This window comes from Salinibacter ruber DSM 13855 (assembly GCF_000013045.1).
GTDB classification, from domain to species: domain Bacteria; phylum Bacteroidota; class Rhodothermia; order Rhodothermales; family Salinibacteraceae; genus Salinibacter; species Salinibacter ruber.
Genome location: NC_007677.1, coordinates 3,330,001 through 3,386,842, shown reverse-complemented (window position 1 = coordinate 3,386,842; position 56,842 = coordinate 3,330,001). Strand labels below are relative to the sequence as shown.

The 56,842-nt window shown below is 67.5% G+C and carries 48 protein-coding genes and 1 rRNA gene (2 of these 49 running past the window's edge); 23 read left to right on the top strand and 26 right to left on the bottom strand.

Translation table 11 applies throughout. The features are described 5' to 3' along the window. The 3 genes in view from SRU_RS14340 to SRU_RS14330 are tightly spaced (at most 45 nt apart) and all read right to left on the bottom strand, a layout consistent with a single transcriptional unit that may run on beyond the window. Positions 1-928: the 5' portion of a DUF4249 family protein gene (locus SRU_RS14340; protein WP_011405441.1), read on the bottom strand. It extends 38 nt beyond the left edge of the window; 928 of the gene's 966 nt are visible here — the first part of the coding sequence; its start codon is at positions 926-928; its stop codon lies off the left edge, out of view. Between the two features lie 45 nt (positions 929-973). Continuing rightward, positions 974-3,379 carry a TonB-dependent receptor gene (locus tag SRU_RS14335; protein WP_011405440.1) on the bottom strand — a complete coding sequence of 802 codons (2,406 nt, stop codon included), beginning with the start codon at positions 3,377-3,379 and terminating at the stop codon, positions 974-976. A 28-nt stretch (positions 3,380-3,407) separates the two neighbouring features. After that, the gene (locus tag SRU_RS14330) at positions 3,408-3,749 is read right to left on the bottom strand and encodes a rhodanese-like domain-containing protein (RefSeq protein WP_164923700.1); all 342 of its coding nucleotides are present in this window, start codon (positions 3,747-3,749) and stop codon (positions 3,408-3,410) included. A 210-nt stretch (positions 3,750-3,959) separates the two neighbouring features. On the opposite strand from SRU_RS14330, the gene SRU_RS14325 reads away from it, so the two are divergent. Continuing rightward, on the top strand, positions 3,960-5,882 hold the full coding sequence (locus SRU_RS14325; protein WP_164923699.1) for a TonB-dependent receptor plug domain-containing protein: 1,923 nt from the start codon (positions 3,960-3,962) through the stop codon (positions 5,880-5,882). A gap of 62 nt (positions 5,883-5,944) precedes the next feature. On the opposite strand, the gene SRU_RS14320 is transcribed toward SRU_RS14325, so the two are convergent. From SRU_RS14320 to SRU_RS14270, 11 genes are all read right to left on the bottom strand, one after another. After that, on the bottom strand, positions 5,945-6,388 hold the full coding sequence (locus tag SRU_RS14320; RefSeq protein WP_164923698.1) for a class I SAM-dependent methyltransferase: 444 nt from the start codon (positions 6,386-6,388) through the stop codon (positions 5,945-5,947). 281 nt (positions 6,389-6,669) lie between these two features. After that, positions 6,670-7,092, bottom strand: coding sequence for a hypothetical protein (locus SRU_RS14315; protein WP_011405437.1), 423 nt, complete (start codon positions 7,090-7,092; stop codon positions 6,670-6,672). 58 nt (positions 7,093-7,150) lie between these two features. After that, positions 7,151-8,218 (bottom strand): hemin-degrading factor, encoded by a 1,068-nt coding sequence (locus SRU_RS14310; protein ID WP_011405436.1) that lies wholly within the window; start codon positions 8,216-8,218, stop codon positions 7,151-7,153. Between the two features lie 21 nt (positions 8,219-8,239). Further along, complete coding sequence (locus SRU_RS14305; RefSeq protein WP_011405435.1) at positions 8,240-9,061, bottom strand: heme ABC transporter ATP-binding protein; 822 nt, start codon at positions 9,059-9,061, stop codon at positions 8,240-8,242. 103 nt (positions 9,062-9,164) lie between these two features. Continuing rightward, positions 9,165-10,430 carry a M20/M25/M40 family metallo-hydrolase gene (locus SRU_RS14300; protein ID WP_164923697.1) on the bottom strand — a complete coding sequence of 422 codons (1,266 nt, stop codon included), beginning with the start codon at positions 10,428-10,430 and terminating at the stop codon, positions 9,165-9,167. Positions 10,431-10,492: 62 nt separating this feature from the next. Beyond that, positions 10,493-11,650, bottom strand: coding sequence for a FecCD family ABC transporter permease (locus SRU_RS14295; protein ID WP_011405433.1), 1,158 nt, complete (start codon positions 11,648-11,650; stop codon positions 10,493-10,495). A 6-nt stretch (positions 11,651-11,656) separates the two neighbouring features. Beyond that, positions 11,657-12,592: a heme/hemin ABC transporter substrate-binding protein gene (locus SRU_RS14290; RefSeq protein ID WP_237701772.1), complete on the bottom strand. Its 936-nt coding sequence runs from the start codon at positions 12,590-12,592 to the stop codon at positions 11,657-11,659. A gap of 46 nt (positions 12,593-12,638) precedes the next feature. Further along, entirely contained in the window at positions 12,639-13,271 is a 633-nt protein-coding gene (locus SRU_RS15600) for an HmuY family protein (RefSeq protein ID WP_162713412.1), read from the bottom strand. Positions 13,272-13,344: 73 nt separating this feature from the next. After that, positions 13,345-15,465 carry a TonB-dependent receptor plug domain-containing protein gene (locus SRU_RS14280; RefSeq protein ID WP_011405431.1) on the bottom strand — a complete coding sequence of 707 codons (2,121 nt, stop codon included), beginning with the start codon at positions 15,463-15,465 and terminating at the stop codon, positions 13,345-13,347. 131 nt (positions 15,466-15,596) lie between these two features. Beyond that, positions 15,597-16,334: a LytR/AlgR family response regulator transcription factor gene (locus SRU_RS14275; RefSeq protein ID WP_237701771.1), complete on the bottom strand. Its 738-nt coding sequence runs from the start codon at positions 16,332-16,334 to the stop codon at positions 15,597-15,599. Beyond that, on the bottom strand, positions 16,327-17,466 hold the full coding sequence (locus tag SRU_RS14270) for a sensor histidine kinase (protein ID WP_011405429.1): 1,140 nt from the start codon (positions 17,464-17,466) through the stop codon (positions 16,327-16,329). The genes SRU_RS14275 and SRU_RS14270 overlap by 8 nt, the downstream gene beginning before the upstream one ends. Before the next feature lie 211 nt (positions 17,467-17,677). On the opposite strand from SRU_RS14270, the gene SRU_RS14265 reads away from it, so the two are divergent. The 6 genes from SRU_RS14265 to SRU_RS14240 all read left to right on the top strand — a co-directional run bounded on the left by SRU_RS14265 (position 17,678) and on the right by SRU_RS14240 (position 25,096). Beyond that, a complete protein-coding gene (locus SRU_RS14265; RefSeq protein ID WP_237701770.1) occupies positions 17,678-19,075 on the top strand; it encodes an alpha/beta hydrolase family protein in 1,398 nt (465 codons plus the stop codon). A 120-nt stretch (positions 19,076-19,195) separates the two neighbouring features. Next, positions 19,196-19,630 carry a DUF4019 domain-containing protein gene (locus tag SRU_RS14260; RefSeq protein ID WP_162862981.1) on the top strand — a complete coding sequence of 145 codons (435 nt, stop codon included), beginning with the start codon at positions 19,196-19,198 and terminating at the stop codon, positions 19,628-19,630. 67 nt (positions 19,631-19,697) lie between these two features. Further along, positions 19,698-20,135, top strand: a complete 438-nt coding sequence (locus SRU_RS14255) for a hypothetical protein (protein ID WP_221231426.1) — start codon at positions 19,698-19,700, stop codon at positions 20,133-20,135. Between the two features lie 370 nt (positions 20,136-20,505). Next, positions 20,506-21,498, top strand: a complete 993-nt coding sequence (locus SRU_RS14250; protein WP_372586318.1) for a serine hydrolase domain-containing protein — start codon at positions 20,506-20,508, stop codon at positions 21,496-21,498. Positions 21,499-21,644: 146 nt separating this feature from the next. Further along, positions 21,645-24,446 (top strand): alpha/beta hydrolase family protein, encoded by a 2,802-nt coding sequence (locus SRU_RS14245; protein ID WP_164923696.1) that lies wholly within the window; start codon positions 21,645-21,647, stop codon positions 24,444-24,446. A gap of 29 nt (positions 24,447-24,475) precedes the next feature. Continuing rightward, positions 24,476-25,096, top strand: coding sequence for a hypothetical protein (locus SRU_RS14240; protein ID WP_118831535.1), 621 nt, complete (start codon positions 24,476-24,478; stop codon positions 25,094-25,096). Between the two features lie 331 nt (positions 25,097-25,427). Here the strand turns inward: SRU_RS14240 and SRU_RS14235 are convergent, their stop codons facing one another. Then, on the bottom strand, positions 25,428-26,267 hold the full coding sequence (locus SRU_RS14235; protein WP_112904984.1) for a hypothetical protein: 840 nt from the start codon (positions 26,265-26,267) through the stop codon (positions 25,428-25,430). A 471-nt stretch (positions 26,268-26,738) separates the two neighbouring features. On the opposite strand from SRU_RS14235, the gene SRU_RS14230 reads away from it, so the two are divergent. The 3 genes from SRU_RS14230 to SRU_RS14220 all read left to right on the top strand — a co-directional run bounded on the left by SRU_RS14230 (position 26,739) and on the right by SRU_RS14220 (position 29,402). After that, positions 26,739-28,181 carry an MATE family efflux transporter gene (locus tag SRU_RS14230; protein WP_162713411.1) on the top strand — a complete coding sequence of 481 codons (1,443 nt, stop codon included), beginning with the start codon at positions 26,739-26,741 and terminating at the stop codon, positions 28,179-28,181. A 102-nt stretch (positions 28,182-28,283) separates the two neighbouring features. Continuing rightward, complete coding sequence (locus tag SRU_RS14225; RefSeq protein WP_011405420.1) at positions 28,284-28,604, top strand: antibiotic biosynthesis monooxygenase; 321 nt, start codon at positions 28,284-28,286, stop codon at positions 28,602-28,604. Between the two features lie 27 nt (positions 28,605-28,631). Continuing rightward, positions 28,632-29,402 carry a M14 family metallopeptidase gene (locus tag SRU_RS14220; protein ID WP_011405419.1) on the top strand — a complete coding sequence of 257 codons (771 nt, stop codon included), beginning with the start codon at positions 28,632-28,634 and terminating at the stop codon, positions 29,400-29,402. 48 nt (positions 29,403-29,450) lie between these two features. Here the strand turns inward: SRU_RS14220 and SRU_RS14215 are convergent, their stop codons facing one another. The 4 genes from SRU_RS14215 to SRU_RS14200 form a co-directional block, all read right to left on the bottom strand. Further along, the gene (locus SRU_RS14215) at positions 29,451-30,884 is read right to left on the bottom strand and encodes a capsule assembly Wzi family protein (protein WP_164923694.1); all 1,434 of its coding nucleotides are present in this window, start codon (positions 30,882-30,884) and stop codon (positions 29,451-29,453) included. A gap of 455 nt (positions 30,885-31,339) precedes the next feature. Beyond that, positions 31,340-34,540 carry a cadherin-like domain-containing protein gene (locus tag SRU_RS14210; protein ID WP_164923693.1) on the bottom strand — a complete coding sequence of 1,067 codons (3,201 nt, stop codon included), beginning with the start codon at positions 34,538-34,540 and terminating at the stop codon, positions 31,340-31,342. A 341-nt stretch (positions 34,541-34,881) separates the two neighbouring features. Next, a complete protein-coding gene (locus SRU_RS14205; protein ID WP_011405416.1) occupies positions 34,882-35,193 on the bottom strand; it encodes a hypothetical protein in 312 nt (103 codons plus the stop codon). A 135-nt stretch (positions 35,194-35,328) separates the two neighbouring features. Next, a complete protein-coding gene (locus SRU_RS14200; protein ID WP_103015683.1) occupies positions 35,329-35,565 on the bottom strand; it encodes a hypothetical protein in 237 nt (78 codons plus the stop codon). 702 nt (positions 35,566-36,267) lie between these two features. Between SRU_RS14200 and SRU_RS14195 the strand changes: the two genes are divergently transcribed. The 4 genes from SRU_RS14195 to SRU_RS14180 all read left to right on the top strand — a co-directional run bounded on the left by SRU_RS14195 (position 36,268) and on the right by SRU_RS14180 (position 42,313). Then, the gene (locus SRU_RS14195) at positions 36,268-38,505 is read left to right on the top strand and encodes a protein-disulfide reductase DsbD family protein (RefSeq protein ID WP_237701768.1); all 2,238 of its coding nucleotides are present in this window, start codon (positions 36,268-36,270) and stop codon (positions 38,503-38,505) included. Positions 38,506-38,591: 86 nt separating this feature from the next. Continuing rightward, positions 38,592-39,236 carry a thioredoxin family protein gene (locus SRU_RS14190; RefSeq protein WP_221231427.1) on the top strand — a complete coding sequence of 215 codons (645 nt, stop codon included), beginning with the start codon at positions 38,592-38,594 and terminating at the stop codon, positions 39,234-39,236. Positions 39,237-39,910: 674 nt separating this feature from the next. Next, positions 39,911-41,299: a UDP-glucose dehydrogenase family protein gene (locus tag SRU_RS14185; RefSeq protein WP_011405413.1), complete on the top strand. Its 1,389-nt coding sequence runs from the start codon at positions 39,911-39,913 to the stop codon at positions 41,297-41,299. A 48-nt stretch (positions 41,300-41,347) separates the two neighbouring features. Next, the gene (locus tag SRU_RS14180) at positions 41,348-42,313 is read left to right on the top strand and encodes a UDP-glucuronic acid decarboxylase family protein (protein ID WP_011405412.1); all 966 of its coding nucleotides are present in this window, start codon (positions 41,348-41,350) and stop codon (positions 42,311-42,313) included. A 25-nt stretch (positions 42,314-42,338) separates the two neighbouring features. Here SRU_RS14180 and SRU_RS14175 read toward each other — a convergent pair whose 3' ends face one another. After that, the gene (locus tag SRU_RS14175; RefSeq protein WP_011405411.1) at positions 42,339-42,644 is read right to left on the bottom strand and encodes a mechanosensitive ion channel domain-containing protein; all 306 of its coding nucleotides are present in this window, start codon (positions 42,642-42,644) and stop codon (positions 42,339-42,341) included. A gap of 77 nt (positions 42,645-42,721) precedes the next feature. Here SRU_RS14175 and SRU_RS14170 point away from each other — a divergent pair. Continuing rightward, positions 42,722-43,440 (top strand): IS1-like element ISSru3 family transposase gene (locus SRU_RS14170; protein ID WP_076611408.1). Its coding sequence is split into 2 segments (ribosomal slippage): positions 42,722-42,970 and positions 42,973-43,440, totalling 717 coding nucleotides; the frame shifts between segments, so codons are not numbered across the junction. On the opposite strand, the gene SRU_RS14165 is transcribed toward SRU_RS14170, so the two are convergent. Further along, positions 43,437-44,204 carry a mechanosensitive ion channel family protein gene (locus tag SRU_RS14165; RefSeq protein ID WP_237701766.1) on the bottom strand — a complete coding sequence of 256 codons (768 nt, stop codon included), beginning with the start codon at positions 44,202-44,204 and terminating at the stop codon, positions 43,437-43,439. The genes SRU_RS14170 and SRU_RS14165 overlap by 4 nt on opposite strands. 232 nt (positions 44,205-44,436) lie before the next feature. Between SRU_RS14165 and SRU_RS14160 the strand changes: the two genes are divergently transcribed. Further along, positions 44,437-44,952: a protease complex subunit PrcB family protein gene (locus tag SRU_RS14160; protein WP_237701765.1), complete on the top strand. Its 516-nt coding sequence runs from the start codon at positions 44,437-44,439 to the stop codon at positions 44,950-44,952. Between the two features lie 200 nt (positions 44,953-45,152). Here the strand turns inward: SRU_RS14160 and SRU_RS14155 are convergent, their stop codons facing one another. Next, positions 45,153-45,695 carry a Fur family transcriptional regulator gene (locus SRU_RS14155; protein ID WP_011405408.1) on the bottom strand — a complete coding sequence of 181 codons (543 nt, stop codon included), beginning with the start codon at positions 45,693-45,695 and terminating at the stop codon, positions 45,153-45,155. An 88-nt stretch (positions 45,696-45,783) separates the two neighbouring features. After that, positions 45,784-46,449, bottom strand: coding sequence for a dTMP kinase (gene tmk / locus SRU_RS14150; RefSeq protein WP_011405407.1), 666 nt, complete (start codon positions 46,447-46,449; stop codon positions 45,784-45,786). 198 nt (positions 46,450-46,647) lie between these two features. On the opposite strand from tmk, the gene SRU_RS14145 reads away from it, so the two are divergent. From SRU_RS14145 to SRU_RS14135, 3 genes are all read left to right on the top strand, one after another. Then, on the top strand, positions 46,648-48,057 hold the full coding sequence (locus SRU_RS14145) for a tetratricopeptide repeat protein (protein WP_231847203.1): 1,410 nt from the start codon (positions 46,648-46,650) through the stop codon (positions 48,055-48,057). A gap of 75 nt (positions 48,058-48,132) precedes the next feature. Further along, positions 48,133-49,038 carry a DUF368 domain-containing protein gene (locus SRU_RS14140; protein ID WP_011405405.1) on the top strand — a complete coding sequence of 302 codons (906 nt, stop codon included), beginning with the start codon at positions 48,133-48,135 and terminating at the stop codon, positions 49,036-49,038. A gap of 38 nt (positions 49,039-49,076) precedes the next feature. Next, positions 49,077-49,760, top strand: a complete 684-nt coding sequence (locus SRU_RS14135) for an OmpA/MotB family protein (RefSeq protein WP_011405404.1) — start codon at positions 49,077-49,079, stop codon at positions 49,758-49,760. Here SRU_RS14135 and SRU_RS14130 read toward each other — a convergent pair. After that, positions 49,730-50,326 carry a hypothetical protein gene (locus SRU_RS14130; protein WP_011405403.1) on the bottom strand — a complete coding sequence of 199 codons (597 nt, stop codon included), beginning with the start codon at positions 50,324-50,326 and terminating at the stop codon, positions 49,730-49,732. The two genes, SRU_RS14135 and SRU_RS14130, sit on opposite strands and share 31 nt — an antisense overlap. Before the next feature lie 17 nt (positions 50,327-50,343). Between SRU_RS14130 and SRU_RS14125 the strand changes: the two genes are divergently transcribed. Next, the gene (locus tag SRU_RS14125) at positions 50,344-51,420 is read left to right on the top strand and encodes an endonuclease/exonuclease/phosphatase family protein (protein ID WP_164923692.1); all 1,077 of its coding nucleotides are present in this window, start codon (positions 50,344-50,346) and stop codon (positions 51,418-51,420) included. Positions 51,421-51,480: 60 nt separating this feature from the next. On the opposite strand, the gene hemH is transcribed toward SRU_RS14125, so the two are convergent. Then, positions 51,481-52,764, bottom strand: coding sequence for a ferrochelatase (gene hemH, locus SRU_RS14120; protein WP_013062842.1), 1,284 nt, complete (start codon positions 52,762-52,764; stop codon positions 51,481-51,483). Positions 52,765-53,064: 300 nt separating this feature from the next. Here hemH and SRU_RS14115 point away from each other — a divergent pair, with 300 nt between their 5' ends. Then, positions 53,065-54,093 (top strand): Kelch repeat-containing protein, encoded by a 1,029-nt coding sequence (locus SRU_RS14115; RefSeq protein ID WP_237701764.1) that lies wholly within the window; start codon positions 53,065-53,067, stop codon positions 54,091-54,093. 546 nt (positions 54,094-54,639) lie between these two features. Continuing rightward, positions 54,640-55,152 carry a bifunctional pyr operon transcriptional regulator/uracil phosphoribosyltransferase PyrR gene (gene pyrR, locus SRU_RS14110; RefSeq protein WP_237701763.1) on the top strand — a complete coding sequence of 171 codons (513 nt, stop codon included), beginning with the start codon at positions 54,640-54,642 and terminating at the stop codon, positions 55,150-55,152. A gap of 184 nt (positions 55,153-55,336) precedes the next feature. Here pyrR and SRU_RS14105 read toward each other — a convergent pair whose 3' ends face one another. After that, complete coding sequence (locus SRU_RS14105; protein ID WP_237701762.1) at positions 55,337-56,203, bottom strand: PASTA domain-containing protein; 867 nt, start codon at positions 56,201-56,203, stop codon at positions 55,337-55,339. Positions 56,204-56,794: 591 nt separating this feature from the next. Here SRU_RS14105 and SRU_RS14100 point away from each other — a divergent pair. Continuing rightward, a 16S ribosomal RNA gene (locus SRU_RS14100) occupies positions 56,795-56,842 on the top strand (it continues 1,492 nt past the right edge of the window).

Genomic DNA, 56,842 nt, shown 5'->3' with positions numbered 1-56,842 from the left:
CGAGCGAGGGCGGGCACTGAATCGTGACGTCCCGGGTGGCCTTTACGTAGCTGGCAAAGACGCCGGTGCCGCCCTCCACGTCCTCGATGACGTTCGGAATCTCCCCGGGGCCGAGCCCGCCGCCCGGCCCGCCCGGCGACTGGGCCTGCTGGGAGCGGATGAGGTTGAACAGGTTGTCGTCGATGACGTGGACGCCGATCTCGTTCGGGCCGTAAAACGCCACGGAGATCCACGGCAGGTCCGTCGTGATTCGGCCGTTCGCGTCGCGGGTGAAGTTTGCCTCGTTCCGGACGCCCGAAGAGGTGGTGCGGTAGGTGCGAATGCTGTCTTCATCCGGGGTGTAGAGGTCTGCGTAGAACGGCGTCAGGCCGCGGGCCAACTGGGACGCCGGCCGCCCGAAGTCGGCCAGCGAGGTGGCGGTGATCACGAGCACGGCCTGCTGCTCGCGGTCGCTCGCCGGCGGGGTGATGGTGAAGGAGGGCTGCCGGGTGGTGTCCCCGTGCACCGCCGTCGTGTTCGTGGCGTCCACGATCGAAATCGTGTCCGGCACAGTGGTGGTCGCGGAAAGGTTCGTTCCGTCCGGCGTGGTGACGGACAGCTCGTAGGTCGCGCGGGGCCGCACTCGTGACGAAGTGTCGGGCCGGTATAGGCCCGGCTCCTGCTCGGTGAAGCCGATCGTTTCGGCGGGCGTCCCCCCGTCGCTCAGGCGGTGTACCTCCACGGTGGCCCCGCGCACGGCCGTCTCGGACGCCACGTAGGCCTCGTTCGTGCCGACGCTACGGGTGAGGCGAATCGGGGACATCGCGGCGCCGCCCTGCAGGTAGGCCTCCACGACGACCTGCGTCTCGGGGGTGGGGGCGGTCGTGTCGCAGCCGATGAGCCCGGCCGCGAAGAGCACGGGCAGGAGGGGAAACACCAGACGGCGCATGAATGCAAATGGGCAATTGGGGGGCACGAGACAGGACGCGCCGGGTCAGAACGTGAGGGAGAACGAGACATTCGGCACCGGAATGGGGATCTGGGGCGTTACGTTTCGGTCGAGCGTGCCGTCCGACTCGTTCTCGAACTGGTAAAACCAGACGTTGCGCCGGGCATAGGCGTTGATGGCCTGCAGTTGCAGTTCATACTCGGCGATCCCAAAGAACTGCCCCGTCCGGGCCACGCCTACGTCGAGCCGGTGATAAGGGGGCAGGCGCGCGTTGTTGAAGGGGCTCACGAGTACGTTTTGGGCCCCTCCCACCCCCGGACTGAACGAAAAGGGACTGTCCACCAGCTCGTAGCGCTGCTCGGGCCGCGTGTAGGCCTGGCCGGTGGCGTAGTTGAAGGTGCCAGACACCCGCCACTGGTCGGTGAGGTGGTAGTTCAGGGCGAGCGTAAGCTCGTGCGTGCGGTCGAAGTTGGGCGGGTAGTACTGCGGCGGGCCTCCCTCGGACCGGTTGATGTTTGGGAAGCGCCGCTCGGTGCGGCTGAGGGTGTAGCTCAGAAAGCCGTTCAGGCGGCCCTCCGGGCGTCGGATGAGCACCTCCGTGCCGTAGGCCCGCCCGTCGCCCACCTGAAACCGATCGGCGTACGGGACGCCCGCCGGGTCGGGCAGAAAGGGGTCCAGCTCGAACAGGTCCCGCATGGTGCGGGCGTAGCCCTCCACTTCCAGCCGCCACGCGTCGCCCAACTGGGCGTTGACGCCCAATGCAATTTGGTCTCCGTAGGAGGGGAGCAGGCCCTCGTCGGTCATGAGCCAGGAGTCGAAGGCCGTGAAGAGCTGACTCGTCTCCAGCGTCAGGAACTGGTGGTAGCGGCCATAGGCGGCCTGCAACTGTACCGACGACGTAAGGTCGTGCTCGACCGAGAGCCGGGGGGCAAGCCGCAGGTAGTCCCCCTCCGAAAAGTAGGTCGCCCGTAGTCCCCCCCGGATCGTCCAGTCCGAAGTCGGGGTGTAGGTGTCCTTCAGGTACAGGGCCGCCTGCTCGCCCTGCAGGCGCTGGTTGAAGGTTTCGTCTCCGTCGAACGTGCTCCGCAACTGGAACGTGAGGCGGCTGGCGTGCAGCCCGGCCTCCACGGTGTGTTGGTCCCCGGGCACGTACTCCACGCCCGCCTTGAGGGACGCGTCGCTGACCTCGTTCGTCTGGGTGAAGCGGGTCCCACCGAGCTCGAACACCGGCGTGCTCGCGTAGCGGGAGCCCGCGACCGTGAGCGTCGAGAACAGCCGGTCGGAGAAGAGGTGGGTCCAGTCGGCGCTGAGGGTCCGGTTGCCGTAGTCGACGTCGAACTCCTGCCCGTCGCCGGGCCGCAGGAAGAGCTGGTCCTGCCCCCCATATACGGCCAGCGAGAGGTCATCGTCAGGCCCCGCGTCGTAGGTGGCCTTCGCGTTCACGTCGTAGAAGTAGAAGGTGTCAGGGAGCCCGTCCACGTCGTCCAGGGCCGCAAGCAACGGCTCGAGGGTGGAGCGGCGCACGGCCACCATGTAGGAGCCCGCGGGGTCGTCGTCGCTGCCGCCGTAGGGCCCCTCGATGTAGCCCCGGGTCGCCAGTGTGCTGAGGCTCAGTCCCCCGGTGGTCTCGCGCCGATTTCCGTCCTTGTTGTAGATGTCGACCACGCTCCCCAGCCGCCCCCCGTACTCGGCCGGGTAGGTGCCCTTGTAGAGCTGTACGTCCTTGATGGCGTCGGGGTTGAACGTGGAGAAGAACCCGAAGAAGTGGGTCGGGTTGTAGACGGTCGTGCGGTCGAGCTGGATGAGGGTCTGGGCCGGCCCGCCGCCCCGGATGTACAGATTGCTGGAGTAGTCCGAGGCCGTGGTGACGCCCGGCAGCAGCGCGAGGGAGCGGAAGACGTCCGGCGTCAGGACGGATGGGAGCTCGGTGATCGTCGCGACGGGGAGCTTGTCCACCCCCATGCGTTGCTCGCTGGCGTCGTCCTGCTCGCCGGTCACGACGACCTCCTCCGTCTGCAGGTCGGCGGGCGCGAGTTCCACGTCGAGGCGCGTCGTCTCGCCGGCCGTGAGGGTGATTGTCTCCGTGCGGGTCTGGTAGCCGAGGTAGGAGAATACGATGGTCTGCGTGCCGGGCGAGAGGCCCTGGAGCGTATAGTAGCCGTCGTTGTTGGTGGCGGCGCCGCGGCCGGTGCCCTCGACCACCACGTTGGCCTGGAGCAGGGTTTCCCCGGTCTCGGCGTCGCGCACGTACCCGTTCAGGGCGGCACGCTCTTGGGCCAGCGCGGGGGGCGCGAGGCGCAGGGCGACGGCGCAGAGGCCGAGCAGGACGGCGACACGAACGTGGCGCATGCGCACGGGGAATTTGGAAGGGAGAGTCCGGCCGTCCCAACAGATCAGTCCGGCGTGTGGTGCCGCGGGCCGGCTGGGGGGGGGGCGGCCGTCCCCGTCCATGAGGGCTGTGACGCCGCCGGACGTGCGGCTAGCGCTTCTCGCCGACCAGCGGGTAGCCCGCCTGCCGCCACCCGGCGTAGCCGTCCTCGAAGTCGATCACGTTCGTGTAGCCCTTCTCCTCCAGGGCGTGGGCCGCCTTGAGGGAGACGTCGCACCCCGCGTTGGCGCAGTACACGACGACGGGCTCGTCCGTGTTGGGGACGAGCGCCTCCACCCGGTCGATCTCGTCAACCGGAACGTTGACGGAGCCCGGAATGTGAGTCGCCACGTGGGCCTTTCGCGGCAGGGCATTGATGAGAACCGGTGGGTGCTCCCCTTCAAGTTTGTCTTTGAGGTCGTCGGCGGAAATGGTGGCCAGCGTATCGGACATGTTTTACGAAACGGCGGGACAAGAGAACGACGAAAGTGTATCTGTGCGCAGTGCTTCAAAATTAGCGGCGTCCGGCGTAGGGTCTTCCGTAATCGCAGGGAGAGGAGGCGTTACACGTCTTCAACGAATTTCCGGAGGGGGGGCGGATCCGCCCGCCAGGGCAGTCGTTGGGCGCCGCCGGTTCGTCGTTGCACTCATTCTTGCCTTCGTATGCGTTCCGTTCGACTGCTTCTTCCGTGCCTTCTTGCTCTGTTGATTGTCGCGCCCGTGCGGGCCCAGGACACCTCCGACGTGGCGTTTCGCGTGCAGATGGCCGATAGCGTCGTGGTGACGGCCTCCCGCGTGGCCTCGGCGGCGCAGGAGACGGGGCGCCGCGTGAGCGTGTACACGCAGCGAGACATCCAGTCCCTCTCCGTCAACAGCGTGGATCAGCTGCTCAACGTCGCGGCGGGGCTCGACGTGAAGAGCCGGGGCGGGTTTGGCGTGCAGAGCGACCTCACGATGCGGGGCTCCACGTTCAACGGCGTCCTTCTCCTCCTGGACGGGGCGCGCATCAACGATCCGTACACGGGCCACTTCTTGATGGACCTGCCGGTGCCCCTCTCGGAAATTGCCCGCGTGGAGGTGCTCCACGGCCCGGCGACGGCCCTCTACGGCCCCGATGCCCTCGGTGGGGTGGTCCACCTCATCACGAAGACGGCCCTCCGCAGGGAGGACGTCCGGGAGGATGGCCCCGCGGCGCGGGTTGACAGCCGGTACGGAAAGAACAATTTCTACGACATGGGCGCCGCGGCCCGTACCGCAGGGAACCGGACGACCGTGAGCGCGGCGGCCTCGGTGCAGGGAAGCGACGGCCGGCGTGTGTCGGCGGCCCCGCCGCCGGGGGGAAGCAATCTCTCAAGCACCGTGCAGACGGACTTTGAGCGACGGACGGCCACGGCGGCCGTGTCGCGGGACCTTGAGGGCGCGACGCTCTACACCCGAGCCGGGGTGGACGATCGCGAGTTCGGCGCCTACCACTTCTACACGGATTTTGCCACGGATCGGGCCCGGGAGGCAACCTCCACGTTCTGGCTCCAGAGCCGGCTGTCGAGCTCCGGGGCAACGAACACGCCCTGGCAGGTGCAACTCTTCGGCAAGCAGCACCGCGACCGGTACACGTACAATCCCGACGTGGGCGCTAACACCCACATCAGCCGTCGCCTCCGGGTGCAGGGGCAGGGGTCCCACACGTGGAACAGCGTCCGGGTGACCGGCGGCGCCTCCGCCGGGCTTCGCGGGGTCGACAGCAATCGGGATGGGGTGCACGGCGACCAGTCCGTCGGGGCCTTCGTGAGCCTGCGCTGGCGCGCCACCCCCCGCCTCACGGTCAATCAGAGCACGCGCGTCGACTACGACCCGACGTACGGGGCGGAGCCGACGCCCCAGCTCTACGTGGCCTACAACCTTGGGCCGGCGACGCTCCGTGCGGGTGGGGGGCGCGTGGTCCGGGCGCCCAACTTCCTGGAGCGCTTCATCGATTCGCCCAGCAACCAGGGCAACGCCGACCTCACGGCCGAGACCGCCTGGTCGGGGGAGGTTGGCGTGGACGTGCGCCTGCCGGCGAATCTGTCGCTCTCCGCGACGGGCTTCCACCGCACCACCGACAACGCCATCGATTACCTCCGGAACGAGGCGGAATCGGTGTTTGAGGCCCAAAATCTGGACCGCACTACCACCACGGGGCTCGAAACTGAGCTGTCGTTCGACCGAACCCTCGGTGCCGTGGGCGTAAGCCTCGATGCGGCCTACACGCTCCTCGACGCCAGCCTCGACGGGCAGGAGCCCCCTTCCGCTTACAAGTACGGCCTCGATGCGGCGCGCCACCAACTACAGGGCAGTGCGTCGGTGCGGGCCGGGGCCGTGACGCTGGGGCTGCAGGGGCTGTGGAAGGATCGGCTCCGCGACGCGCCCCTGGCGACCGACCGCTACGGGGTGGTGCACGGGCGGCTGGCCTATAACACGCGCCTCTCCGGCGCCCGCACCACGCTGTCCGTCGAGCTCCGCAATGCCTTCGACCGGCAATACAGCGAGATCTTCGACGCGCCGATGCCGGGCCGTACGCTCCTGGTCGGGGCGGAGGTGGCGCTGTAGCAACGGCCGCGGCGGGCGGCTCGCGAACGCCGTGCGGCATCGCATCGGCCGTGCCATGGGCATCAGGCCGCCGTGCTCATCCATGCGCCCCACAAGAGATGCTGGTAGAGTGGTACGGGTGGGGGGAGGCCCGCGTCGGCGACGATTTGGTGTAGCGTCGCCGGGCGGACGAACGAGATGCCCTCGTCGACGCGTTCGAAGGCCCGTGCGGCCGCATCTGCCTCCATCCGGGCGCCGGTCTGCTCCCGCCAGGCGGCCCAGAGAGCGCGATACGCCTCGTCGGACGTCGGGCGGTAGAGGTCGGCCCACACAAGGGGCGCGTCAGGGCGGAGCCACCCGGCGAGGGCGTGGAAGTACCGCTGCTTCGCCGCGTCGCCGTCGATAAAGTGGGCAACGAGGAGCGACGTGGCGGCGTCGAAGTGCCGTGGAAACGATGCGTCCTCAATCCGATCGCAGACGTACTCGACCCGGGGGCCAGCCCTGCTTCGGCGACGCGCGACCGACACCGATCTAACATATCGGGCGACGGATCGACGGCGGTAAACTGCCACCGTGAGACGTTCCGTCCCATCGTCACGATTTCCGCGCCGGTGCCCGCCCCGACGACGAGCAGGTGCGCGTCGTCGGGGAGGCGGGCGGCCAGCACAGACGCAACGGTGGACTGGAGCAGGTCGTAGCCGGGCGCGAGGCGCCGAATGCGGTCGTCGTACGCCGCGGCCCGCTCTGCGTCGAATCGTTGGGGCGAGTCATTTTTGGGCATGGGGCGCACACAGGATGCCGGACGGACTTACGAGGACTGATCGAGGCCGCTCCATTGCGACGGGGTGGGCGAGACGTGGTCGCGAAGCACGTCGCGGGCCCGTCGGTCGTCTGCGGTTCCCCCCACGGCCCGCATCCGTTCCCGGAGTGAATACATCGACCAGGCGCCCTGAAGAAGGACGTGGAGCGTGCGGAGCGCCGGTTCAGAGAGCGTGATGGAGACGGGTCCGGCGTCGGTCCCGGCCTGGAGCTCCCACCGGTCCTGTCCCTCGGTGTCGCGCACGGTTTCCCAGGCGTGTTTGATCGTATCGGTCAGCACTTCCAGCTCCTCCTCGTCCACCAGCAGCGTGTGCTCGCGGAAGGTGATCTGGATGCGATCGCAGCATGCGCACTGCAGGACGTCGCCGTAGCGGGTTTCGAACAGGCGGTCGGGGCCGTGGAGGTTGTGCATGGATGTGTGAGGAGTGAGGGGGGGAGTGTGGAGAGTGTGGAGGGACGTGGGGGCGGGACTACGGCGTAGACGGCAGCGCCTCCAGGATGGAGCGCCAGTCGGCCCGTTCCGACTGGCCGCTCTTGCGCTCGCCGAAGAGGCGGGCGATGACGTCGCCGTCCGCGCCCATCAATTCCAGGGACGTAACCCGGCCGTCGGTCGTGGGCTTCCGTACCACCCAGGCCTGGTCGATCCTCTCCTCATTGAGGCGGAGCCGGAAGTCCGGGTCGCGCACGTTGTACCACGGCGGCGTGGCCTTGAGCGTCTGAACGGGCCCGGTGTGGATCTGGAGGCAGCCTGGGCTCCCCACGAACACCATGATGGGGGTCTCCTGCTCGGCGGCGGCCCGGAGCGTGTGGCGCAGGGCCGTGTCCGGCACGCGGCGGGTGAAGCGCCCCTCGCCCAGCCGTAGGGCCTGCTCCCGAGAGACGTCGTGCTCGCTCAGGAGCGGAAAGAAGTCGTGCGTGTCCTCCAGTTCGCCCCACGCGTGCAGAAACCCCTCCACGTCGATGTCTGCATCGGGCGTCTCTGCCGTGTCGGCCTCGACCGGCGTGACGGACTGCTCCGGCGACTGGTCGTCGTGGCGGTACGCGTCGACGAGCGCGTCGTAGGCATCGCGGTCGCTCTCGCCGGTCAAGAACACCTTGTGGACCGCGGTGCCGTCGCGGTCAAAAAATTGGAGGCTTCGGCGCCCGCCGTCTCGCTCCCCGTTCGGGGGCGTCTCGACGGCGAAGCCGAGGTGCCAGTGGTCCATGAACAGGCGCAGGTCGATGTTGTCCTCCAGCACGAGCCCCAGGCCGTGGGGGTCGGTAAACTCGACGTCGCGGTACACCCCTGTCTTCTCGTGCACGGCGGCGTCGTTGCGGGTGCGTGCCATCACCGGGCCGAGCGTGTGGAGGCGGCGCAGGAGGCCGCGCCAGCCGCCGCGGAGGCGCGTGACGTGCTCGCCGCAGCCGGTGGCGACGAGCTCGGCCTCGCTTGCGCCCATCCGGGCCGCGGCGGTGCGGGGTTGGACGTCGGGGGGGTTGTCCTGAACCGCATTCCAGCGCTGTTTGAGGTCGGCGGCAGAGGGGGGAGACGTAGGCATGGTCGCAGTGGGGAGAGATTGTCAGAGAGAGTTGGGATCGGACACCGTCGCCCCGGCCTCGGCGCCGTCGGGGACGATGAGGGGGCACGACTGCGTGGGGTGCGCGAGAACGCACACGGGCCACCCGAACACCTCGCGGATGCACGGGGGCGTGAGTACCGATGCGGGGGCGCCCTGGGCGTGGACGCCGCCGTCCGCCATCACGACGACGTGGTCGGCAAACTGCGCCGCGAGGTTCAGGTCGTGCAGGATGGCGAGCACGCCGGCCCCCTGGTCCGCGAAGGCGCGGGCCGTGCGCAGCACATTCTGCTGGTGGGCGAGGTCGAGGCTGGCGGTGGGCTCGTCGAGCAGCAGGTATCGGTGTCCGTCGTCCGGGGGCGTCCAGATCTGCGCCAGCGCCCGCGCGAGGTGGACGCGCTGCTGCTCGCCGCCGGATAGGGTCGGGACGTCGCGATCCGCGAAGCCGGCCATTGCCACGGCGTCGAGGGCATCCTCGGCGATGGCCCAGTCTTCCGGGCCCTCCCGGCCCTGCACGTGCGGCGTGCGGCCCATGAGCACGACCTCCAGCACCGAAAAGGCGAAGTGAAGCCGGGAGGCCTGGGGCAGCACGGCCCGCCGTCGCGCCTGCGCCTGCTCGGAGAGCGCGGCGAGCGGACGGTCGTCTAGCTGAACGGCCCCTTCGGACGGCGTGAGCTCGCCGCTGGCCACGCGCAGGAGCGTCGTCTTGCCCGCACCGTTCGGGCCCACGACCGCCGTCATCTGGCCGGGCCGCACGGCGGCGGACACGCGCTCGATGAGCGTCGCGTCCCCGATGTGCACCGTAATGTCGCGGAGGGCAATCATGGCAGGATCGTGCCGGCGCGTCGGGCAGTCCGACGACGCGCGTTCGGAAGATTCGTGCAGGTGGCGATGGGGGCGGATGGACGCCGTCGGGTGGATTCGGGGATCAAAACTGGACCTCGGCCTTCAGGGTCTGATCGCCGCGCTTCACAACCACGGTGGTCGCGTCTCCCGGCGCCAGCTCGCCGAGGGCGTCCATGTAAGCATAGATATCGTCGACCGTCACGTCGCCGACGCGCACCACCACGTCGCCCGCCCGGAGTCCCGCACGGGCCGCGGGGCCATCGTCTTCGGTCACCGCGTCGATGCGCATCCCCGTCCCGTCGAAGGTGTAGTCGGGCATAACGCCCAGGGTGACGTCGAACGACGTCCGGCGGCCCTGAGGCTCATTGTCGGTCTCCGTGAACGGCAGGTCCCCGTCGTCGCCCAACGCCTCGACGAGGCGGACGGCGAAGGTGGCGACGTCGTGCAGCCCGTCGTAGTCGATGCGATGGCTGTCGTCGCCGGGCGTGTGGTAGTGGTCGTGTGCGCCAGTAAAGAGGTGGACGGCCGGAATGTCGTCGAGATAGAACGAGGTGTGGTCGGAGGCGCCGAGGCCGGACGGGTCTTCGGCGAGCGTGATGTTAGTTGCCTCGGCCGCCGCGTCGAGGGCGGGGGCCCAGGCGGGCGAGGTGCCGGTGCCGCTCACCACCAGCCGCCGCGAATCGCCGAGACGGCCCACCATGTCGAGATTGATCATGTAGCGGACCTGGTCGGGGGGCATCGGCATCGCGTCGACGAAGTGCTTCGAGCCGTAGAGCCCCAGCTCCTCCCCCGAGAAGGCGACGAAGAGGACGTTGCTGGACAGGGCGTCGGAATTTTTGAGCTGGTGGGCCATCTCCAGCAGGGCCGCCACGCCGCTGGCGTTGTCGTCGGCGCCGTTGTGGATGAGCGAGTCGCCCGGCGAGCGGGAGCCCGGCCCCCCGTAGCCGAGCCCATCGTAGTGGGCGCCGATGACGACGGTGCGCCCGGCCCCCCGGTCGAGATGCGCCACGACATTGCGGCCGGTGCGCGGCGTCCCGTGTCCCGACGGTGCGTGCGGATTCGGGCTGTACGTGACGTCAAACGGCTGCGTCCATGTGCTGTCGAGCCCCGGCGCGAGCCCCAGTTCCCGGAAGCGCTGCACGAGGTACTGTGCGGCGAGGCGCGCCCCTTTGGTCCCCGTCTCGCGCCCCCGCAGCAGATCGGCCGAGAGATAGCCCACGTCGACCCGCAGGTCGTGGAGCGCGGGGGGAGCAACGGACGGCGCGGGCTGGGCACGCCCGGCATTGGCCGAGCAGGCGCCCAGAAGCAGCAACATGAGGGCGATGGGGAGGCGGGCGAGCCGGAGCATGAAGGTGCGCGGAGCGGGTGCGGAGTGAGAACGGCGAGGCAGTGTGCAGGTGGGGGCTGTGGTCAGAACGAGTATCCGGCCCCCCGGGTGCGGTCGCGCAGGAGGAGCCAGAGGAAGAAGGGCGCCCCCACGAGGGCCGTCACGATGCCAATTGGCAGTTCGGCGGGGGTCACGATGGTGCGGGCCAGCACGTCGGCCCCGAGGAGGAGCGCGCCCCCGAGGAGCGCCGAGCCGGGGATGAGGACCCGGTGGTCCGGCCCCACGGCCAGGCGCAGCAGGTGCGGCACCACGAGCCCGATGAAGCCGATGACGCCGCTTACGGCCACGGCGGCGCCCACCACGAGGGCCGCCAGCGTGACGACGAGTTTCTTCGTCCGCTCGATGTTGATTCCGAGGTGGTAGGCCTCCCCTTCTCCCAGCAGCAGGGCGTTGAGCGGGCGTGCCAGGAAGGGCGCCGCAATCATGCCGCCGAGGAGGCACGGCCCCACGACGGCGAGCTGCGTCCAGGTGGCCCCGCCGAGGCTGCCCAGCGTCCAGAACGTGAGGTCGCGGAGCTGGTCGTCGTCCGCGATGAACGTCATGAGGCCGGTCCCCGCCCCGGCCAGCGCGTTGATGGCGATGCCCGCCAGGAGCATGGTCGCCACGGAGGTCTGCCCGTTCCGCGTGCCGAGGCGGTAGACGACCACCGTGGCCCCCACCCCGCCCACGAAGGCCGCCGCCGGCAGCAGCACGGCCCCCAGCGTGTCGCCCCAGGCGCCGACCAGCGTGCTCCCCAGCACGATCGTGACCACCGCCGCCAGCGCGGCCCCGCTCGACACCCCGATGAGGCTCGGGTCCGCCAGCGGGTTGCGGAAGAGGCCCTGCATCACCGCCCCGCTCACGGCAAGCCCGCCGCCCACGCCCACCCCCAGCAGGACCCGCGGCAGCCGGATGGCCGTGAGCACGAGGGCCTGTCGGTGTTCGTAGGACCACGGCAGCGTGAGGCCGACCTTGTCGCCGAGGATGGCCAGCACCTGCCCCGGCGAGATGGCGACGGCCCCGACGGCCAGGCCCGCCGCGACGGCCCCGAGCAGCAGGGCGACGAGGCCCGTCAACACCCGCCACTCACGGCCCCGCTGCCGGGCCCGTCTCGACGACGCGGCGCCGGACGGGCGAGGGCCCTCCCGCGCGTCGGTGCGCGTGTCCGTCCCGGAATTCGTCGTAACCGCGGAGAAATCCATGCCGCGCTACTGTTGGGATGCAGACGACGAAGGCGCGGTCGACTCCAGGGCGGGGTGCAGCTTCTCCGTAAGCCCCTCCACCGCCGTTCCGAGCCGGGGGCCGAACCCGAGCAGAAGCAGGTCGTCCATCGCCACCACGCGTCGGTTCTCGCCGGCGGGCGTGAGCGGGATGCCCGGCTGCTCCATCAGCCCCTCCACGCCGCCGATGCTCTCTAGGCCCCGCGTGAGCATGAGAATCACGTCCGGCTCGGCGCCCACCACCGCCTCGGCGGACATCGGCTTGAAGCCCTCGAAGCCGGTGATCGCGTTTTCGCCGCCTGCCAGCTCGATCATCGCCTCCGCCGAGCTGCCCGTGCCCGCCACGCTCATCGATCCGCTGCCCCGGGCGTAGACGAAGAGCACCTCCGGCGTCGACTCGGCGCGCCGACGGAGCGCGCGGGCCGCCTCCAGGTCTTCCTCCATGTCCCGGATCAGCGAGTCGGCCCTCGCCTCGCGCCCGAGCAGCCCGGCGATCCGCCGAATCTTCCGCTTCGCCCCTGCGACGCTCGACGTATCGGGCACCAGCACGGTGCGGACGCCCGCACTCCGAAACTGGTCGAGGACGGCGGGCGGGCCGGTCCCGTCCAGCGCCAGAATCAGCGACGGGTCGAGCGAGAGGACGCCCTCTGCGGGTACCTGCCGGAAGTAGCCCACGCTGGGGGTCTCGGTGGCCGCATCCGGGTGGACGCTCGACGCGTCGACGCCCACCACCTGGTCGCCGGCGCCCAGCGCGTACACGATCTCGGTGACGGAGCCGCCGAGCGTGACGATGCGGCTGGTGTCGGCGGGGGATTGGCCGTGGGCGGCGGGGGCGCCCAGCAGTCCGCCCACCGCGAGGAGCAGGCACAGCCTCTTTGCGATGGGCAACAGATGCTGGGGCGTGAGGGGACAGCGGGAAGTCATGGGACTGGAGGGAATGTGTAGCGTGTGGGGAGGATGCATGTCGCCGCTACTCGAAGCGCGTGCCGTCGTCCTGGAGCACGTACTCGAAGGTGTAGTAGCGCGACTCGGCGCCGCTCTCAGCCGGATTTTCGGGAGCGCCCTCGTAGTAGCTGAGGATGCGGAGCTTGGCGTACGACTCGCCGTCGGCGGTGCGCACGACGATGGTGTGGCCCGGCGTTGGGCGGACGATGTGGTTGCCATTTTCGTTGTAGTTATACCAGTCCTCTACGGCGTGACGGGTGAGGCTATCGGGAGTCACCTCGGAGACCTCCTGAAAGGCGTTCTCGGCGACGTAGGCTGCGCCTTGTCCGGGACCGTTCGGGCCGCCGTTCACAATAATGTCGGTGCCCCGGAAGGCGAGGTCCCACATGGTGGAGGCCGAATCAGTGCGGGCCTGCTCGTCGGAGTGCAGGACGACAGAGCTGTCCCGAAGACTGAAGAAGGCAAACTGGTTGTGCCCCTGTGGGTACCCCCCGCCGCTGGTGGTGTCGGGATCGCCAGGGAGGTTCTCCACGCGGGTCATGGTGAGAGGGGCGTCGTCCTCTCCGTCGTCGCCGGACACGCCGGTGCTGTCGCAGCCGGTGAGGACGAGGGCGCCGCCGAGAAGTAGAATCGAAAGAAGGGAAGAGATGCGTCGCATGGTACGGATGGAAATTCGGTTGTGAACGAGTGTGCTCGTGTTCATCGTGCGGAGTCGACGTGCGTGTGTGGGATCAGAATTGGGCCTGGAGTTCGGCGAACCAGGTGCGCCCCGGAATCGAAGGGACGCGTCGTGGATTTGTGTAGTCGAAGAGGTTCTCGCCGCCCAGCCGCAGGGTGTAGTCGTCGAGTAGCGTCTTGGAGACCGTGACGTCCCAGCGCGTGCGGGCCTCCACGTATTCGCGGTCGACGTCGACGATGCCGTTGCCGTTGCGGTCGGCGTAGCCGGCGCGGCCCCGGAGCGTCCCCTGCACGTTGGCGGTGAGTCCAAACGGCAGGGCCATGTGCCGGAGCTGCACGGTGCCGGTGTGGGCCGGTCGTCCGGGCAGGCCGGCGTAGTCGTCGGGGGAGACCTGCACGTCCCGTCCGTTTTCCCGCCGGTAGACATCGCCGGCCTCCAGCTCGTCGAGCACCTGCCGGTCCTTCGCCTCCTGGTAGTCGTAGCCGAGCTGCACGCGAAGGGCAGAGGTCGGGCGAAGGGTAAGCCGGGCCTCCACGCCCCGGGTGTAAATCTCATTGCGGTTGACGTAGGTGAACACGCTCTGCCCGTTGGTCTTGCGCGCCACCGCCTCGGCGTCGATCAGGTTGTCGACCTCGTTGTGGTAGGCATCGAGGCGGAGTGTGGCGTCTCCCCAGAGCGACGCGGTGAAGCCGGCGTTGAACGCCCACGAGGTTTCGGGGGCCAGGGGCTCGCCCAGCGTGCTCGGGTCGCGGAAGAAGGTGTCGATCTGGCCCTGCTCCTCGAACTGCTGGAGGCCGCGCTGCGCCTCCGTGGTGCCGAAGACGCTGTATCCGGCCTGCGGGTTGGTAAAGTTGAGGTAGAGCTGTCGGAAGGCCGGGGCCTTGTAGCCACTGCCGACGGACGCGTGGAACGACACGCGGTCGAACGGCGCGTAGCGGACGGCCATCTTGGGGCTCAGGCGGGAGGCGTAGTCGCTGTTGCCGTCGAGCCGGAGGCTGCCCGTCACGTCGAGGGACGCCAGCGGACTCCACTCGTCCTGCACGAAGCCAAAGCCCCCGCGCCGGGTCCCGGTCTTGCGGTCGGCGTCGATGGTCTCGACGGTCGTGCCCGCCCCCACGGTCAGCAGGTGATTGTTGCCGAGGGCCCCGCGGAGCACCGCCTCGGCCTCCCCGTGGTACTGGTCGAGTACCGATTCGCTGCGGATCGTGCCATTATCGACGCGGCGGAGCGACTGGTCGGTGTGGTAGCCCGCGCAGTAGAGCGTGCCGGTGAGCCGCCATCCGGCGCCCAGTTGCTGCTCGACCTCGGCGGACGCGTTCCAGTCGTGCCGGTCGTTTTGCTGCGCGTGGCGGACATCGCCCGTCGTCCCGTCCGCACTGATGCCGACGTCGTAGTTCTGCGACTGCGTGGCGAGGCGGCCGCGCAGAGAAAATGTGGTGCTCGGGCCGGCTTCATACTGCCCCCGGGCCTGGGCCGTGTAGTCGACGTAGCCGGGGCGGGTGGGGGCGAGGGCCGCAGGGGAGAGGTCGTAGCCGCCCGTTCGGTACCGGTCGACGAACACCGATCCCTGCCACGGCCCGCTCGTCCCCTCCAGCCGGGCACTCAGGTCGACAGTCCCGTGCGTCCCGTACCGGGTGCGCACCTCGCCCCCCAGGTCCCCGGCCGGGGCGCCGGTGATGAAGTTGACGACCCCCGCCAAGGCCTCACTGCCGTACAGCGAGGAGGTCGGACCCCGCACCACCTCCACACGCTCGATGTTGGCCGTGGTGAGCCGGCCGAGGTCGAGCGTGCCGGCGGTGCGCCCGACGATGGGCTCTCCATCCAGCAGGATCAACGTGTACTCGGGACCGAGCCCCCGCATCTGGAGGCCCGAGCCGTGGTCGTTGTTGATGGAGAGGCCGGGCTGGTCGGCCAGCAGGTCCGTGGCCCGGGCGGCGCCCTGCGCCTCGATTTCCTGCTGCCCGATGACCGACACCGGCACGCCCACGTCGTCGGCCGACCGCTCGGCGCGGGTGGCGGTGACCACGACCTGCTCCATGTCGAGCTGCCAGAGCGAATCGGCGCGGGCCGTCGTGTCGGCGACCGGTCGCGCCGGGGCCGGCTGGGCCTGCGGGGGGGCGTTGAGAAGGGGCAGAAGGCCGATGAGAAGGAGCAAAAGGGCGCAGGGACGCATCGTGATTCCGTCGATAGGCCTTATTTAGACTAGTTCTAAACTAGCGTCGCAATCCAACGGTATCGGTCGTGGGGCGCACTTGCAAGGCCGCGTCCGGCCTCTGGGCGTGAAGATCGCGTGGACGTGTGGCGCTAGGCGAGTCGGTCGCGGAGCGCACGGGCCCGTCGTCGGCTCATCGAGAGCGGGTCGTCCCGGCCCTCAACGTGGACGCTGTAGGTCCGGCCGTCTTCCTGCTCTACGGTGGCCACGCGCTCGACGTTGACGATCGTGGAGCGGTGGATCCGGGCGAAATGAGCATCGGGCAGTCGGTCGGTCCACGTCGAGAGCGTCGTGGAGGTGAGGGCCGTGGTGCCGTCCGCAACGTGGAGCTCGGTGTAGTTGCCGGCCGCCTCAATACAGATGATCTCGCGGACCCGGATGAAGCGGGGGCGGCGCCCGTCCTCGTAGAAGAAGAGGTCATCGTACGCGAGGCCTTCCGGATCCGTGTCTTCGTCCTCGGGCAGGGCGGTCTCGGCCTGCCGGGTGCGCCGGAGGGCCTCCGCGAGGCGGTCCGGGTCGACGGGCTTGAGGAGGTAGTCGAGCGCATTCACCTCGAAGGCCCGAACTGCGTACTCGTCGTGGGCGGTGATAAATACCACCTGCACGGGGGCCTCGACGCGGTCGAGCAGGTCGAAGCCCGTTTCGCCCCGCATCTGTACGTCCAGCAGCACCACGTCCGGCGCCTCGGTGCGGATCTGCTCGGCGGCCGCATCGATGCTCGCGGCCTCGCCCGCCACCGCGACGCCCGCCACGCCGTTGAGGGCACTGCGGATGGAGCGGCGCGCCAGCCGCTCGTCGTCGACGATCAGAATCTGGAGGGGATCAGGCATGAGGGTTGAGGGCATCCGTGTCGAGCTCGATGCGGACGCGGACCCAGCCGTCGTCCTCGGTAACGGCCAGCCGGTGCCGGTCCGGGTGCTGCGTGGCCAGCCGGCGCCGGACGTTGTCGAGGCCGGTGCCGGTGCCGTCCGCGTCGGGTGGGGCGCGCCAGTGTCCCGTGTTGGCCACCTCCACCACGAGGACATCCTCCGTAAGCGTTCCGGTCACGCGAACGTGCAGGGGCGTGGGGCTTGTGTAGGGGCCGTGCTGAATTGCGTTCTCCACGAGGGGAAGCACCAGAAACGAGGGCACGACCTGCCGGCCCGCCGCGCCGTCCAGGCTCACATCGACCCGCAGGTCGTCTTCGAAGCGAATCTTCTCGACGGCGAGGTAGTGTTCGGCGGCCTCCACTTCGTCGCGGAGGGGGACGTTCAGGGCCTCCTCGTCGAGCAGGGTGTAGCGGAGAAAGCCCGAGAGCTCGTGTACGGCCGTCTTCACGCGCTGCGGGTTCTCGTCGGCCAGGGCCCCGATGGTGTTCAGGGCGTTGAAGAAGAAGTGGGGATTGAGCTGGTAGCGGAGCATGCGCAACCGGGCGCGCTGCGCCTCGGCGTCGGCCCGGAGGCGCCGCTGTTCCTGGGTCTGCCGGGCGTACCACTGGGCGATGCTCAGGTACGCACCGCTCCAGACCAGCAGGAGGATGGGAAAGGCCGGCGCGCTGGAGAGAATGGAGCCTTCGCCGGGCCGAAATGCGCCGAGGCTGGTGACGGGGGCGATGAACGGGTTGAACCACTCGACGCCCCACACCTTCACCTGGTACCACGCCAGTCCGAGGGCGATGCTGGTGCCGAGGGCGATGAGGGCCTGTCCCACGGGCCGCCGCCGAGACAATCGAACGGCCCGGTAGAGTCCTCCCAGCAGGGCGCTGAGCAGGAGGCCGCTTCCCGTCGCGATGAAGGTCTGTTTCCAGAGCAGATCCACGAAGGGCTGGTACGGGCGCAGGGTGAGGTAGTAGGCGACGCCGTATATGCCCCACCATCCCAACTGCAGGCCGACGAGGACGGCAGGCCGGAGGGGCGGAGAGACGGACTGGGGGTTTTGTCCCTCCTCATCGGAATGCGAGACGGTAGACTCCGGAGCAACCACGGCGTGGACGGATCACCTTGAAGGGGCGGTGCAGGCTCAAAAACTACACAACACGAGAAAGAAATCGGAACCCAAGACCGCCCCGCTCCCCAGCTCATTGGTAAACGGGCGCTTTCGTTGGTGAATGGGACATCCTTTCGGAGGGACGGTCGTTATTCTATCGTGTTGTCCTGGCGTACTACGTGGTCCTCAACCCGTTTGCAATCAACCCATGGCCTCCTGGACTCGGCTTTTGGTGCTGCTCGGTGTCGGGCTCGCGGTCGTCGGCCTCACGACGGTCTCCGCGCAGGAGGGCGTGGTCGGATCGTGGACGGGCACGCTCGACGCCGGGACCGCCGAGTTGCGGATTGTCTTCCATATCGAGCGGGGCAGCGACGGGCGCACCGCCACGATGGACAGCCCCGACCAAGGGGCAACCGGCATTCCGGTGTCCGACGTCACCGTGGTGGGCGACAGCGTGACGCTCGCGGTCGATCGCATCGCCGGCGCGTACGAAGGCGTGCTGGTCGAGGACAGTGCCAAGATCAAAGGCACATGGACGCAGGCCGGGCAGTCGTTTCCGCTGACGCTTACCCCGGCGGACGAGGCAGACACGGCCCCGCCGCCCCGCCCGCAGCATCCGGAACCGCCGTCCCCGTACGCCGCGGACAGCGTGACTGTCCGGAACGAGTCGGCGGGCCTCACGCTGGACGGCACCCTCACACGCCCCGACGGCGACGGGCCGCACCCGGCGGTGGTGCTGGTCTCCGGCTCCGGGCCGCAGGACCGCAATTCGGAGGTCGCCAACCACAGGCTGTTCCACGTCCTGGCCGACCACCTGACCCGCCAGGGCATCGCCGTGCTCCGCTACGACGAGCGCGGCGTGGGGGCGTCCGAGGGCACCTTTGAGGGCGCCACCTCCGAGGACTTTGCCGGGGACGCGGCCGCGGCCGTCCGCTTCCTGAAGGGGCGGCCCGGCATTGATTCGGAAGCGGTGGGCCTGCTCGGCATGAGCGAGGGCGGCCTCGTGGCCCCGATGGTCCACACTCGGTTCGAGCCGGTCGATTTCCTCGTGCTGATGGCCGGGCCGAGCGTGCCGGGGCATGAGATTCTGGTGGAACAGGGGGCAAGAATGGCGTCTGCTCAGGGCGCTTCACCGTCGGCCGTCGACACGATCCGTTCCATGCAGCAACAGATTATGAGGGCAGTCCGCACCGCGTCCGACTCGGCCGAGGTGGCCAACCAGGTGCGGTCGATGCTCAAAAAACAGGGGCTTCCCGACGCACAGGCCGAGTCGCAGATTGAGCAGATGACGAGTCCCTGGTTCCGGTTCTTCGTGCGCTACGACCCGGCGCCGACGCTGCGGCAGGTGGACGTGCCCGTCCTGGCGCTCTACGGCAGCAAAGACCTCCAGGTGCCGCCCGAGCAGAACGCGCCCCCGATGCGCGCGGCCCTCCGCTCCAGCCCGAGCGACGACGTGACGGTGCGCGTGCTGGACGGCCTCAACCACCTCTTCCAGCCCGCCGAGACCGGCCTCCCGACCGAGTACGCCCAGATTGAGACCACGATGGCCCCGCGGGCCCTGGAGGCAGTCGCGGCGTGGATCCGGGCGCGAACTGCGGTGAACTGACCGCTGACGACGGTCGGCCGTCCGTTGTCAGCGGTCTTCCTAAGGCATTCGGGTTCCGTCCCGACGCGGACCATTCTGTACTCCGAGATGCGCTATTTCCCGACTCATTCTCTCAATCCCATGCGATCATCGCTCTTCATCGGCGGACTTCTCGCTCTTTTTCTCATCGCTCCCCGTTCCCTTCCGGCCCAGTCCAACGAGCAGGCCGTAGAGGCCGCCAAGGAGGCCGCGCAGGAGTGGTTCGTGCTCCTCGACGCCGACAAGTACGAGGCGACCTGGGAGGAGGCGGCGACGCTTCTCAAGTCGAAAGTGACCGCGGAGCAGTGGGCCGCCCAGGTTCGACGGGCGCATGCGGCGCTGGACAGCCTGCGCGCCCGCTCGCTCGTGGCGGCCCGCTACACCACGAACATGCCCCGCGCACCAGAGGGGGAGTACGTCACGGCACAGTACAGGGCGACGTACGGGGAGAAGGACGCCGTCGAGACGGTGTCCTTGAAAAAAGACGACGGGACGTGGCGGGTGGCCGGGTACTACGTCAAGCCGGGGGGGCAGTAGCAGGGAGTCGGGCATCGACCGAGAAGAAAAAAGCGTTGTGCGTGCCCGAATAGCGTCCACCGACCCGATGCGATACAAACACACGCAAGTTGGCTACGTGACGGGCGGCCTTACGCTCGCTGCTCTGCCTCTCCTCTACTACGCCTTCATGGTGGAGGACGGAGAACTCGGGCTGCTCGCCTACACGATGCTCGGTGGGTTCGGCGTCCTAGCCGTCCTCTTCTCCAGCTTGACGGTGACGGTGACCGACCAAGAGTTGGTGTTCTACTTCGGGCCCGGCTTCTGGACACGGCGTTTTGCGCTCAACGACATCGTCAGCGCGGAGGTCGTCCGGAATTCGGCGCTTCACGGCTGGGGCATTCGCTACACGCGGCACGGCTGGCTCTACAACGTGTCCGGCCTGCGGGCTGTGCAGTTGAACATTCGCGGGGAAGGGCAGATCCGCATCGGGACCGACGAGCCCGAGGCCCTGAAGCAGGCATTAGACGAAGTGACCGCCCGGTAGCAATGCCCCCGTACGCCCGCTTCTTAAGAACCCCTGTCAAAACGGATGGTGCTTTGCAAAGGCTCTTGACTCCGTCGCTCCAAACTTGAATTTACTTCGTCAGCCCCCAAGGGCATGACCCTTCGGCCCTCGCTTCGCTCTTGTGGAGCCTCTCCGGGCGAATAGGGGGCTTTACTGGTCGTCCGATGGACTCTGTCTGAGTCAAGCACAGAGCGACGATAGAGCAGTTATGCCAAAGATTCTGAACATGGGTCGTGCGGTGGTGTGCGGTCTGTGCGCGACCGTACTGGGACTGGCCCTCGTGGCGACGAGCCCCCAGGTTGCATGCGGGCAGCCGGCCCTGGCCGTCGACTCGATCGGGCAGGCCCTCATGGAGAATCATCCCGGGGGCGCGGTGATCGGGCTGCTGCGCGGGGACACGACGGCCGTCCACGCGTTCGGGGCTGTCGACTCCACCGGGCGTCGCCCGACGGCCCGGACGGTGTTCGAGATTGGCTCCGTCACCAAGACGTTCACCGGACTGCTCCTGGCCGACGCCATTGAGCGGGGCGAGGTGGGGCGGTCGACGTCGGTGACGACGCTTTTGCCGGACTCGGTGACGGTGGGCACGACCGATTCGACGACCATGACGCTGGGGCACCTCGCCACGCACCGGTCGGGGCTGCCTCGGCTGCCGTCGAACCTGGGGGCGACGGCCCGTCCGGGAGACCCATACGCTGCGTACGGCGACAGCGCGCTCTACGCCTTCCTCGACGATTACACCCTGTCGCGGGCGCCAGGCGCAAAATACGAATACTCGAACCTCGGAATGGGACTGCTGGGACAGCTCCTCGCCCGCCGGGCCGACACGACCTACGCCGCGCTCGTCCGCCGGCGCATCACGGGGCCGCTCGGCCTGCCCGACACTCGGGTTCACCTTTCGCCGGAGCGGGCCGACCGCTTCGCACAGGGCCATGATCGGATGGGACGCCCCACCCCGCCTTGGCATTTCGAGGCGCTCGCCGGGGCCGGGGCCCTGCGGTCTACCGCCGCCGACCTGCTCACGTATCTCCGAGCGCACCGGCACGCTCTCGAAGCGGCCTCGGGCACGACCCTGGCGCTGCAGCAGGCGATGCGGCGAGCCCTCCGCCCCCGCGCCCCAACAGGAAGGGACAGCACCCGCGTCGGCCTCGGCTGGCACCAGTCGACCCGCGACGGGCACGCCGTGCTCTGGCACAACGGCGGCACGGGGGGCTTCCGGAGCGTCGTGGCACTCGACCGCGAGACCGGAGACGGCGTCGTGGTGCTCGTGAGTGCCGCCCTCTCGTCCCGGACGGTGCTCAAGACAGGAAGGGCCCTTCTTCGCGCACTGCGATCCGATTGAGCAGGGTGCCCATTGGCGCCACGCTCCTCTGTAACAACGGGGGCCGCACGCCCGTCCTCCGACCATAGGTGCCGGGAACAGTCTCGCCGGCCCCCTCGCTTCAATCGACGACTGCTCGCATCTGCCCATCGATCCGCCGCCCGACGATGTCCCGTTTTGGCGCCCTGCGTCTTCCCCTCGCCGTCTGTCTCGCCGTGCTGCTCACGATCGCCTCCGGGCCGGCTCGGGCCCAGCCGGCCGACGCCCCGCTCGATGAAGCCGACTACGGGCAGTGGGAGCGCCTGGGCGGCGCCACCCTCTCGCCCGAGGGCACCTGGATGGCGACCCCCATCCGCCGCGTGAACGGCAACCACGAGCTGCGCATCCACCACACCCGGCGCGACACCACGCGCACCGTCGCCTTTGGGCGCAGCCCGGCCTTCTCGGCCGACGGGCAGTGGCTCGCGTATTCGATCGGCATGTCGGAGGAGAGGCGCAAGAAGCGCCGCAAGCAGGAAAAGCCCGTCCGGCGCAGGCTGGGCCTGCTGAACCTGGCGACCGGCGACACGACCGTCGTGCCCGCGGTGTCGGGCTTTGCCTTCAGCGACGGGGGGCGCTACCTTGCCATGCGCCGCTACCCGCCGCAGGAGGCGCCGGACGACCTGCGTGGGGCCGACCTGCTGGTCCGCGACCTGGAGGCCGAAACCTACACCAGCTTCGGCAACGTGGCCGACATGGCGTGGCAGCACGAGGCCCCGCACCTCGCCCTCACCATCGACGGCCGGACCGAGACCGGAAACGGCGTGCGCCTCTACGACGCGGCCACCGGACGACTCCAGACCCTCGCCTCCACGCCGGGCGACTACACCGGCCTCTCCTGGCGTCCGGCCGAGGACGACCTCGCCGCGCTGCGGGCCCGCGATTCCGACGACTGGCAGCACGAGACCCACGTGGTGCTCGCGTGGACCGGCGTGAACGACGGCGCGCCCGAGCGCCGTCAGTTTGACCCGGCGACCGCAGGCGCCTTTCCCGACTCGCTCCGCATCGTGGACCACCGCACGCCGGCGTGGGCCACCGAGCGCGAGCGCCTCTTCTTTGGCGTCCAGAAGCGGGAGGCCGTCGCGCCGGACACGGCCCAGGCCGACTCCGCGGCCGCCGACTCGCTGGAGGACTACGGCCCCGCCGGCGTGAAGGTGTGGCACACGAGCGATGTCGAGATCATCCCGCGCCAGGAGGTGCAGGCCGAGCAGGACCGAGAGGACAACTATCTCACTGCCTGGCACCTCGGCCGCAGCGGCGAGGCCCACTGGACGCGCCTCGGCACCGAATTGACCGAAGACGTGCAGGTGCTCCACGGCGGCGCCCGGGCCGTAGGCCTCGACCAGACGCCCTACCGCGAGGAGCGCATGTTCGGCCCCGTCTACCACGACCTCTACGCGATCGACGTGGCGACGGGCGAGCGCGAACAGGTGGCCGAGAAGGTGCAGTTCTTTGAGGGCCCGAGCGCGAACGGCCGCTACCTGCTCTGGCTCAAGAACGATCAGTATCACGCCTACGATCTCCAGCAGGAGACCACCAATACGATCACTGCGGATGTGCCCGTCCCCGTCGTGGACGTGGACGACGACCACACCGTGGAGCAGAAGCCGCCCTTCGGCATCGCCGGGTGGACGGCGGGCGACCGGTCGGTGCTCGTCTACAGCGAGTACGACGTGTGGCGGATCGCGCCGGATGGCTCGTCCACGGAGCGCCTCACCACGGGCCGGGCCGACTCGGTGCGGCACCGCTACGTCGACCTGACGGACGAGGCGCCGGGTGAGGCGGATGTCATCCCGCGCAACGAGCCAATTTACTGGGACCTCTACGACGAATGGACGGAGGAGCACGGCTACGCCCGGGCGTCCGCCCTCACCGACACGCCGGAGCGCATGGTGTGGAAGCCGAAGATGATGACCGGCCTCACGAAGGCCGACTCCGCTGATGTCTACGCCTACCGCGTCGAGGACTTCGAGGACTCGCCCGACTATTTCCGGGCCGGCCCGCAGCTCGCCGACGCCCGGCAGGTGACCAGCACGAACCCGTTCCAGGACGACTACGCCTGGGGCCGCTCCGATCTCGTCGCCTTCCGAAACGCGAACGGCAAGAAGCTGCAGGGCGCGCTGTTCTACCCGGCGGACTACGATCCGGACAAGACGTACCCGATGATCACCTACATCTACGAGACCCGCTCGCCACAGGCCCGCAGCTACGTGGTGCCCACCCGCGAGCACCCGTACAACACCACCACGTTCACGCAGGAGGGCTACATCGTCTTCCAGCCCGACATCACGTACCGCCCGCGCGACCCGGGCAACTCGGCGGTCGACGCCATCGTGCCGGGCGTGCAGGCTGCCGCCGAAGCGGCCGCCGTGGACACCTCGCGGATCGGGCTGGTGGGGCACTCCTGGGGCGGCTACCAGACCACGTTCACCGCCACGCAGACGGATCTCTTCGCGACGGCAGTGGCGGGGGCCCCGCTCACCAACATGGTCTCGATGTACAACTCCATCTACTGGCGGAGCGGCGGCACCGACGCCCGCATCTTTGAGATCAGCCAGGGACGGATGGGCGTGCCGCCGTGGGAGGACATGGACGCCTACGTGGCAAACTCGCCCCTTCACCACATCGAATCGCTCAACACGCCGTTCCTCATGGCCTTCGGCACCGACGACGGCGCCGTGGAGTTCAACCAGGGCGTGGAGTTCTACAACGCCGCCCGCCGGGCGGACAAGGAGCTCGCCTTCCTCGTCTACGACGGCGAGAATCACGGCATCAGCCGCAAGGAGAAAAACACGGTCGACTACCGGAACCGGGTCCTGGAATGGTTTGACCACTACTTGAAGGGCGACGAGGGCCCGGCGTGGATTCAAGACGGCGTGCCGTTTCTCGAGCAGGTGGAGCGGCAGGAGGAAGCCGCGGTGTCTCGATAACTGTTCGGCGCAAGCACGGGCTCGTCGCCATGATCGAGGAAAACGTCGAAGAATCATTCTCCGACTGGATCTCCAGCCCACAGATGCTGGTGGGCCTGTCGGCCATTCTGCTGAGCCTGTGCGGCCTGTTCGTCTCCATTTACGAGGCATCGCTGATGCGTCAGCAGCAGCGGGCCTCGGCGTGGCCGCACGTGGAGGTGGGGCCCAGCTTCTCGGGCCGTAGCGTGGAACTCGTCGTCCGGAATACCGGCGTCGGCCCGGCGCGCATTCGGGCGGCGAACGTGACGCATCGGGACGGCGTGCGGTCGGACTGGGACACCGTGCTCCGAAGTGTGACCGCGGCCGATGTCAACCCCGATACCATCGGGTACTCCTTCTCGCTCATTAGCGGGCAAGTGCTACCGCCCCAGTCCGATCGGGAAGACCTCTTTGCCCTGGAGGCCGACGACGACACGGAGCTCCGACCTGTCCGACAGATCCAGAGAGCAGTTCGGGCGGGAGAGCTGAACGTCACCGTCTGCTACTGCTCGGTCTACGACCAGTGCTGGCGTACGACCATGCAAGACGGACTGCGCGTGATGCGGGGCGGCGATCCGGCACGCCATCAGTCCGTCGAAAGCTGCGAGGGTGTCGCGCAGAGCGGCATCTGAGAGCGTGAGCCGGCGAGGGGGGCGTTCTCGCTCTCGTGCTCGGCCCCGGCCTTCCGGCCCGGTGCGGGGCGCGTCCCGTACCGGGCAGACGCAAGATTGGCTGCGTGACGGGTGGGAAGCCGTTCTGCGCACCACGGCGGTCTCTTCGAGGGGTCGAAACGGGGCGTGGGGCGTCGGTTCTGGAAGAACGGCCCGCCCGGTCAACGTGTCGAGGGTCCCCGAGAAGACCGCTGAGCGAGCCCGCAGGGACAAAAAGCAATGCCTGACCGGGATGGGCATTGTCCCCATCCGGCCAGGCCGCTTGGCTCGGTTCTCTGGTGGGGGCCCGAGCCTAATCAAATTCAATTTCGGAGACGCCGTCCTCGAACTCGTACTCGGCCTCGAACTCTACCGGCTCCTCACGCGCATCGTAGTCGGACTGGGAGAGGTCCACGGGGGTGCCGTCCGTGCGTGTGAACCACTGCCCTGGATCGAGCCGCACGATGAGCTCGCGGGAGAACCCATCGCCGGTCACCTCCAGGGGCGTTTGCAACTCCCGCTCGACCTCAATTTCGGCTGCGAAGTACGCCGTGAAGGCGGTCGGCGTGCCGTCGGCGGGCGCAAAGGTGCCGACGACGACCATGCTCGCGTCCTCGGGCCAGTTCGAGAATCCCTCGTCCTCCCGAATCTCCGACAACAGGGCTTGGGCATTCCCTTCATCGTCGTCGAGGTCGTCGACCTCGAACTCGAACTCGTTGTAGGTTCCTTCGGGCACGTCTCCGGCCGCCACGGGCGAGATTTCGGATCCCTGTAGCGGGAGGTCCAGAAAGCTGGGGCGCTCGACTTCGACTTCGCGCTCGATTTCCACTTCCGTGCTGTCGTTTCCGTCATCGTCGCCGTCCTGGTCCTCCCCGTCCTGCTCCAGCTTCACCTTGTCGACGATCAGGCGGATGTCGTGGATATTCAGAGTGTCGCCATTTGCTCCGGAAAGCACCAGGGAGTCGGACGCGGCCTTGGCGAGCGCGTTGGTCGACGACGTGGAGGTCGAAGAGGATGTCGAAAAGCCCACCTGTACCTCCCCGCCCCCGCTGGTAGACGGGCCGGTGGAGTCGCAGCCGGTGACGGCAACGACCAGGGCGACGGCGAGGGCCAGCGGAGCGAGTCGGGAGCGTAGGAGTGCGGATCGTGTCATGGCGTGTGATCGACTTGGTGAGAATATTTCGGCGCGCGGTCGAGCTCGTTCGGTACAAAGCCGTTCGCCCGTTTGGGAAGCCTGTGGGCCTTCATCGCGTCGAGTGTGTCTGCCCTCTACGAAATACAAAGCGCATACCGGGCCCCGCTGCGCCGCAGTAGTTCACAGTATGGGCACAATATGCCCGTCCACTGGCGAGGGACGAAGGGGGGGGAGCGAAGAAGGAGGGCACGACGACGCCCCAGTTTGCCATGGGGTGTAGCACGCCTGTCTCACCGGTGTCTCAGGGCGGATCGTGTTGACACACCAGAGCGCCGTCATGACGTCCGCGCCGGCACCCCCGAGAGGGACGATTGCGAACGGGAAGTTCTCCCGAAACGGGCACGTCTCCCCGTCGGCGTGACGAACGGCAGTTCCGGCCCCGCGTTGGATGGAGTGATCAATCAAGCGTTTTCTCTGTCCGCCACCTCCGTGTTTTCTGCTGCCCTGTACCGTGAATTTCGCGCCACCCTCCGCCTGGCGGGGCCCGTCGTGGCGGCCCAGCTGGCGCACATCTCGATGAGCTTCGTGGACACGGTGATGGTGGGTCGCTTGGGGCCGGAGGCGCTGGCGGGCGTGGCACTCGGGCACACGGTCTTTTTCTTCTTCGCAATCATGGGCATGGGGATGGTCCGGGCCGTGGGGCCGATGGTGTCGCAGGCAGTGGGTGCGGAGGCCCCGGCGGCCGCGGGACGGAGCGTGCGGCAGGGGCTCTGGCTGGCCGGGGGGCTGGGCGCGGTCGTTCTCTTGATTCTGAGCACCATTGAGCCGGTGCTGCGGTGGACGGGGCAGGAGCCGGCGACGATTGACGGCGCCACGGCGTACCTCGACGCCATCCGGTGGGGCATCCTTCCGTTTCTCGGGTTCGCTGCGCTACGGAGCTTCGTGGAGGGCTTGTCGCGCCCCCTGCCCGTGACGATCATCGCGTTCGTCGGCGTGGGGGTGAACATCGCGGCCAACGAGGTGCTCATGTTCGGGTACTGGGGCCTGCCGGCGCTCGGGCTGGCGGGAACGGGATGGGCGAGCACCATCGTCTTCTCGGTCCTGTTCGGCCTGCTGGCCCTGTTCGTGCACCGCACGGCGCCGTTCGCGGACTACGAGGTGTTCACGCGCCTCCGGGAGCCGGACGCGGCGTATCTGCGTGAGCTCGTGTGGGTGGGGGCGCCGATGGGGGCGTCGCGGGGCGTGGAGTCGAGCCTCTTCATGGTCACGACGGTAATGATGGGCACGCTGGGGACGACGGCGCTCGCGGCCCACCAGGTGGCCCTGCAGTGTGCGGCGTTCGCGTTCATGGTGCCGCTCGGCATCGGGATGGCGGGCACGGTGCGGGTGGGGCAGGCGGCCGGGGCGCAGGACGAGGCGGGGGCGCGTCGGGCCGGCGGAATGGCGATGGGGCTCGCGACCCTGTTCATGGCGGGTACGGCCACGCTCTTCTGGACCCTGCCGCGGCCCATCGTGGGGCTGTACCTGGACCTCTCCGATCCCGGCAACACCGAGGTGATCGCGCTGGCGGTGCAGCTGCTGGGGGTGGCGGCGGTCTTTCAGCTGTTCGACGGCCTGCAGGTGGCGGCCCACGGGGCCCTCCAGGGCCTCAAGGACACGCGGGTGCCGATGGGCATTGCGGTCGGGACGTACTGGGGCATCGGGCTGGTGACGGGCTACCTGTGGGGGGTGCGCGGCGGGGGCGGCCCCGAGGCCCTCTGGTGGGGGCTGGTAACGGGGCTCGCCGCGGCGTCCGTCCTCCTGCTCGCGCGCTTCCACCGCCAGGTGGGGCGGGCCGTTAGAAAAGAGGCTGTGCCGACCGATGCGAACGGGGCGGCGCCCCCGGCGTCGGCGGTCGAGGTGCCGGCGGATGGGGAGACGCGGTCGGGATAACGCCTCGTCGCGTCGTCGTGGGGGCGGAGGGCTTCCTGCGTGCGACGAACGGCTGACTGAAGGTGAGCGTCACTCCTGCTCCTCACACAACCCCACATTCTCATGATTGCTCGCGTGTGGCGGGGGTGGACGGCCCGGGACGACGCGGACCGCTACGAGCGGCTGCTCCGGACCGAGATTCTGCCCGATATTGCAGCCCAGAGCGGTGAGGGCTTTCGCGGGGCGGCGGTGTATCGACGGCCGGACGGGGACGACGTGGCATTCATGACGGTCCTGCGCTTCGCCTCGATGGACGCGGTTCGGCATTTCGTGGGAACGGATCCGCAGAAGGCCCACGTGCCGCCCGCTGCTCGCGCGCTGCTCCGCCGATTCGAGGACGAGGCGGTCCACTACGACGTGGTCGTCGACAATCGCGAACAATGAGCCCTACACTCACCTGTCTAGACTGCAATGCACGTTGAAACCCTCGGCGACGGCCGACCGGAGTATACCATCCTGGCCTGTGTCCATGGCGACGAGACCTGTGGGTGGCACGCCCTCAATCGCCTCAAGGCGGGCGACGTGACGCTGCAGGCCCCGGTCAAGTTCGTCCTTGCCAACGAGCGCGCGTTCAAGCTCGGCTACCGGTTCTGCGATACGGATTTGAACCGGGCCATGCCGGGCGACGCGTCGAGCGATCAGCACGAGGTGCGCCTCGCGGCCCGCCTCCGACGCGAGCTGGAGGGCACCACCGTCATCGACTTCCACTCTACCGAGTCGCGGGGCTGCCCGTACGCCATTGCGACGGGGGGAGACGCGGCCTCCCGCCGACTCGCTCGGTCAACCGGTCTCGACCGCCTCGTCGACATGAGCTACGTCGGCGGGGGGGTGACGGAGCACGTGACGGGCATAGCGATCGAGTGCGGGTACTACGACGACGAGGGCGCGGCGTCCAGTGCGCATCGCATCCTGCTGCACTTCCTGGCCGCCGAGGGACTCATCGACCGTCCCTACGTCCGCTCCACCCCAACGGTGTACGAGGTGTTCGGGGACGCGTCGGGGCGGGGCTTCGAGTTTGTCGCCGAGAACTTTCGGCGCGTGGAGGCGGGGGAGGTCTTCGCGACGAAGAACGGGAGCGTGCGGCGGGCGGACGAGGCTTTCTATCCGGTGCTCATGTCGACGTACGGGTACGAGGAGCGCATCGGATTCATGGCCCAACGGGCCGCCCCCGTCGCGGAATGACGCTTCGCCGTGCTCGCTCTGTCCGTCCGCGAGCAGGGGCGGGCCGGATTAAGGAGACCGCCAGGTGAGGCCAAATGAGGCCCCGATCCGCTCGTCGTAGAAGGCGCCCGCATCGATGGCCACGGCGGTGCGGAGCCGGAGGTTGTGCCGGGGGAGGAGCGGCCCGCGCACCTCGACCCGGAACGAATACTGATCGGTCCGTTCTCGGCGCTGGTCGACGCGCGACTTGCAGGCAGGCCCCCCACAGACCCCCTGGGCCCCGTAGTTGCGGCTGTAGGTCCCCAGAAGTCGGTAGGAGACGTCTGCCCCGAGGCTGCCCTCAATTCCCACGTGATGGGCCAGAACGATGCTGTTGCCGATGCCCGGCAGGTTGTCCTGAAGGCCGGGGGTACGGGCGGCGGGGGTAATGAGCGGCGTTCCCAACGTCCGGCCCTGGTAGGTCCACCCGTCGCGGTAAAAGCCGTGGTGGTAGTAGGTCGCATCGCCCCGCGCCGGCGCCTGTACGAACTTGGCGTACTGGCGCGTCATGCGGAGGTGCTCCCACAGCACGGCAGTCACGAGGGCAGACGCGTCCGGGCGGCGAAGGCGTACGCCCCAGAGGCCGTCCTGGGCACTGCGAAATCGGAAGCTGTGGATGTCCTCGTGGTAGAATTCCCGGTACACCCGGCCGTGGAGGCCGCCGAGGTCCAGGTCGAGGCTCAGGTCGTAGGCGGCGAGGTGGTTGGCGTTGGCGCGCACGTCGAGAACGTCCTGTTCGCCCAACACGGTGCTCAGCCAGTTGCGGACCGACACCGGCTCTTCGCCCCGACGGGGGTGCGTGCCGCCCCACTGGGCGTGGTGCACGAGTCCGATGTGGATCTGAAGGGGAGCGTCTGGAGAGAAGGCGCGGAGATACAACGACTTTTCGTGGAGGAGCGCATTGCGGACGAACCGCTCGCGTCCGAACCATCCGTGGGCCAGGTGGCCCTTCAGGGCCACGTGGGCACCGGTGCCCGGAACTGGCACGTAGCCGTCGGACGAGAGGGTGACCTTGGGGACCGGAGGGGCGTTTTTGCTCCAGGTGACGCTCCCGAGCGACAAACTCGGGGCCACGCGCCCAATCATCTGCTTCCGGCGGCCCACGGTGAGTTGGACGGCCCCGTACCGAAGCCGGCCGTACAGCTCGGACGCATGTGCCGTCGACGCCTCGGAGGCCCGCCCCACGAACTCGGCCCCGAATGCGTAGGTGAACCCACGGTGCTGAAAGGGGCGGCGGACGGCAAGCCTGAGCCCCACGTTGGCGGAGGCGGGGTCGATCACCCCATACCGGTTGGCGGAGAGCCAGAAGGGGAGGGAGGCGCCCGATCCTCCCGCCGCAAAGACCGTCGCGGAGTACCCCACGGCGTCGCCGCTGGGCTGGGCCCCGCTCTGCGGTATGGCGACGCCCCACGCGAGGACGAGCAGACCGACCCAGCGCACGACCGTCCAGTCCGTCGGGAGCATGGGAACGACGGAAGCATGGTGGAGCAGTCGTCGAGACTACGTGCGGCCCCCACACGTCATGGGCTCCTCGCGACTCGCATCCACCTCCTCATTCGGTGGGCGGTTGGGGGGAGGCGATCCGGTAGCACCGACGTGAGGAGGCACCCGCTGCACGGCTGTGCCGACAGGGCTACGAGGTTTGTGCCGGGGCCTCGTCCGAGAGGCGCCGGAAGTAGACCGAGAACGTCGCCACCGAGGCGGCTAGAAACAGCGTGCTGATCAGTCCCATCGCAGTGCAGGGCCGTGTGGGAAGGGCTGAGTGCGTAGGGTCTAATCTTGGCACGCTTCATGACGCTTCCGTCACGGATTCGGAGTGACTGGGGTGGACATCTGGATCAGTTTGGGCCTTCAAAATACTCCCGTAGAGCAGATCATCTCCGGCGGGCCCCCAATCGACGCCCGTGGAAATCGGTGCGCTACCGGACGACCGTGAGTTTTCGGGTCCGGGTGGTGCCGCCCGCCCGCATCCGCACGAAGTACATGCCCGGAGCGAGGTCCGACGTCGAGAGTCGCGTCCGGTGGCGCCCCGCCTCGAACTGGCCGCGGACGGGTGCCTTCACCGACCGTCCCAGGAGGTCATACACCGTAATCTGCACCGCCGTGGCGTCGGAGAGGCCGAAGTGAAGCGTCGCGTGCTGTCGGGAGGGGTTGGGGAAGGGAGGGCGAAGGGTGATCTGTTTGGGGGCGTTAAACTGGATGCCCGTCCTGTTGGCAGTGTGGGCGGTGCCGGTCGTGTCTACGTGCTGGAGGCGATAGCTCAGCGAGTCGATTGCGTACGGCGGGTTCTCGTCGGTGAACTGGTAGGATTGGGGCCCGCTCGTGGTGCTTTTGGAGAGGTTGCTCTCGACGAACCCGATTCGTTTCCACTGGGCCCCAGCGGACCTGCGCTGGACGTGGAAGCCGGTATTGTTGATCTCGGAGGTTGTGTTCCAGGACAGGCGGACGCCCGACTCGGTGGGCTCGGCCGAAAAATCGACGACCTCCGCGGAGCCCGCCTTGGGGGTAAGACGGAGGGCAAACCGGGCGTCGTTGGGGGCATCGATGGAGCCGGCCCCCTCGGCGAGCTTGAACGTGTAGGGCGCCTCACGCAGGTCCACGACGGCACCGGTCTCGCGGTCGACCAGCTCCACGGTCCACGTACGGGGGACGAGGGCGCGCTTCGACTCGGGCCACCGCACGGTGGCCGTGCCCGTCGTCCCGACCGACCGGGCCGAGAGCGGGTAGGAGCGGGTCTTGTTCTGCCCCGGCGGAGGCTCGCTGGCGAGGGTTCGGCGGACCAGTGTGCCGTTGCGCTGAAGGGGGCTGGTCAACGTGGCGTAGGCGTTCCCGGTCGGGGGCGGGAGCTGGGTGGCTTCGTACGTGTCCCAGCCCGTGTCGGCGTCCCCGCGGAAAAGCAGGGTGACGTCGTTTCGGGCAAGCGTGTCGGACGCGCTCGCCACGACGAGGGACAGGTCCAGCCGGACCGGTTCGTCCTGGGAGGCCGAGAGCAGCGCGGGCCTGCTCCCGATGAGGTCGCCCGGGGCGGACTGTCGGCCGTCCGCGCCGAAGGTAAGGCGGGTCTGGCCGCGGCCCTCCCGGGCACGCTCCACGAAAAAGCCCTGCCAGGCCGGAATGGTGTCGTCGGGCCCGCCCTGTGTGATCAGGGTCCACTGCCCCCCGCCCGAAGGGTCCCAGACCTGCACCGTGTTCTGGAAGCCGCGCCCGGAGAGGTCGCCCCCGGCCAGGGCGCCGAGGTCGAAGGCCACGTCGTACGGGTTTCCGAGCAGGTGGAGGGACCGGCTGGCGTCGAGCCCGTCGACCGTTACGTCCGCGGTCTGGTCTTCGTTGAGGTCGGGAATTTCCAGGGTCAGCCCGTCGGCGGAAATCGGGTCCACCTTGTCGTCGAAGAAGTAGAGGATAAAGCCCTCTCCACGCGGCAGTGCCGCCGAAGAGTCCGTAGCCGGCGTCCACTCCGTGCCGTCCCAGGTGTACAGCAGGGGCTCCGAGTTGACACCGAACGCGAGGTCGTCCTCAAAGGCGCGTCGGGTCGTGTTCGAGGGCGGGGCGAGCAGGCGCCAGCCCGTGTCGTTCCCCGTCCCGTCCGTCCCTCGAATGGTGGTCCGGTGGGTGGACGGGTCGACGGCAATCCGAAATGTGGCTTCGGGGCCACGTGACCCGGCTTCATCCCCTACGGCGAACGAGAACTGGTCATTGTCGGTGTCGGACGCGGTATGGTCGTACTGGACGGCCCCCTCTCTCAGGTCCGTTTGGGTGAAGGAGGCAGCGGGGCTGCCGCCCACCAGGAGCTCCCCCCGGGTCGGGGCCTGGGTGACCACGTACGTGAGTGTCGTGGGCGCGTCGTCCGGGTCGGAGGCACTGAGGTTGCCGGTCGTGAGGGTCGCGGATCCGCCCGGCGACAGGGCGAGGCCGGAGTTCGTCTCAAGAACGGGCGGCTCGTTTACGTCGTCGACCCGAAGCGAAAACTCTTCGCTATCGTTGGGCCTGGGGGCGACGGCCGGGTCGTTCACCGCGACGGTGACGGAGTAGCGGCGCGTGGCCTCGGCGTCGGCCGACTCGGTGAGCACGAGCCCATTCGCGTCGGTGAGGGCGAATGAGCCTGCGTCGGGCCCGCTGAGGGAGCGCTCGTTCGTGCCGAGGCCATCGTCGGCGACCGAAACGGTGGCGACCCGGGTGGGGGGGCTGTTGTTTTCCGCGATTGAGGCGTTGGGCGGATCGAGGGAGACAGTCGGGGGGGCGTTCGCGGACGTCACCACGATCGGGAACGTCGCTTCCGAGGTGCGTTTCCCGACTGCGTCTTCGACGAAAAGCGACAGGCTGTCGTTAGTGGCGTTGGGGGCGGTGTGCTCGTACTCGACGAGTCCTCCGTCCAAGTCCGCCTGCGTGAAGGATGCGTTCGGGCTGCCGTCGACCACGAGTGTGCCCTGCGTCGGCCCGTCGGTAACCCTGTAGGTAAGAGCCGACGGGGCATCGTCCGGGTCGGAAGCGCTGAGATCGCTGGTCGTGAGGGGTGTGGACCCGCCTTCAAGAAGCGTTACTCCGGTGTTCGTGTCGAGGGTCGGGGCTTGATTCGGGGCGTACTCCAGGGTGACAATCGCGTCGGGCGCACCCGCGTCCACCGTGAGGGAGTCGCGCCCGGTCATGTCCTTGCCGTACGCGCCTCCGTCCGGGACATTCTGAATTGTGCCGGTGACGCCCTCGGGCAAATCCCAGGCAATGGTGAGGTCGGTCCCGCTTGCTGCCTGAAAGCGAATCTGGTGTTGCGTGGTCCCCTCGAATTGCGCACCGCCCGGCCGAATGTCCTTCAGAAGCCCCTCCCCGAACCCGGACACGGGGACGTTGTCGTCGACGAGGCGGACGTCAAAAACTTCGGAGGGGGGGACGGGGGGTTGCTCCTGCTCCCCAAGTGCCGGATCGATGCCGTTTGTGGCCTCCGGGGCGAGGCCAAGCGTTAAGGTGAAGACGTCCCCCTCCCCGTTGCGTACGGTAAGGGGGATGCGGGGATCGGCGTCCTGCGCGTGGGCGGCCCGAAGAGGAAGGCCGAGGCCGCCGAGCAGTACAAAGACGAGGGCCGCACGGATCGCCCGCCGGCCAGAAGTTAAGAGGGGAATGCCCATCATGGTACGGTGGGGCCCGACTGAGCGAAGTAGGGAACGCTCCGGACCGCTCTGGTCCCTTGTTTCCCAAAAGCATCATCGAAGGACGGTGCCCCCGGTGGGGGACGACCGAAAGAGAGGACGACCTGCGCGATGCCGCAAACGAACGTCAGTCGCCCTACCTCAACGAAGGGACAAGAATCTTGCCAGTGGAGAAGCACCCCACCACGGAAGAGACGCCTTCAGCGTCGTGAATCGTCCCGCAGCCCCTTGATGGCGCGTGCTGGGGAGCTTCAAGAGATGAATAGGCATGCTCGGGCTTCCCTGATGCGCGGACGGCAAGGGGCGGAAGCACGCACCGGGCTTTAGGCTTCTTCCCGTACGGGTACGGTTGGGGAATGGGTGACCTCTAGGGTGACGATTTCCCCGAAGTCGAGCGCGACGAGACACTCATCGTCGAGCGCGCCGTTCTGGTCCGCCGACTGATACGTGTACAGCTTCTTCTCGCTGATCGTGGACGGTTCATGCTGGTAGGTCGTGAAGTCCTGGGCCATCTGTCGGGCCGTAGATTCCGGTACGCCTTCGAGGTTGCGGTGGTGGAACGAGGGCGTGCTCGGGCGTGAGGCCCGAGTCGGGCTCTGAAACGTGATGTTTACAGTGGAGGCAGGTTCATTCATGACACCTGGAAGGTTTGCGAGGAGGAGGCCGCAGCACCGAGGAGGGGCGCCTCGCGTCCCGTCTTTCGTGGAGGGAGCCCCTGTGCGGGGACGAGGTCGTCGATCTTCGTGGATGGTTCTGGGAGCGGGGGCCGGTCAGTTTCGACCCACGGTGGGGGGCATCTCCGTTTCGTTGCTGAACGAGAACCAAATGAGCATCGCCTGGTCCGTCGGGCCGAAGGGACAATCGGCCTCGCGGTACTCCTCCCATCCGCGGCGGTAGGCATATCGACCGGCCCGGCGCAGATCGGGAGGAAGGTCTTCGTCGAGCGACTCCTCGGGGTCGGAGTCGGCGACGGATCCGAACGGAAGGAAGGAGTTGTTGAGGAACATTCTGATCGGTCCAATAGGCGAAAGATGGCGTTTCGGGATGCTCCGGAAAGCCAGTCGATAGAACGAGCGGTCCGGAATGTGTCTGTCAGATGATCCTCCGTTCTTAGGTATCGACGGTCCGCGGGGAGAGCTTAAATGCGCAGGTGGACAGGGGCCCGCGGGAGGCCAACGACATCCGACCCTGCTTCCCGCCCGATGGCAATGGGGGATCGGTGACGATGCCCAGCTCCGTCTCTCTGCCCAATTGTGAAGGTCGGTGTTTCCAGGAAGGATCCGTACAGCGGTCGGCAAATCGATGCTACGAAAACCGTTCCAGACGTTGAGAGGAGGCGGTGAACACTACAGAAGCATACATCTCTTTCGCAAAACGAGGGGGCTGGAGGGGCGCGATTTGCGGGTTTCCGCAGAGAAAAGAGCAGGCCGGGGGCATTCGTCGATTGTGCCCGGGCACACTCCCGGGGCATCGGCCGCCGATCGTGGCGTGTCCGGTCTCCAATCGGGGCAATTCGTGGCAAGGTGGGGAAAATCTACCGTTTTTCGGGGATGTCTTCCGCCGGCGAGGAAGCTGTGTGAGCCAGTCAGAAGCGGGGGGCGGCCGGGCGTGCCTGCCTGATGGAGGGACGGTGAGGAATGAACCATTCGGGGAAGCTCGGGTACACACAGTCCGCTCGACGACTGCCCGCACGACGCCCTCAGCCCCTCATGACGTCCTTTCAGCGGTCCAGCGGACGCCGGTGCCTCGTTCTTGGCGTGTGGCTCCTCGTGGTTCTGTGGGGGAGCGGGGCCGCTACGCCGCTACAGGCCCAATCGCAGGCCTCCGACGACCCGAGTCCGCACAGTGAGGCGACACTCGTCAGTGAGCAGGACGCGATCGTGCCGGGCGAGCCATTGACGGTGGGCCTTCGGTTGAACATGGAGGAGGGGTGGCACAGCTACTGGAAGAACCCCGGGGCGTCTGGGGAGCCGACGTCCATCGACTGGGCACTGCCGGAAGGCTACGAGACGAGCGGATTCCAATGGCCCTATCCACATCAAATTGAGTTCGGGTCCCTCATCAGCTATGGGTACTCCGACGAGGTCTTGCTGATTGCCACCGTCACCCCGCCGGACACGCTGACGCCGGGCACGACGGCGACCCTCGGCGGGCGCGCCAAGTGGTTGATCTGCGAGGAAATTTGCCTGCCTGCGCACTCGGACGTGGAGGTGACGCTCCCCGTGGCGGAAGAGGCCTCCCCAAAACCGGGGCGCGCCTCTGCCTTCGAGGCGGCACGGGCGAAGCATCCGAAGCGTGTGAGCGACTGGTCGGTAGGGGCGGGGCGCAGTGAAGGCCGCTACACCCTGATCTTGGGGGCGCCGGACGGGGCACGGCCCGACCTAGAGGGAGCCTATTTCTTTCCGGCGGAGAAGTCCGTCGTCGACCCGGGCGCGCCCCAGCCCGTGACGCGGAACGGAGACACCTACACGATTGCACTGCGGCAGTCGGAGTACGCCCAGGCGCCGGCCGACCGACTGCGAGGCGTGCTGGTGGCGCCCGAGGGCACAGGCTGGGACCCGGACGGCAGGGTGCGCGCGATGCAGGTGGACGTGCCGGTCGACTCGACGCTTTCGGCGGCCGACGCGATGGGGGCCGGGGCCTCGTCGGCCGGGGGCGGACTCTCGCTCCCGTGGGCGCTCGCGTTCGCCCTGGTCGGTGGGGTTCTGCTGAACCTGATGCCCTGCGTGTTTCCGGTCTTGTCGGTGAAGATCCTCGGGTTCGCCGAGGAGGCGGGGGGCGAGGCCGGCGCCATGCGGCGCCACGGATTGCTCTTCGGCGCGGGCGTCCTGGGGTCGATGTGGATCCTGGCCGGGGGGCTTCTGGCCCTGCGGGCCGCAGGCAGCCAGATTGGATGGGGCTTTCAGCTCCAGTCGCCCATCTTCATTGCCCTCATGACGATGCTCTTCTTCGGCATCGGGCTGAACCTGCTCGGGGCCTTCGAGGTCGGCACGACCCTCATGGGCTGGGGCGGGCGGATGGAGGCGGCGGCGTCCGGGGGCGGCAACCTGAGCGCCTTCCTCACCGGTGTGCTCGCCACGGTCGTCGCGACGCCCTGCACGGCGCCATTCATGGGGGCGGCGCTCGGGGTGGCCCTCACGCTCTCGACGGTGGGGGCCCTGCTGATCTTCACGGCCCTCGGCGTCGGCATGGCTGCCCCGTACGTTGTTCTGTCTACGACCCCGGCCCTCCTCGACCGCCTGCCCGATCCGGGTGCCTGGATGGAGACGCTGAAACAGGCCTTCGCCTTCCCCATGTTTGCGACCGCCATCTGGCTCGTGTGGGTCTTCGGGCAGCAGACGAGCACCGGCGGGGTGGCCTTTCTGCTCGCCGGGCTCCTGTTGCTGGGCGTGGCGGCCTGGATCGTGAACCGCTGGTCGGCGCCGCAGCTCTCGCAGACGGCCACGCTGGTTACGCGGGGGCTGGCGGGGGCCGCGCTGGTGGGCGGCATTGCCGTCGCGGTCATCGGGGCCGGCTCGGCGCCCGCGGAGCAGCAGGCCACGGCCACAGCCACGGACGCGTCGGGGACGGACACGACGTGGCGCTCCTACGCCCCAGAAACCATCGAGTCCCTCCGGGCTGAAGGACGCCCTGTTTTCGTGGACTTCACCGCGGCCTGGTGCCTTACCTGCCAGGTCAACAAGCGCCGTGTACTGACGGCCGAATCAGTGCAGAATGCGTTCGACGAGAAGGACGTGGCGCTCGTGCGGGCCGACTGGACGAGCCGCGATCCGGAGATCACCCGTGCCCTCGAATCGCATGGCCGGAGCGGGGTCCCGGTCTACGTGCTCTACGCGGGCGACGGCTCCGAGCCCGAACTGTTGCCGGAGGTGCTTACGGAAGATGCGGTCCTCAATGCGCTGGACGACCTCTCCTCGACGGTTGCTGCCACGCATGAGCCTCACTGACTGAACTGTAGCACGACGGTTGCAACCTCCGCCCCCGTTCTCAATTTGGGACCCTCCGCTTTCTTGAAACAACCACCCGTGTGTCCATGACCACACGCCATCCCCGAGTCCTCTGCGCGGCCCTCGTCGTCGGACTGCTAACGGCCGCTGCGCTTCCCGCCACGAGCATGGCCCAGACCAATCAGGCCGAAGTCGGCGAGCCCGCGCCCAACTTTACCCTGCAGGCCGCCGACGGTGACGAGCACAGCCTGGCTGACTTTGAGGGCCAGTACGTCGTGCTCGAATGGCTCAACTTCGGATGCCCGTTCGTCGGAAAGCACTACGGCAGCGGAAACATGCAGCGGCTCCAGGACACCTACACCGACGAGGGCGTCGTGTGGCTCTCGATTGTCTCCTCGGCGCCCGGCAAGCAGGGCTACTATCCGCCCGGCGAGATGGTCGAACAGAAGAAGAAGCACGACGGCAACATGACGGCCATATTGATGGACCCGGAGGGTGAGGTCGGAAAGACGTACGACGCAACGGTCACGCCGCACATGTACGTGATTAGTCCGGAAGGAGAGCTGCTCTACCGCGGGGGCATCGACGACAAGCCGACCACGGACGAGGCCGACATCGAGGGAGCGACGAACTACGTCCGGATGGCCCTTGACGCCGCGATGAACGGGGAAGAGGTGCGTCCCAAGCGCGCGGAGCCGTACGGGTGCACCATCAAATACGCCTCGAAGTAAGCGGCCGTCCCCACGCTGCCGTTCTGCCGACCGGTCGTTCCAGGCCGGTCGGCATTTTCTGCTTCTGTGTGTCTCCTCTCCTTTCGAGGCCGAGCGAGATCCATCGTCCGGATGAACGAAGTGTGCACCGATTGTGGATAACTTCCCCCTTCACAGTGCACAGAGCCCTCATTGGAAACAATAACAGAGTTTCCCCGCCGGGGCGGAGGGGCTCAGCGGGGTCATTGGACTGTTCTGGTTGTTCTGTTATTGTCCTACAGAGAAGAAGTCTGTGGATGCGTTGTGGATAACCGTGGTCGGGGCTGAGGCGGGCCCCCGCCATTTCTGCCGATAGACTTCTGTTATTTTTTCGACGCCTCCGTTCCCCAACGGCCCTGGGGCTCACCCTTTCGCCAGAACGGCCCGGGCGGTCGTGGCGTCCGCAACTGGGGTGGGGCGTGGGGGCGACGCCCCAGGGCACGCGTTCCTCACTCCTCCCCCGCACGGACCGATTTTTGTACGGGAAATACGTAGGTTTCTCAAAGACGCCGTCCCGAGAGTGAACCGGGCGGAACCTCGTTGCGTTTGTGCGCAGCGGTTTCCACCTTGCAACTGTCACGAACGCCCCCTGCAGTGTTCCGTTCGGCCGGGGCGGACCCCACACATCTCCACAGTTCGAAACGAATTACACTGGTATGGACATCACAGTTATCGGCACCGGGTACGTTGGCCTCGTCTCGGGCACCTGCTTCGCGGAAATGGGCCACGACGTCACGTGTGTTGACGTCGACGAGGAGAAAGTTGCCCAGCTCTCCGACGGTGAGATTCCCATCTACGAGCCCGACCTGGATCGGTACTTCGAGCGGGCGCGAGCGGAGGACCGTCTCCGCTTCACGACGGATTTGGCGGAGGGAATCGCGGGCTCGAAGATCGTGTTTTTTGCCCTTCCGACGCCGCCGGGGGAGGACGGCTCGGCCGATCTCTCGTACGTGTTGGACGCGGCGGGCGACGTGGCCGATCTGCTCGTGGAGGCGGACGACCCGGAGCACCGAATTGTCGTCAACAAGAGCACCGTGCCGGTGGGCACCGGCGATCGGGTGGAAGAGGCATTCGCGGATCGCGGCCTCGACATTGGCGGGGAGGTGGACGTTGTCTCCAATCCTGAGTTTCTGCGGGAGGGATCCGCGGTGGACGATTTCCTGAAGCCGGATCGGGTCGTGATTGGGACGGAGAGCGACCGGGCCGCCGAGACGATGAAGCGGCTCTACGAGCCGTTCGTGCGGCAGGGGAACCCCGTCCTCGTCGTCGACCGTCGTTCGGCGGAAATGATTAAGTACGCGGCCAACTCGCTCCTGGCCACGCGCATCTCGTTCATGAACGAAATCGCGAACGTCTGCGAACGGGTCGGGGCCAACGTGGACAAGGTGCGCCTCGGCATCAGCAAGGACCACCGCATTGGGCCGCACTTTCTGTACGCCGGCATCGGCTTTGGGGGCAGTTGCTTCCCGAAGGACGTGCAGGCCCTCGCCCGGAAGGGCCGGGAGAAAGGGTACGACTTCCAAATCCTGGACGCCGTCCTCGACGTAAACGACCAGCAGCGGCGGCGCCTGGCCGAGCAGGTGGAGGACTACTTCGACGGCGACCTGGACGGGCGGCGGATTGCCGTCTGGGGCCTGTCGTTCAAGCCCGGCACCGACGACACCCGAGAGGCGCCCTCGCACGTCATCATCGATTATCTCCTGGAGAGGGGCGCCGACGTGGTGGGGTACGACCCCGAAGCCATCGAGACGACGAAAGAGACGTTCGGTGACCAGATCGCGTATGCCGACGGCATGTACGAGGCGGTTGAGGGGGCCGAGTCGCTCTTGATTTGTACCGAGTGGCACGAGTTTCGCCGGCCGGACCTGGGCGCGGTGCGGGAGCACCTGGAGAACCCGCTCGTGCTCGACGGGCGCAACCTGTACGATCCCGCCCGGATGGCCGAGATGGGCTTCGAGTACCACAGCATCGGGCGGCCGAGCTACGCGCCGGAGACCAATCAGGAGGCCATCGAGGCGGCCATTGTCGAAAACGGGCAGCCGTAAGCACCGCGCGCCCCGCGTTCTCTTTTCCACGTGTCTACGCCAACGCTCATGCCCCGCACCCTTATCACTGGCGGCGCCGGCTTCCTCGGCTCCCATCTCTGCGACCGCTTCATCGAGGAGGGCCACTCGGTGATCTGCATGGACAACCTCATTACGGGCGACACCGAAAACATCGAGCACCTGTTTGAGCTCGGACAGGACCGCTTCCGGTTCGTCGAGTACGACGTGACCGACTACCTCCACGTCAACGGCGAGCTCGACTACGTCCTGCACTTCGCGAGCCCCGCCGCGCCGGACGACTACCTGCAGTACCCGATCCAGACGTTAAAGGTCGGGGCCCTCGGCACCCACAAGGCCCTGGGCCTCGCTAAGGCGAAAGACGCGCGCCTGTTGATCGCGTCCACGAGCGAGGTGTACGGCGACCCGCAGGTCCATCCGCAGTCGGAGGACTACTGGGGCAACGTGAATCCGGTGGGCAAGCGCGGGGTGTACGACGAGGCCAAACGGTTTGGGGAGGCGCTCACGATGGCCTACCACCGGTACCACGGGGTCGAGACCCGCATCGCGCGGATCTTCAACACGTACGGCCCGCGGATGCGCATCGACGACGGCCGGGCCCTGCCCAACTTCATGTCGCAGGCGCTCCGGGGCGATCCCCTCACCGTCTACGGCGACGGCAGCCAGACGCGCGCGTTCTGCTACGTCGACGACCTCGTGGAGGGCCTCTACCGGCTTCTCATGAGCGACGCGACCGACCCGGTCAACATCGGAAACCCCGACGAGATCACGATCAAAGAGTTTGCCGAAGAGATCATCGAGGTGACCGATTCGGACAGCGACATCACCTACGAGCCCCTCCCGTCCGACGACCCGCAGGTGCGCCAGCCGGACATCTCGCGGGCCAGGGAAGAGCTCGGGTGGACGCCGGAGGTGGACCGCCGGGAGGGCCTCCGGCGCACGCTGGAGTACTTTCGGGCGGAGGTAGAGGCCACGACCGCTCCCGCCCGCGACTGAGTGCCGACGCGTGCGTCCGTCCCGTTCAGGGGCCATCGACGGGGCCGGCCCCCTCGGTGATCCGGACCACGCGCTGGGGAAACGGAATGTCGATGCCCGCCTCGGCAAACCGGGACAGGGCCCGCCGATACACGTCGTCGCGGACGGCCCGCTTTCCGCGGGGGGCGTCGATCCAGAGAAGCACCTGCAGAACGACGGCGTGGTCCCCGAGCGACGCCACGTTCACCTCCGGGGCCGGGGCCTGAAGAATGCGGTCGGTCCCCCGAAGAATGTCGTGGAGGAGCGACGTGGCCCGGTCCAGGTTTGTCCCGTAGGCCACCCCAATTGTCAATTCGGTAGCGGCTCAACAAGTAGTGAGTCTTTCTGTTTGAACTGCGTCGCGTCTGGCCCACCAGCCTGGTCTATCCGATGATCAAAGAGACTTACGAGTGTAGAGAGTGTGGCTCCTCGAACATCGTCAAAAACGGACACAGCGCTAGCGGCTCTCAGCAGTATCACTGCAAGGACTGTGGAGCGCACAAGGTTCTCGATCCAGAGCCGCGAGGCTACTCCGAGGAGGAGAAAGAGAAAATCCTCCGTGCTTACCGCGAGCGCGGGTCAAAGCGGGCAATCAGCCGGATATTCGGCATCAGCCGCAATACATTGACCCGGTGGCTCAAAAAAAGGGACGAGAATCCGATTCAGTAGCCGAAGGGCTCCGGCCTGCTGAGGAAGGCGATGTCCTTGAACTCGATGAATGCTGGACGTATGTCCGAGAGCGGGCGAATAAACGGTGGCTGTGGGTTGCTCTGTGCCGGAGAACCCGGCAGGTCGTGGCATTTGTGATCGGAGACCGTTCGGCCAGAACCTGTGCTCGGCTCTGGAGCCGGATTCCGGAGGAATACCGTCAGGGCAGAAGCTTCAGCGACTTCTGGAAGTCCTATCGCCCAGTGTTTGCGGGCGACCCCAGCCACCGGCAGGTCGGAAAGTCCAGTGGTGAGATGGCCCACGTGGAAAGATTCTTCGGGCGACTGCGCCAGAAGCTGGCCCGGTATGTCCGCCGGACGCGAGCGGCCTCCGAGTCAGAACGGATGCTCCATCTGACGACGAAACTGTTCGTGGAGTGGTACAACGAAGCCATCACTTAACATCTATCCGCTACCGTCAATTCGATTCGGGTTTTGTGCTCGGGGAGCATGTGGTTGACGATGACTTCCGTCCCGAGCACGTCGTTGGGGATCATCACGATCTCGTTGCTGCGGGTGCGGATGACGGTCTTGTGGAGGTTGATCGCCAGCACGTCTCCGATATAGTCGCCCACCTCGATCCGGTCCCCGACCCGAAAATTGCGATCGGCCGTGAGGGTAACGCCCGCGAGCACGTTCGAGAGGATCGTTTTGGCGGCGAGGGCCACGGCCAGCCCGGCAATGCCCAGGGAGGCGAGGAAGGCGGTCACCTCAATGCCCAGCTCCCGCAGCGCGATCAGAACGCCCCCAATCCAGATCACGTAGATCGCCGTCAGGTCCAGTAGCCGGACCACGCGCTCGTCGACGTCCGTGTCGGTCCGGCTGGCGAGGGGCAGCCCGTATTCGCGGATCAGGTTTTTGACCAGGCTGGCCAGGATCCAGGTGCCCGTGAGGACGAACAGGGCGCGCTGGGCGCCGTCCCATTGGCTAAACTGCTCGCGCACCTGGGGGAGGCGGTACAGGGCGTAGGTCACCGAGCCGAAGCCGACGAGCACGCTGATCGGAGGGCCGAAAATCCGGAGGAGCATGCCGTCGATCTGGTACCGTCCCCGGTCGGCCCGTCGACTTAGCCACTGGATGGCACGAAATAACAGGTACGCCCCCAGGCATCCCGCCGCGACGATCACGAGGGAGACGACGAGGCTCTGGACTGAAATCCCACTCATAGTACGGGGGGGGTCGAGTGTAGGGGGCGCGCGGAATTGAGGACACGAGGCCGACAAGCCCTCAACTGTGTGTCAGGGGAACGGGTGCGTGTAAGGATACACGGATGCACAGAGACAATCGAGGCCTTTTTCCCAACCTCCCCTTCCCACGATGCAACACGACGGCGCTCCTCGAACTGGACGATGGACCCTTCTGCAGGCCCCTCTCGTTTTGGGAATGTTGTTCCTACTGATGGGAGGATGCAACAGCGTAGGGTCCGACCCGACCGACGAGACGAGCTTCAACACCGAAGTAGAAACGCAAACGGTTGCGACCGGGGCCGTGGATACCGAAGAGCTCGACAAGGGAACGTACGGCAAGATCGTCGAGGGCACACAGGTTGTCCTTCGGAGCGAAGACGAACTCGCCGCCTTCTGGGCGGAGTTGCACGGCGGATCGACCAGCGCGGGCGGAGATGCCCTCCCAGATCCGCCTCAGGTCGATTTTGAGACGCAGATAGTTGTGGGCGTGGTGCTGGGCGAACGGTCCACCGGCGGGTATTCGGTCGACATTGACCGGGTGATGGCCAACGAGGACCAGGGCACGATGCGTGTCGAGTATACCAGGATCGAGCCGGGCGACGCGTGTGTGGTTACACAGGCACTTACGTCCCCGTACGTGCTCGCGACGGTGGACCTACGGGACGAACCGGTAGACTCGGGCGACGAAGTCATGTTTGCCCGCTCCGAGCAGACACGTTCCTGCTAGACGGACGGGCGACGCGGATTCCGAAGAGCGGACTCGTTCTTGCTGTCCGCCACCGGGGAGTGGCGGCGACGCGCCGGAAAGGTGTTGGGGGATTCTCGGGGACGGAGAGGAGGGGCTTCGCGGAGCGGGCGCCCCGGACCTGCAGACGTCTTTCTGAACGCGTGAAGGCGTTTGCTCAGGGCAGCAGAAGAACAGGCCGTTTACGACTCTGCCTCGTTCGTCGCGGCCTTCTTTGCAGTCGTTTTGTCGGCGGAGTCCGCCTCGTCGCGGTCCGAGTCTTCGGCCCGGTTCGGGCAGTTCTCGCGGATGCAGTGGCCGTACATGTTCAGGGAGTGGTGCTTAATCTCAAACTCGTAGATGTCGGCCACCATCTCCTGAATGCTCTGCAGCCGCGGGTCGCAGAACTCGAACAGCTCATTGCAGTCCATGCAGATGAGGTGGTCGTGCTGCCAGTAGCTGTAGGCCCGCTCGTACTTGGCCTGGTTCTTCCCGAACTGGTGACGCACCACGAGGTCGCACTCCAGCAGTAACTCCAGGGTATTGTAGACCGTGGCCCGGCTCACCTCGGTCCCGTCCTGCTTGAGCCGAACGTACAGCTCGTCGGCGTCGATGTGGTCTTCCGTCTGGTAGATCTCTTCCAGGACGGCAAAGCGCTCGGGCGTCTGTCGCTTGTTGCGCTTTTTGAGGAAGGCCTGGAAGATGGAGCGAACCTCGTCGATCTTCTGTTGGGGAAGGGTCGACATGCCACTGGTGGGCCTGTGTTCGACAGCAACGGGGGCGTCGGGTTGTGCGGGCGAGAGAGCAGATGCACCCCCGATACGACCGGCCTGCTCACGGGTCAGACGAACCGGTGGCGGCGTGGGGGGTTCCGGGGGGGGCGTCCAGCAGCGCCTCCACGTCGCCCCGAATTTCGGCGTGCAGGGCCTCGATCGACCGGTGCCCGTCGAGCCGATGAATGCGGGCGGAATGCTCGTCGGCGAGCGTGTCGTAGGCCGCCGCAACGCGGTGATAAAACGCCTCGTCCTCCGCCTCCATGCGGTCGCCGGCCGCGTCGTTGCCCTCGGTGCGCCGGGCACGGGCGGTCTCGGGGTCGAGTTCTACGAGGTAGGTGCGGTCGGGCACGAGGCCGTCCGTCACGCGACGGTGAAAGGACTGCAGCCACTCCGGATCGGCGACGTTGCGGCCGGCCCCCTGATAGGCCGTGGTCGAGTCGTAGAAGCGATCGCAGATGACAATCCGCCCCGCCTCCAACGCCGGCCGGATGCGCTCGGTCACAAGCTGGGTCCGGGCGGCCGAGAACAGAAGCAACTCTGCCATCGGATGGACGTTTAGGGCAGGCTCCAACAGAACGGAGCGGACCTGCTCGGACAACTCGGTGCCGCCGGGCTCGCGGACGAGAAGGGTTTTGTGCCCGCGCTCCTGCAGGTGCTCGTTGAGCCGGTGGGCCTGCGTGCTCTTTCCGCTTCCGTCAATGCCTTCGAATGTGAGAAGCAGCATGGGGACCCCAAGAGCATGAGAATCAATTCGGTGCCCGGCGGGCGCCCGCCCCGCGACGGCCGGCCGTCCCGTGCAGGCGCTCTCTTTGGATGTTCCTCCGCGGAGGCGTTATACTTTGGGAGCGAATGCCGGCCGGGACCGTCGGCACGACGATTCGGTGACAACCGTGCGCACTCCTCACTCACGTACTGGTGTGGTATGAACACGTTCGACTTCGGCTTCGATGACTCCGAGGACTCCCCACACGAGGACCCCCTCGAAGATCTCGTGGCCGCGTACGAAAACGACCCGTCTGCGTACTTCGACTCCGGCGACCTCGAAGAGATTGCCTCGTTCTACTTCGAGGAGGGGGAGATGGAAACGGCCCTCGAGGTCATCGACCGTCTCATCGAGCTTCACCCCTACACCTCCGACGCCTGGATGCGGCGCGGCATTCTCCTGAACAACTTGGGCCGCCCGGAAGAGGCCCTGGAGGCCTACGAGCAGGCCCTCGACGTGAACCCGACCGACACCGAAACGCTCATCAATCTCGGGATTACGCTCGACAGCCTGGGGCGGGTGGACGAGGCCCTGGAGGCCTACGACGAGGCGCTCTCCATCAACCCGCTGCACGGGGAGGCCCTCTTCAACCTCGGGGTAACGCTGGAACGGGACGAGCAACTGGAGGCGGCCGTGGAGGCCTTCCAGCGATGTGCGGACGTCTATCCGGAGCACCCGGAGGTCTGGTACGAGCTGGGCTACTGCTACGACCGGCTCGGCGAGGACGAGAAGAGCGTGGAGGCGTACGACAATCACCTCGACATCGACCCGTACTCGAAAGACGCGTGGTACAACCGAGGCATTGTGCTGAACCGGCTGGGCCGCTTCGGAGAGGCGGTAGAGAGCTACGACATGGCCCTTGCAATCCACGACGAGTTTGCCTCCGCCTACTACAATCGAGGCAACGCGGAGGCGAACCAGGGGGACCTGGAGGCGGCCGTCGAGAGCTACGAGCGCGTGCTGGAGCTCGAAGGGCCGGATGCGGCGACCTACTACAACCTTGCGCTCGCCTACGAGGAGCAGGGCGACCTCCGCGCCGCGCGCACCTACTACGAGAAGACGCTCGACCTCAAGTCGAACTATCCGGAGGCGTGGTACGGCCTCGGCTGCTGCTTCGACACGGACGAGCGCCCCGAAGAGGCGCTTGAGTGCTTCCGCTACGCCGTGAACCTGGACGCGAACGTGCCCAAGTTCTGGACGGCGCGGGCCGACTGCGCGTACAAGGTGGGGAAGCTCGACGAGGCGCTGGAGTCTTACCAGCACGCCGTGCGGCTCGACGAGTCGAACGAGCACGCCTGGACGGGCTACGCCGAGACGCTTCTGGAGAAGGAGCAGCCCGAAGAGGCGCTGGAGGCGTACCGACAGGCCCTGGAGCTCGACCCGAAAAGCGCCAACACGTACTTCCGGCAGGCGAAGGCCCTGCTGGCGCTCGGGCGGGCGGACGAAAGCATTCGGGCCCTCAAGACGGCCTTTCGGCTCGATCCCGCGAAGAAGGAGGAGTTCCAGAAGGCCTATCCCACCCTTTACGACAACGACCGCGTCCGGCGGCTTCTCGATCTCGATTCGTAGCCCCCGGCCCGGATCGTCGCGCCGAGTGCCGCGTCCGCACCAGCGGTCTCTTGCCGAACTCATCCGCCCTCCTGCATGCCCAGCGCCCCGTTTGCCTTCGTCCGCCATGTGCTGTACGGCGTGTTGATGGGCGGTGCCGACGTGATTCCGGGCGTCAGCGGCGGCACCATGGCCCTCATCGTCGGCATCTACGAGCGGCTCGTGGGGGCCCTCAGCTCGGCGGTGTCGTTTGGGCTGTCGCTGCTACGCCTCGACCGCGCGGCCGCCCAGCAACACTGGGCCGCGGTGCCGTGGCGCCTCATCGGCCCCCTCCTGGGCGGGATCGGGGTCGCCATTCTTGGCGGGGCGCGGGTGATTCCGCCCCTGATGGAGGCGTACCCGGCCCCCATGCGGGGGCTCTTCTTCGGCCTCGTGGCCGCGTCGCTTCTGATCCCAGCCCGTCGCATCGAGCGGGTCACAGGCCTCCGGGTGGGCATCGGCCTCGCCTGTGCCGCCGGGGCGTTTTTCCTGACCAGCCTCCCTGCCCTCGCCGTGTCGGACCCGAGCCTCATTCGGGTCTTCTGCTCGGCCATGATCGCGATTTGTGCCATGATTCTCCCCGGCGTGAGCGGGGCGTTCCTGCTGGAGGCGCTCGGCATCTACGCCCCCACGCTCGAAGCGGTCAATGCGCTCGACTGGGGGTACGTGCTCACGTTCTGCGCCGGGGCGGCCGTCGGGCTCGGCACGTTCGCGAAACTGCTCGATCTGCTCCTCACGCACCGCCACGACGCAATGATGGCGGCGCTCGTGGGGCTTATCGCCGGGGCGCTCCGGGCCCTCTGGCCCTACGGCGGGGCCGAGCGTGTCCTGCGGGCCCCCGAGGCCGGCGAGCCGATCGGGTCGGTCGTGCTCCTTGCCCTGGTCGGGTTTGGGGCCGTGCTCGCGCTGCTGGCCTGGAGCCCATCCACCGCCGGAAAAGAGACGACCGCCTCCGCCTCGTAGCGTGACGTTCGGGCTCGCCTCGCCGCCGCTCCTCCCCGATGCGCCCTCTTCTTCTCTTCGTCGGTCTTGCTGCTGCCCTTCCCGGACTGGTCGGGTGCGCCCCGACGCGGCTTCCGGGGGCGTCCGCCTCGTCGCGCCTGGACTCCCTCCGGGCCGAGAATGCTACGCTGCGGAGCCGGCTTCGCCGCGTGGAAGACTCGCTGCGGTTTCGGGACGACCTTGCGACGGGGCAGTACTACCGCGACCTGCGCGTCCTGACGGACCGCCTGAACCGCCTGGCCTACGAGGTGCAGATGCGCCGCCAGGGGGGGCGGGCGGTGCGCGTGCTTCCGGCCGACTCGTTGTTCGAGGCCGGCACGGCCACCCTCACGGCGGCGGGAAAGAAGCGGCTCCGGGCCACGATTGCTCACCTGGAGACGGCCTACCCCACGCGGGCGGTCCGGGTGGAGGGGCACGCCGACGATACCCCCTTGAGTGAGGCCCTCCAGGAGCGGTTTGCGTCGAACTGGGAGCTCTCGGCGGCCCGGGCCACGGCGGTCGTGCGCTACCTCAGTGCCCGCAGCGCCCTGGCCCCGTCCCAGTTTGCCGCCCTCGCCTACGGGGCCACGGACCCGGTCGCGTCGAACGCAACGGCTCGGGGGCGCCGTCGGAACCGGCGGGTTCGCATTGCGGTCCTCCCGCCCCCGCAGGACTACTCCCGCCCCGTCGACACGTCCTGGTGAACGGCCCGATACCGCCCGACGAAATGGAGATGGCTCCGCGCCCCGTCCCCGCTCGGGTAGACGCCAAAGCCGTTGATCCGGTACTCCGGGCCCGTGGGCGTGTCCACCACCCGCTCCCGAAAGCTCTCAACGACCCCGGCGTCGGTCTTGCGGTGCCAGACGATGGCGCCGTCGGACACCCGCCCGCGGTACGTGATGGGGGCCCCGTCGGGCGGATTCACCTCGCAGATCAGCGTTCCGTCGTCGGTGACGTAGTTGCGCGCCGTCTTGCGGACGACACGCCCGTCCGGATACCGATCGATCTGTGTGCCCACCTGCACGCCGTCCTCCCATCGGTAGCGGTGCTCCGTCGAGAGGGAGTCGACCTGCGTCCCGTCGTGGGCATACACCACGAACGCCCCCGTCCAGTGGCCCGTGAGCGACTCCAGCGCCGCCCGGGGCGACTGGGCCTGCGCGGGCCGTCCCGCGGTGGCAACAAGCAGGAGGCCCAGCGTCACGACCGTCCGCCCCAGAACGTCCCCTCCGGCGACAGGCCCCGGTCTGTTCCGGCTCCGTCCAATACGCATCGGTTAACAGCAGAGTGATGAAACGAGCACTTCGAATTCTTGGGCTCGTCGTCGGCGGGCTGGTCCTCGGCCTCGCTGGGGTGTTCTTCTGGGCGAGCTCCGGGGCACTGTCCGACGACGAGCTTGCGCAGGTGCGGACCTACACGGCGCAGCCCGACACAACGCGGCCGGACACGCTCACGGTGACAACCTACAACATCGGTTATCTCTCCGGCATGAGGAACAACGAGCCGGTGGTGCGGCCCGACAGCCTGTTCCACGCGAACATGGACCAGGCCGCTGGCTATCTCCGAGCGGCGGCCCCCGACATCGTGGCCCTTCAAGAGATCGACTTTGGAGGGGCCCGGGCCGCGCACGTGCACCAGCTGGATACCCTGGCCGCCCGTCTCGGGTACCCGGGGGCGGCGCAGGCCGTGAACTGGGACGAGCGGTACCTGCCGTTTCCGTACGGCCGTCCCGCCGTGCATTTCGGGCGCACCCTCTCCGGGCAGGCCGTCCTCAGCCGCTTCCCCGTCCGGAGGCACGTGCGGAGGACGCTCCCGCGTCCGCCGCAGCCGTTTTTCCGGGACGCGTTCTACCTCGACCGCCTGGCACAGGTCGGGGTGGTCGATGTGGACGGCCGCCCGCTCGCGGTCATCAACGTGCACCTGGAGGCCTTCGACGTTGGGACGCGCGAGACGCAGGCCCGCGTCGTGAACGATCTCTATCGCCGCCTCGCCGACAGGGGCATCCCGACGCTTCTGCTCGGCGACTTCAATAGTTCCCTCTCGTCCGGCGAGGAGGGGGGGCAAGCCGGAGCGGAGGACGCAACGATGCAGCACATACTGGCGGGCACGGACCTGCGCTCGGCCGTCAACACCGCTTCGGCCGACACGGCGAGCGCCACGTACCCGGCCGACGCTCCTGCCCGAACGATCGATCACATCTTTTATCCCCCTCAGTTCTTCGAGGCGGTGGACACACAGCGATGGTGCGGCAGGCCTGCGCCCCCGTCCGACCACTGCGCCGTGACGGCCGCACTGCGCCTCCCGTCCCGGGCCAAATGGCCCTCCCACGAGGCCCTGCCGCCCCTGGAGGATTCGCCGACCGAGTAGCCGAGACGCCCGTCCGGAACGCCGCGGCCGCTTGCGCCCCCACGCGCCATCCCCAAACGCCTACGCCGTCTCCAGTTCGCGCGCCTGCTCCTCCTCCGGGGCGCTCCAGTCGGTCGCCTCGGCCACGTGCTGGCACTGGTGGCACCGGATGTCGCGGTCTTGAACCTGACAGCAGGGGCGCTCGGAGGCCGGCGTCGGGGTCTGCACGTTGGGCAACTGAAGCTGGGCGGCCGTCATGTCGGCCAGCGTCTCGATGAACTTGGGGTGGCTGTTCAGGCCCGGCATGACCTCGTAGTGCTCCGGGATCGGGGCGCCCTCCTCTTCGAGGTCCTCCGGAATCTCGATGGCCAACTCGTAACTCGTCTCGATGTGGTCCGTCACGAACGCCACCGGAATGACGAGCACGTCTTCGCCTTCCTCGGCCAGCTCCTCTACGGTGTCGTCCGTCGCGGGCGTCAGCCACTCCGACGGCCCGACCTTGCTCTGGAAGGCCGTGCTGAAGTCGTGGTCGAACCCGCGGTGCTCCATCAAGTGCTTCACCGTGGAGTGGACGAGACAGCAGTACGGGTCGTCCCGGTCTTTCATTTCCGAGAGGGGCGTCCCGTGCGCACTAAAGAGAAGGTGCACGTCGTCCCGCACGTCGTCCGGGAAGCGCTCCAGGCCCTCGTCGATCCGGTCACTCAGTGCCTCGATGTACTTCGGGTACGTGGCGTACTCGAAGACGGAAGTCGTGGGCCAGGCCGGAATCTCGCCCGCCTTTTCCAGCTCGTGCCAGTACACGAGCGAGGCGCCGGTCGTGGTCTTGGAGTACTGGGGGTAGAGGGGGAGCAGCACGACCTTGTCGACGCCGTCCTCCTGCATCTGCGCCGCCGCGTCTTCGCTGAACGGCTCCCAGTAGCGCATCGCCATGTACGTCTTGAACGTGGCGCCCGTCTCCGCGGCGTACTGCTCGTTGAGGGTCTGCTCCAGGTTGTCGGCCTGGTCGCGGGTGAGGGGATTGATGGGCGAGCCCCCGTCGTCACTGATCTCCTTGTAGTCCTCCGCGACCGACTGGGACCGGAAGTACGAGATAATCTTGGAGAACGCCTGTCGCACGCGGCCCCGCGCCTGGAAATAGACGACCTCCGAAAAGTCGATGATCGCCGGGTCCATAAACAAGTTGTAGAGGAACGGCTCCACGGACTCCTCGCCGTCCGGGCCGCCCAGGTTGAGGAGCACGACCCCTACCGTATCGCCCGACTCCACGCCGAGCTTGGCCGATGGAAAAAACTCTCCCTCCACCAGACGGGGGTCACTGTTGTACTCCTCACGGTCGTAGCGCTGTATGAACTCGTAGGGCGTCATTGGGGGCAACGGTCGCTTGGAAAAGGGATGTCATAATGGCAAATACAGAACGAAAGCGCCGGTCGAAAGACTCAACGGGCACCCCGATCGTTGCAAATGCGTTTCGTGATTGTAGCAACGTGGAAGGGGCCATCTCGGTCCCGAATTCTCCGTCGATTTAGATTTGACGCACCTGGAGGGCCGGACGGCAGGCGCACGTCCTCGCGGGCGCGGCTGAGACAAAAAACACCTGATGCGCCGCCGGATACGCCTGTTGAGACGCCCACGCACCTGTGCTCGTTCAGAACCGGCCGTCCCCCCATGTCCCTTCCCCGACGTCGATTCCTCACCCTTGGTGCGGCGGGGGCCGCCACGTGTGCCCTGCGTCCCGAACGTCTGCTGTGGGCGGCCGGCCGGGCCGGGTGGGAGGCGAGCGTCGCCCTGCCCTGGGCGACCCAGGAGGTCTACGGCACGACGTGGAACGGGCGGATCGTGGTTGCGGGCGGACTCCGCTCCGGGGCCGATCGTGACCGCCGGTTCACGACGCTGGAAGAGACGGCCCTTTTCGACCCCTCTACGGAGGCGTGGACGCGCGGGCCGGCCCTTCCGTCCCCGCGCCACCACATCGTACTCGCGGAGGCCGATGGCACGGTGTACGGGTTCGGGGGATTCGTGGGAGAGACCCTGCGCAACGGATTTCAGTTCCGGCCCGACGTGTACGCGTTCGACGGAGGCCAGTGGGCCCGCATCGGGACAATGCCCACGCCGCTCGGCGAGACGGTTGCGCTCGCGGTCGAGGAGCGGGTCCATCTCGTGACGGGCAGTCTCCACCCGGACGACGGCGCGTCGGATGGGGCCTCTCGTGCCCACCTGGTCTACGACTCCGGCGCCGATGCCTGGAGCGAGGCGCGCCCGGTGCCCACGGGCCGGAGCAGTGCCACAGGGGCGGTCATTGACGGGCGCCTTTACGTCGTGGGCGGACGTCGCACGGAGGGCGGGGTGACCAACCTCGGGGCGGTGGAGCGGTACGAGCCGACGACGGACACGTGGACCGAATTGCGCCCGTTGCCCCAGCCGTCCGGGGGACTGGCGGGGGCTGCGCTCGATGGTACGCTCTACGTCTTCGGGGGCGAGTACTTCTCGGGAGATGGGGGCGTGTACGGACGCACGTGGGCGTACGACCCGGACGTAGACGCCTGGACCCAACATGCCCCCATGCCGACGCCGCGGCACGGCCTCGCAGGAGCCGCCCTCGGGGGGCACATCTACGCCATCGGCGGCAATCCCGCCGCCGGCATCGGGGCCGCCACCTCGTCCGTCGTCGAACGCCTATCCCCCACCACCGACTGATTCGCTTCTCCCCGTTCCCCAACTGCCGCGACCATTGACGTCTACCCCGCCATCGCGTGTCCCTGGTGCTACGTGGGGCGCACCGTTCGTTTCGTCGTCGAAGAAACGTTTGGCGACGGGAGCCGCGTGCAGCAGATGTTTGATCGGGGTCGAGAGATGGGAGAAGCGGAGGGACTCCGGCTCGATGCTTGAGGCCATCGATGCGGCCCCCAATACGACCGAGGCGCACCGGCTCGTTCTCTGCCCAGGGTCGAGGCTCCAGAAGAGAAACGGCCACGGCGCTGTTTCGGGCATACTTCGCGAACGGCCCAAACGTCTCGGCCCCCGAGGGGCTCGTGGGCTGTGCCGCCGCGGCCATGCCGGGGGCCTCCGTGATGAAATAGAGGACGTAGGGCAGCGACTCGTGGGCGGGGGGGAAGGGGCCATTGTCGCTTGGCCGCATGCCTTCGACATTCGGTCCGCCAGGTTGTACCTTCGAACCAGGACGAACAGACACTGCACGTGTCCCTCTTCTTTGCTCTCAGATCGATCACGTCGAGCGAACACATGGGCCGAACGCGCATCATGTCTCCGGAGCGAGTCCGCCGCACGCTCCGGCGTCTCGCATACGAAATTATCGAGCACAATCGCGGGGCCGAATCGCTTGAGCTATTCGGGATCCGACGGAGCGGCGTGCCGCCGGCCCGGGTCGTGGCCGATGAGATTGGGGAGGTGGAGGAACAGGCCCTGGAGCCTTACGACCTCGACGTGACGCCCTTTCGGGACGACCGCCCCGATCTGGCCCCCCCTGAGGAGACGCCCCACGACGTGGACGTGACGGATCGGGACGTGATTCTCGTCGACGACGTCGTATTCACGGGCCGTACGGCGCGGGCCGCGCTCGACGCTGTTCTGCAGTACGGGCGCCCGCGCAGCATTCAGCTCGTCGTCCTCGTTGATCGGGGGCACCGGGAGTATCCCATCCAGCCGGACTTCACCGGCCGTCGCCTCCAGACGAAGCACGACGAGGAGGTGGTCGTGGAGGCCGACGGCGAGTTTGCGGTATATGTAGAGGATTGAGAACCTGTTTGGTGGATGGATATTTAGCCGAGACACAGCGGGCGATGTGCACGAACGGGACCCAAACGAGCCCTGTAGCGGCGCTACCGGGCGAGTGCAGAACCCGTTCTGCACGAGATCCGCGAAGTCGCAGGCCATAGACAGTCCGCCAAACAGGTTCTAAAGGCCCTTTTCCTCGTCGGTATCAACTGGGGGCCGTGGTGTCCTGAGCGATGGAGTCCGGCTTGGGCACCGCAGTCGAGTCGTCGGTCGTGAAGAGTCGAATTTCGGTGCCGGCACGCACCTTTGTGGTTGGGGCGCGGCCCTGACGTTGGACAAAACGCCGGGACGACGATGTGTCGGACGGTTGGCTGGGGGCGTCGGAGGGGTCGGCTGTACGCGGGTCCAGAACGATGGCCCGGAGTTGCCGGGCCCGCAACAGACGTCGGGCCCGTTCGACCGTCCGTCCGGCGGTGTTGGGGACCTGAACAGTGTCCGTGCCGAGCCCCGTGCTGTACCAAAGGTCTACGGTGCCGCCCGTTTTTAAGGAGTCGCCCGGTTCCGGGCGCTGCCGGGTGATCGTATTCGGGTAGGGGGAGGGAAGCGAGTCGGGCTCGACCGTACCCACGGCAAGGCCGAGTGAGGAGACCCGGTTTTTGGCCTCCCGCACCGAGATGCCGTTGAGGTCGGGGATGTTCACCACAGGGGCCTCGCCCGCGTTCACCGTCAGGTACACGCGTCGCCCCGGCTTCACGCCCGAGTTGGGAGGAGGATTTTGGTCCACCACCGTCTCCCGGGGAACGTTCGGGTTGAAGCGGCCCACCTCACGCTTGACCTGTAGGTCTCGGGCCTCAATACGCTTCTTGGCCTCCAGAAACGATTGACTCTCCACGTTGGGGACCTGGACGGACACCCCGTGCCGGGTGTACGTCGGCATGAGGACAGCGTCGACCAGGAAATACGCGCCCACGCCGAGTAGCAGAAGGCCGCCGAGCCCGCCCCAGAAGTACGTATTTCGGAGGAGGGTGCGGAACCAGTTCAGCAGGGCCCGGAGGGGCGGAGGGAGGCGCATCGCTTGGGAGGCAGTAGCGAGAGACACTGGAGGCGATGGGCGGCAGGGACCCGGAACGACGGGCCGGAGCCCCTGCTCGGCGTGACGGCAGAGTAACACGAGTGCACCCCTGCAGTTTCCGGAGGCTGAGGAGGAGAACGAAGCCGTCAGGGCTCCACTCGTTCTTGACACGGCGACGAGGAACAGCATAAGAGGCAGAAGGTCTAATGCGAGTCCCGAAACGGGAGGCGACGGCGCAGCCGACGCCCTCCACGGAGGGATGCAGTCCGCAACCAATTTAACTTCGATTCACGCGAGGCGTTGAAACCAACGATTCCTCGCTGGGTCTAATGCGGACGCAGTGAGACAAGAGGGCGAGACGACGCCCACTTGGCCTCGCGGAGAGAAGACGGTCCTTGTAGAGAATGTGAAACAAGGAACGCAGGCCTTGACATTGAAGGCAGATCTCCGTACTGTAATAGTCCGCGTTCACCGGAAAAACGGCGACGCGGCGATGTTCTTTGACGGAATTGGAAGCACAGCGAGTCCTTGTCGATTCCTTTCTGCCCTCGGGCAGAAAATGAATGCGATCGAGCTAGACCGAACTTTCCTACTACGGAGAGTTTGATCCTAGCTCAGGACGAACGCTGGCGGCAGGCT

Bases quoted from the DNA above. Each gene is read 5' to 3' on its own strand.
- SRU_RS15600 (WP_162713412.1), bottom strand. From the start codon at position 13,271: ATGCGACGCATCTCTTCCCTTCTTTCGATTCTACTTCTCGGCGGCGCC.
- SRU_RS14265 (WP_237701770.1), top strand. From the start codon at position 17,678: ATGGCCTCCTGGACTCGGCTTTTGGTGCTGCTCGGTGTCGGGCTCGCG.
- SRU_RS14255 (WP_221231426.1), top strand. From the start codon at position 19,698: ATGCGATACAAACACACGCAAGTTGGCTACGTGACGGGCGGCCTTACG.
- SRU_RS14210 (WP_164923693.1), bottom strand. From the start codon at position 34,540: ATGATGGGCATTCCCCTCTTAACTTCTGGCCGGCGGGCGATCCGTGCG.
- SRU_RS14125 (WP_164923692.1), top strand. From the start codon at position 50,344: ATGAAACGAGCACTTCGAATTCTTGGGCTCGTCGTCGGCGGGCTGGTC.
- pyrR (WP_237701763.1), top strand. From the start codon at position 54,640: ATGGGCCGAACGCGCATCATGTCTCCGGAGCGAGTCCGCCGCACGCTC.
- SRU_RS14235 (WP_112904984.1), bottom strand. From the start codon at position 26,267: ATGACACGATCCGCACTCCTACGCTCCCGACTCGCTCCGCTGGCCCTC.
- SRU_RS14245 (WP_164923696.1), top strand. From the start codon at position 21,645: ATGTCCCGTTTTGGCGCCCTGCGTCTTCCCCTCGCCGTCTGTCTCGCC.
- tmk (WP_011405407.1), bottom strand. From the start codon at position 46,449: ATGCTGCTTCTCACATTCGAAGGCATTGACGGAAGCGGAAAGAGCACG.
- SRU_RS14240 (WP_118831535.1), top strand. From the start codon at position 24,476: ATGATCGAGGAAAACGTCGAAGAATCATTCTCCGACTGGATCTCCAGC.
- SRU_RS14195 (WP_237701768.1), top strand. From the start codon at position 36,268: ATGACGTCCTTTCAGCGGTCCAGCGGACGCCGGTGCCTCGTTCTTGGC.
- SRU_RS14300 (WP_164923697.1), bottom strand. From the start codon at position 10,430: ATGCTCCGGCTCGCCCGCCTCCCCATCGCCCTCATGTTGCTGCTTCTG.
- SRU_RS14310 (WP_011405436.1), bottom strand. From the start codon at position 8,218: ATGCCTACGTCTCCCCCCTCTGCCGCCGACCTCAAACAGCGCTGGAAT.
- SRU_RS14115 (WP_237701764.1), top strand. From the start codon at position 53,065: ATGTCCCTTCCCCGACGTCGATTCCTCACCCTTGGTGCGGCGGGGGCC.
- SRU_RS14165 (WP_237701766.1), bottom strand. From the start codon at position 44,204: ATGAGTGGGATTTCAGTCCAGAGCCTCGTCGTCTCCCTCGTGATCGTC.
- SRU_RS14105 (WP_237701762.1), bottom strand. From the start codon at position 56,203: ATGCGCCTCCCTCCGCCCCTCCGGGCCCTGCTGAACTGGTTCCGCACC.
- SRU_RS14160 (WP_237701765.1), top strand. From the start codon at position 44,437: ATGGGAGGATGCAACAGCGTAGGGTCCGACCCGACCGACGAGACGAGC.
- SRU_RS14260 (WP_162862981.1), top strand. From the start codon at position 19,196: ATGCGATCATCGCTCTTCATCGGCGGACTTCTCGCTCTTTTTCTCATC.
- SRU_RS14205 (WP_011405416.1), bottom strand. From the start codon at position 35,193: ATGAATGAACCTGCCTCCACTGTAAACATCACGTTTCAGAGCCCGACT.
- SRU_RS14200 (WP_103015683.1), bottom strand. From the start codon at position 35,565: ATGTTCCTCAACAACTCCTTCCTTCCGTTCGGATCCGTCGCCGACTCC.
- SRU_RS14325 (WP_164923699.1), top strand. From the start codon at position 3,960: ATGCGTTCCGTTCGACTGCTTCTTCCGTGCCTTCTTGCTCTGTTGATT.
- SRU_RS14280 (WP_011405431.1), bottom strand. From the start codon at position 15,465: ATGCGTCCCTGCGCCCTTTTGCTCCTTCTCATCGGCCTTCTGCCCCTT.
- SRU_RS14295 (WP_011405433.1), bottom strand. From the start codon at position 11,650: ATGGATTTCTCCGCGGTTACGACGAATTCCGGGACGGACACGCGCACC.
- SRU_RS14305 (WP_011405435.1), bottom strand. From the start codon at position 9,061: ATGATTGCCCTCCGCGACATTACGGTGCACATCGGGGACGCGACGCTC.
- SRU_RS14215 (WP_164923694.1), bottom strand. From the start codon at position 30,884: ATGCTCCCGACGGACTGGACGGTCGTGCGCTGGGTCGGTCTGCTCGTC.
- SRU_RS14135 (WP_011405404.1), top strand. From the start codon at position 49,077: ATGCGCCCTCTTCTTCTCTTCGTCGGTCTTGCTGCTGCCCTTCCCGGA.
- SRU_RS14140 (WP_011405405.1), top strand. From the start codon at position 48,133: ATGCCCAGCGCCCCGTTTGCCTTCGTCCGCCATGTGCTGTACGGCGTG.
- SRU_RS14145 (WP_231847203.1), top strand. From the start codon at position 46,648: ATGAACACGTTCGACTTCGGCTTCGATGACTCCGAGGACTCCCCACAC.
- SRU_RS14275 (WP_237701771.1), bottom strand. From the start codon at position 16,334: ATGCCTGATCCCCTCCAGATTCTGATCGTCGACGACGAGCGGCTGGCG.
- SRU_RS14330 (WP_164923700.1), bottom strand. From the start codon at position 3,749: ATGTCCGATACGCTGGCCACCATTTCCGCCGACGACCTCAAAGACAAA.
- SRU_RS14225 (WP_011405420.1), top strand. From the start codon at position 28,284: ATGATTGCTCGCGTGTGGCGGGGGTGGACGGCCCGGGACGACGCGGAC.
- SRU_RS14220 (WP_011405419.1), top strand. From the start codon at position 28,632: ATGCACGTTGAAACCCTCGGCGACGGCCGACCGGAGTATACCATCCTG.
- SRU_RS14130 (WP_011405403.1), bottom strand. From the start codon at position 50,326: ATGCGTATTGGACGGAGCCGGAACAGACCGGGGCCTGTCGCCGGAGGG.
- SRU_RS14185 (WP_011405413.1), top strand. From the start codon at position 39,911: ATGGACATCACAGTTATCGGCACCGGGTACGTTGGCCTCGTCTCGGGC.
- SRU_RS14190 (WP_221231427.1), top strand. From the start codon at position 38,592: ATGACCACACGCCATCCCCGAGTCCTCTGCGCGGCCCTCGTCGTCGGA.
- SRU_RS14155 (WP_011405408.1), bottom strand. From the start codon at position 45,695: ATGTCGACCCTTCCCCAACAGAAGATCGACGAGGTTCGCTCCATCTTC.
- SRU_RS14335 (WP_011405440.1), bottom strand. From the start codon at position 3,379: ATGGACGGGGACGGCCGCCCCCCCCCCAGCCGGCCCGCGGCACCACAC.
- hemH (WP_013062842.1), bottom strand. From the start codon at position 52,764: ATGACGCCCTACGAGTTCATACAGCGCTACGACCGTGAGGAGTACAAC.
- SRU_RS14180 (WP_011405412.1), top strand. From the start codon at position 41,348: ATGCCCCGCACCCTTATCACTGGCGGCGCCGGCTTCCTCGGCTCCCAT.
- SRU_RS14290 (WP_237701772.1), bottom strand. From the start codon at position 12,592: ATGACTTCCCGCTGTCCCCTCACGCCCCAGCATCTGTTGCCCATCGCA.
- SRU_RS14315 (WP_011405437.1), bottom strand. From the start codon at position 7,092: ATGCACAACCTCCACGGCCCCGACCGCCTGTTCGAAACCCGCTACGGC.
- SRU_RS14250 (WP_372586318.1), top strand. From the start codon at position 20,506: ATGGAGAATCATCCCGGGGGCGCGGTGATCGGGCTGCTGCGCGGGGAC.